This is a genomic window from Flavobacterium sp. AK-345, assembly GCF_058310175.1.
In genome coordinates, this window is sequence record NZ_JBZEER010000004.1 from 57,672 (window position 1) to 115,342 (window position 57,671).

Consider the following 57,671-nt stretch of genomic DNA (forward strand, 5'->3'; position numbering starts at 1 on the left):
ACTTGAGTTTCTTTTTTTCCGATTTTCTAAAAACGGTCAATTCAATCTCAGAACCTTTTATGCCTTTCAATTTTGAAAACAAACTGTCAGAAGGTAATTTTCGTCCAAATAATTTCGTTTTTCCGGCAAATAAAATTCGGTCTCCAGATTTTAGTCCGGCTTTCGCAGAAGGTCCATTTTCAACCGGCCTGATAATCGCCACAGAATCCCGGTACATATAAAAATTGATTCCTATTCCCACAAAGTCGCCTTTCATACTTTCGGCAACTTCTGCTTGTTCACTTGGCGGAATGTAAACAGAATGCGGATCCAATTTTGATAAAATATTATCTACGGTAAGATTCACAATAGAGTCTGTGTTCACTTTATCAACATATTCATTATTGATAAAATCAATCAGTTTATTCAGCTTGGTTTTTGAACTGGTTTTAGCCAAAAGCTGGTCATCGGCAGGAGCACTGGTCATGCTTCCGACAATTGTACCAAGAGCGAAAGTAGCTCCTATAACGATGGGTAAATATGTTGGATTAAATTTCATTTATTCTTCTAAAACAGGAATATGTTCAACTTCGATACCTGCTTTTATTAAAAATTGAATTCCTGAATCGTCACGGTAACCATCCTGATAAACAACTCTTTTTATCCCGGACTGATGTATTAATTTACTGCATTCTTTGCAGGGCGAAAGTGTAATATACAATGTTGCTCCTTCGCAGGATTGTGTTGATCGTGCTACTTTTAAAATCGCATTTGCTTCGGCATGCAGAACATCCCAGCGCGTTAATCCATCTTCGTCTTCGCAGCAATTTTCAAATCCCGATGGTGTACCGTTGTAACCATCAGAGATAATCATTCGATCTTTTACGATAATCGCGCCTACTTGTTTACGCTTGCAATAAGATAGCAAACTCCATTCTTTGGCAATTCGAAGATACGCTTTATCGTATTTATTTAATTTTATTTCCATTTAATTTTATCTGTTCCAAATTGGGCTTTCTACAATCATCGGAATTACAACTCCGATAATAAAAGCCGACATTACAAGTGCCCAATCGCGTTTTGAAAAACGAAATACGGTTTGCACTATATATGATAATAACAAAACTACAAAAACAACAACTAGTTGTGCAGTTTCGATACCCAATGCAAATTCCCCTAAAGGTAGTAATTTTGATGTTGCGGAACCTCCTAAAATTGTTTTAAAATAATTGGAGAAACCAAGTCCGTGAATTATTCCAAAAAACAATGTTACAAAAAAGATCAAGTTCAGTCCGTCATTTTTAGTTGCTTTTCCTGCTGTAAAAAGATGGTAAAAAGCGGTTATGAGAATTGTAATAGGAATTAAAAACTCAACCAAGCTTACTTTTACGGCTATGATTCCAAAAACAGAAAGTACCAGAGCTAAGGTATGACCAACTGTGAAAACTGTAACCAAAAGTAAAATTCTTTTCCAGTCTTTAAAGGTATAAGGAACTGTTAATGCGATTAAAAAAAGAACGTGATCATAAGCGTGAATATCTAAAACGTGCTTTAATCCTATCTGAAAATAAATCCAAAATTCTGACATAGGTATAATGGTATTAATTGATTAAGGGGTGGTAAACTTACGATTTATTTTGAAAAAACTGAGAAACCCCGATATTAAATCAACGTAGAAAATAAAGTTAAATTTTATGAGAAAATTAAAATTATTAATTTAAAATAAGATTTATATTTGCGTGATATAAAACTCCATAATTATGTCATTTTCAGATTTATTCGATAGCGAATTCAAACAAAGAAATAAAGGTCACTTTTCAGCTATTGTTCGTGTAGCATTAGCAGATGGAATTGTTCATCCTGAAGAAAAAAATTTCTTGGATAAATTAGCTTCACGTTTAGAAATTTCAGAAACTGAATACGAAGAAATTCTAAACGACCCATTAAAATACCCAATCAATCCTCCTTATTTACATGTTCAGCGATTAGAGCGTTTATACGATTTAACAAGAATGGTGCATGTTGATCATCATCTTGAAGACCAACAAGAGGTAATGTTAAGAAAGTTAGGAATTGCTTTAGGTTTTACGCCAAGCAACGTAAATTATATCATTGCAAAAGCATTGTCATTAGTAGACAAAAAAGTAGATGCTGACACTTTTGTTTACGAAATGCAGCACATGCATAAATAGTATTCAGTTTACAGTCTCAGTTTACAGTTTTAAATTGAGTCCAAAACTAAGATCGAAATTAAAGTATAAACCCGACAGATTTTAAAAATCTGTCGGGTTTGCTGTAACTGAAAACTGAGACTGAAAACTAAATACTATTCAGCTTCTGCCATAAATTGTTCTGCTTTTTCTACCATATTTTGACTTCCGCAGAAAAAAGGAACTCTTTGATGCAATTCAGTTGGCTGGATTTCCATAATTCGTCCAAAACCGTCTGTTGCTTTTCCTCCTGCCTGTTCAGCAATAAATGCCATTGGATTACATTCATATAATAAACGTAACTTCCCTTTTGGTGCTTTTGAACTTGTTGGATAAATATAAATCCCGCCTTTGATCATATTTCGATGAAAATCAGAAACCAAACTTCCTATGTATCTTGAAGTATAAGGTCTGTCATCTTCTTCACGCTGGCAATATTTAATGTAGTTTTTTACACCCTGCGGAAAGTGCACATAATTTCCTTCGTTTACCGAATAAATATGTCCGTCTTTTGGAAATTTCATATTTGGATGCGACAAATAAAACGTTCCAATTGCCGGATTCAGTGTAAAACCATTTACTCCAAAACCTGTTGTGTAAACCAACATGGTCGATGTTCCGTAAATTACATATCCTGCCGCCACCTGATTTACTCCCGGTTGTAAAAAATCCTCGCTTGTAACCGGAGTACCAATTGGTGTGATTCTTCTAAAAACCGAAAAAATAGTTCCAAGAGAAACATTGACATCAATATTTGAAGATCCGTCTAGCGGATCCATTAAGATAACGTACTTATTATTATGACAGTTGTCGCTCCCCTGAACTGTAATAAAATCGTCGTTTTCTTCTGAAGCAATACCACAGACAATCTCACGGTTTATTAACGTCTGAATAAATACTTCATTTGCATACACATCTAATTTTTGCTGCTCTTCTCCCTGAATATTTTGTTCGCCCACGGCGCCAATAATATCCACTAACCCGGCTTTGTTAACTTTATAGTTGACGACCTTTGCCGCCAAACGTATCGAGTTGAGTATTCGGGAAAGTTCTCCCGACGAATACTGAAATGCTTTTTGGTTCTCAATAATAAACTCTCCCAGTGTTTTATTGCGTTCTTCCATTGCTATATCGTTATAGTTTTAATTTTAAGTCACAAATATCGCTTATTTTGTGAGAATGATTTAAAAATTATTTTGTTAGTTTGCTACTATTGTATATTTGCTAATTAAAGGCAAAAAGAATAAAGTAAAAGCATATTTTTTGGCTTATAAATAATTAATAATAAGAATAATGAATATTAGAAAGGGAAATCCTGAAGACATGAAAGCGGTTTTGGAACTGATACAGGAGTTGGCAATATTCGAAAAAGAGCCTGAAGCTGTTGTTATAACCGAAGAAGATTTAATACGTGACGGTTTTGGCGAAAAACCACTATTCAATGTTTTTGTAGCCGAAATTGAAAATGAGAAACAGCAAAAAGAAATTGTTGGAATCGCATTATACTACTACCGTTACTCGACCTGGAAAGGAAAAACAATTCACCTTGAAGACTTAATTGTGAAGGAAAAAATGCGTGGTACCGGTTTGGGATCTGCACTTTATGCCGAAATTATGAAACAGGGAAAAAAAGATAATGTGAGAAGAGTTGAATGGAATGTTTTGGACTGGAATACACCGGCTGTAAATTTCTACAAGAATTCTGGCGCAAGAATTCTTGACGGATGGCAGGTTGTTCAAATGGATCAGGACGGAATTAATTCTTTCTTAGAGAAAAATTAAAAAAATATTAGCCACGAATTTCACGAATCTACACGAATTAATTTGTGCTAATTCTTGAAATTCGTGGCAACCATAAAAAATAGCAGATTTCATTCATTTGAAATCTAAAATTAAAAATCTAAAATTAATAATGAGAGTATTTAAATTTGGTGGTGCATCGGTAAAAGATGCTGCGGGAATTAAAAACGTATATGACGTTTTACAAAAAGTGGGTTATGAAGATGTGATTTTGGTAGTTTCGGCTATGGGGAAAACCACAAATGCTCTTGAAGTTGTTATCAAGAATTATTTTGATCAATCACCAGAGTTGAATTCATCTGTACAGGAAATTAAAAATTATCACAATCAAATAGTATTAGATTTATTTGAAAATGAAAAACATGAAGTTTTTACTGCCGTAGACGCTCAGTTTACTGAACTGGAATATTTTTTGGCACATAATAAATCTCCAAATTACAATTTCGTTTATGATCAGATTGTGAGTTTTGGAGAATTGATTTCGACTACAATTTTAAGTCATTTCATGAATTTTATGGGCATCCAGACAAATTGGCTTGACGTTCGTAATTTCATCAAAACAAATGCAAACTATAGAGATGCTGAAGTAGATTGGGAAGCAACAGAAGAGCTTATCAGCAAAAATGTACCAAGAAAAACTTTAAATATTACACAGGGATTTTTAGGTGCTGATGAAAACAATTTCACTACAACTCTTGGTCGTGAAGGTTCTGATTACACTGCCGGAATTTTTGCTTATTGTCTTGGAGCCGAAAGCGTAACGATCTGGAAAGATGTTCCCGGAGTTATGAATGCAGATCCGCGTTATTTTGAAAATGCGAGTTTGCTGAACCAAATTTCGTATCGTGAAGCAATCGAATTGGCTTTTTACGGCGCGACGGTTATTCACCCAAAAACATTACAGCCTTTACAGAAAAAAGAGATTCCATTATATGTGAAGTCTTTCATCAATCCATTACTCAAAGGAACTTGTGTTTCTAAAGGTGTTGATTTAGAGCCTCAATATCCATGTTTTATTGTAAAAAGAGAACAGCTTTTGATTTCTCTTTCATCAATAGATTTTTCTTTTATCATGGAAGAAAATATTAGCGAGATTTTTGGTTTATTTCACGAATTCAAAATCAAAGTAAACTTAATTCAGAACTCGGCGATTAGTTTTTCTGTTTGTGTAGAAGATAAATTTGGAAATTTTAATGATTTGAATGCCATTCTTTCGAAAAAATTCAAAGTAGATTATAGCGAAAATGTGACTTTATATACCATTCGTCACTTTACAGAAAACGCTGCACAAACTGTTGAAGAAAACAAAGCCGTTTTATTGAAACAGGTAAGTAGAGAAACAATGCAAATTGTGACTAAGGAACTTAATTAGTGCTTTTAAAAAGGTATTATTAATTCAATATATAAAAAGGTTTCACGGAATGTGAAACCTTTTTGCTTTTACCTCGCCCTATTATTCTCCGTCTCCCCAATCTCAGATTTCTTATAATTTGTCTTTTTAGAATTCCCGAAACTATAAGTTGCGATCAATTTAAAGTAATTTGAGGTATAAGTTCTGTGATAATAAATCTCAGTTTGCCCGACTGTATAATTTCCCGAAACCATGAAATCGTGAAAAATATCATTTGCTGTGAAATTGAGTTTTAAGGCATCTTTAAAAAAGTTTCTTTCGATTCCTAAAGTAACTGTGGATCGGCTATTATCACTTCGTAAACCGTAACTTTTATCGCCCAAATACCAGGCAAGCAATTGAATTTTAAACCAATCCGGAATTGTAAACGTATTATTCGAATACAAATAGATTTGAGGTTTTACAGGTCCTAAAGCGTAGGCATATGCATTATCAACCGCTTTGGTTAAATTCATACTTACGGTATTGGTAGAAGTCCACCATTTTGAAGTAAACGATCTTGAAATTGAAGCAAAATAAGAATGTTCTTTCTCCAGATTTAAAGATCTTAAAATATAACTGTTTGGTGTATCGCCACGTAAAGCTGCGGCAGAAATAGGATCTGTTTTATAGGTATATCCTATTTTAAAATCAAACTTTTTGTACATCACGCCAATTTCAAAAGCATGAATTTTTTCAGGCAATAAATTCGGATTTCCTTCAATTGTCGTAAACGGATCCTGATAAATAACATACGGATTTAATGCCTGATATCTTGGTCTTGTAATTCTGGAAACATACGAAGCGTGAGCTTTTAAATCATCCGAGAAATCGAAATTTAAAAGCAGGTTCGGAAAAATATTGCCATAACTTTTACTAAATTTTCTGTTTCCGTTTGCGTTTGTAAATAATTCATAATTTGTGTACTCACCACGTGCGCCAACCGAAAAATTAAACTTTTCGCCCCAGGAATTTCCATAATTAAAATACGCTGCACCAATTTTTTCTTTATAAGAGAAATCACTTGAGAGTTCACTATCCAACTCAAAAACTTCGTCTTCCGGATTTGCAATCAAAAAATCTGTACCCGAATTTATAGTGGCATTACTAAACTTTGCTCCTGTTTCCAGCTTTGTGTTTTTATTGTTTTTTTTAGAATAATCTACTTGTGCCATTATTATATTTATACCATTAGCAACATTATTCTTTAAATATTTTTCGGTATTAACCTCATTTTCAAGACTGTTCTCGTCAATAAAGTCGTGTATGGTTCCATTATAATTTGAATATTGAGTTCCTATAAATAATGATGAACCTTTAGCATCCGTGATCACATTGTAATTTAAATTGATGAACTGATTTAGTAAAACATCATTTTTAGCAATATCCGTTGCATAAAAATTTGTTCCTTTATTATCTTCAATTGAATTTCGGCTTTCAACAACTCCGCCTAAATCTTCAATATTTCCGCTATAAGCCAGAGAAATATAATCCTTGTCAGAAAAAGCATATTGCAATCCAAAACCAAAATTGGAGTAATTATTAAACTGGCGTTTCCAGTCTGTAGTTAGTTGGGATCGCATAAATTCATCAGGATTTGGACGTGTTCTTGTTGTGTATAAAAGTTCTCTGCCTTTTCCTAATTGTAATCCGTAATTGGTTATAAACGAAAATTTTCCTTTTGTATAATTAAAATCTAAAAGTGTATTGGTGCTTGTTCCAGCAAATTCTGAAACTGTAACTTGCTGGCTTGCCGTTCCCATTATTCCGTTTTCGATATTTCTTTTGGTAATAATATTGATCACCGCTTTTCCTTCGGCATCATATTTTGACGACGGATTGGAGATTACTTCTATTTTTAAAATTTGTGAAACCGGAATCGCGGCAAAACGTTCGTAGTTAATCAAAATTCCGTTCAGGTAAATAATGGCTTCGCCTTTTCCCAGAACACTTATTTGTCCTTCGGCAACGACAACGTTTGGAACCCTGCTTAATACTTCATTTACAGAACTGCTTGTAGCCAATAAGGTGTTGGCAACGTTTACATCAATATTCCCGTTTGCTCCGTACTTTATTAAGGAAGCCTGTCTTTTTATTACAACTTCGTTTAACTCATTATTTTGAGGTTCGACTTTCGGCTGAATCGTTGGTTTAGTTTGTGCATTTGCATTTGTCGAGGCAAAAACAAAACAATAAATAAAAATGAAAACTGAGATTAAAAACTTCATAAATTTTGCGATTGAGGATTTGACTTTTTGTAGTGACAAAAGTCAGCTCAAAACCGCGAAACGAGGTAATGGAAAGAGATTTCAGGAGTACGAATTTATAAATCAATACTCTGTTTTAGGCTTGAAATCCCTGAATTTGAAAGTTTAAAGGCGTTGTTCCGGTATGTTTTTTAAAGGCAGCAAAAAAGGTTGATTTCGAATTAAAACCAACATCATAGCCGATAGATTCTAATGTGAGCTTATCATTTGAAACTATGGTTTTGCAAGCCTCGTTTATTCTAAATTCATTTACAAAACTTGTAAAATTCTTGCCCAGATTATTGTTTAAAAATTGTGATAATTGATGGCTTGAAATATTTATTTCATTGGATAAATCCTGTAAACTCAAATTGGGGTTTTTGTATAAACTCTTTTCCAGCATTATTTTTTGTAATTTTTCTGCTAAAATTGATGCTTCTTTTGGATCTGGTTTTTTGTCTTTTGAGATATTCAACAGAAACAAATCGTCCGTTTTTTTTCGGTATAAAAGAATCGAAAAAGCCAGATATAAAATAAATGTAAAGGATAAACAACCTGTAACGCATGAAATAAACGGAACTCTGGCAAAGCCCAGAAAATAAAAAAGAAAAATAATTGCGTTACCTAAGAAAATCATTCCGAACCATTTTTCTGCCGGAGTTGTATTATTATAGTCTTGAATCATTTTTTGAAGCAATATTCGACTTTCAAAACCTGATATAAAAAGGTAACTAAACCATTGCAGAAAAATTAATGCTACAAAATAGTCGTTCCATAAAACCGGATAATTTTGATATGGAAATAAAAATCCAATGCCAAAAATCGCAATGGACCAAATCATCAAATGATATTTCCATGTTTTAGGAGTTTTATTAATAGAATGAATTCCCGCTTTTAAAAAATAATATAAAAAAGGACCAATTAATAAACAAGACGAAAGTCCGATTTGAAGATACGTTTTTGGCAACGCATTATTAAAATAAACAAAAACAGTAACTGTAATTCTTATGCTTAATGCCAGCAACATTGCTCCCAGAAAAAAATTCGTGAGGTATTTTTTTCTGGTAAAAAAGAAAAAGTACGCACTCAGAATAAATCCGTTGAATGCACCCAAAGCACCAAAAAAGAATAATATTTCTTTACCAATATTCATAACCTAAGTTTGTAAAGCCCGAAGCTGATAATTTAATGGCGTTGTTCCTGTATGTTTTTTAAAAGCAGCAAAAAATGTCGATTTTGAATTAAAACCTACGTCGTAACCAATCGATTCCAAAGTCAGTTTATCATTTGAAGCAATAATTGAGCAAGCTTCATTTATTCTCAATTCGTTTATAAAACTTGTAAAGTTCTTTCCTAAATTATTATTTAAAAACTGTGATAATTGATGACTCGAAATATTAAGTTCCAGAGACAAATCCTGTAAACTCAGGTTCGGGTTTTTGTATAAACTTTTGTCGCTCATTATCTTTTCTAATTTTTCAGATAAAATTTTGGCTTCTGCCGAATCTATTTTCCTGCCTGAATACTTTTGATTATTCAACAGAAATAAATCATCGGTTTTTTTTCGGTATAAAAGAATAGAAATAATCAGATATAAAATAAAAGAAAACACAACTGCACCGCTAATATAAGTTGCTCCAGGAGCACCCATAATCGAAAGGAAATAAAAGAGAAATAAAAGAAAATTACCCAGAAAAAGCATTCCAAACCACACTTCTGCAGGATTTGTTTTTTGTCTTGGGTCAATTATTTTCTTCAGAATTGTTCGAATGGTATATCCTGAAAAAACAATATAAACGAACCATTGAAAATAAATTATTTTTATAATCGAACGTCCCCAAAGTTTTGGATAATCTTCATAGGGATATAAAATGCCAACAGTAACGATCACGATTCCCCAAAACAGTAATGAAATTTTCCAGGATTTTGGCATCACATTTATTTCTTCAACCGCCGATCTTAAAAAGTAATACAAACACGGCCCAATAAAAAAACAAGCCGTTAACCCAAATTGCAAATACATTTTAGGCAAAGTGGGATCAAAATATACAAATACTGATTTCCCTATTCGGACACTTAATGCAAACAATAGTGCGCCCAAGAAATAATTAGTCAGGTATTTTTTCTTTGTAAAGAAGAAAAAGTAAACCCCAAGAATAATTCCGTTGAAAGCTCCCAAAGCACTAAAAAAGAATAAAAGTTCTTTACCAGTATCCATAATTGAAGTTTTATATCTGACAAAGCTAAAAAAAATTGATTCCTGTCAGAATAATTTTGAAAAAGTTTATTTTTATTTTTTACAAAAAATAAGATTATTCCTTAATTAAAAATATTTAACTAAATTTACTTTGTACCAAAAAAAGTAAGCCTATAAATATCAATACTTTACGATTATGCAAAATGATAACGAACCTAGCGAAGAAACTAAAAATGAATGGGAAAACGATCCGGATAACTGGATATGGGGAATGTTTTATTATAACCCAAAAGACAAGAGATCTTATTTTCCAAAAAGAATAAAAGAATTTGGCTGGCATGCTAATTATGCAGATCCTAATTACGTTGTTATTGTCTTATTGTTAGTTGCAGTAATAGTTGTTTTTATAAAATATGCCAGATAATCAGCATTAATCCATCATAATTACTGCTAAAACTAAAATATCCTCCATATCATTTCCCAATTATAAATACTACTTTTGGCTTTTTTAGAGTTAAAGTGTTTATGTTGAAAAAATTACTGTTTTTTACGGTGCTTATTTGGTTTTCTGGTCTTCGGGCGCAGGAAACGGAATCTTCGTACCAGACAAAAAAAGTAATTGTAACGCAAGACACAATTCACTTAGAAAAATTCAGCATTAATTCGAGCTTTTTCGAACTTTTGAATGCCAAAAATGAACCCATTGATTCGACATTTTACAAAATCGATTTTCAAAAGGGAACTTTACTTTTAAACGAAAAATTCACTTCAGATTCAGATACTCTGGTTGTCAATTATTTAAAATATCCTGATTTTTTAACCAAAGAATATTCGCTTTATAAAGACAGTCAGGTTGTGAGTAACGATGTTGGCTCAGAGAAATTATACAAACTTGAAAATACAAATGCCAAAAAAGTGACTCCGTTTGACGGGTTGAATACTTCCGGAAGCATAACCCGTGGCGTAACAATTGGAAACAATCAAAATACGGTTTTGAATTCGAATCTGGATCTTCAGATTACCGGAAAAATATCTGATAAAGTTAGTTTGAGAGCTTCACTTCAGGATAGCAATATTCCGCTGCAGGATGGCGGATATTCTCAAAAACTGGATCAGTTTGATAATATTTTTATGGAACTTTTTAGCGATGACTGGAATATTCGCGCGGGCGATGTTTTCTTAGAAAATAGAAAAACTCAATTCCTTAGTTTTAATAAAAAAGTTCAGGGACTTTCCACAAGTTTTGATTTTGGCGGTGAGGATAATAAAACCAATGTTTTTGCATCTGTCGCTTTTGTAAAAGGGCAATATGCCAAAAGTACTTTTACGGGACAGGAAGGTAATCAGGGTCCTTATAAATTAAAGGGACAAAATGGCGAATTGTATGTTTTGGTTATTTCGGGTTCTGAGCGTGTTTATGTAAATGGTGTTTTGCTGAAACGTGGTGAAAACAATGATTATACTATTGATTACAATGCAGGCGAAATTGTATTTACGTCGCTTTTTACGATTACCTCAGAAATGCGTATTAGTATTGAATACCAATACTCTGAACGTAATTATAACCGACTTGTTACGTATGCCGGCGCGACACATCAAAATAAAAGCTGGAGTTTTGGCGGTTATTTGTATTCTGAAAACGATATGAAAAATCAGCCTTTGCAGCAAAATCTTTCTCCAGAGCAAGTTCAGATTTTGAGTCAGGCGGGAGATGATCAAAACCTAATGGTAGCACCATCTGCTTACGAAGATGCTTATGCTGATAATAAAATTTTGTATAAAAAAACCATTCTCAATTCTGTAGAGGTTTACGAATATTCGAATAATTCGAGCGATGTTTTGTATAATGTAAAATTTAGCCTTGTTGGTAATAATCTTGGAAATTATATTATTCAAAACAATAACTCTGTCGAGCGTATTTACGAATATGTTGCGCCAGTAAATGGTGTTTTGCAGGGAAATTATGAGCCAATTGTAAAGTTGGTTGCCCCAATGAAAATTCAGGTTGCGACTTTTTTAGGAAAATATAATCCTGACGAAAAAACGCTGGCTGATTTTGAAATTGCCGTGAGTAATAATGATCAAAATTTATTTTCGAATATTGATGATGCCAACGATGACGGAATTGCTTTTAAAGCCAATATCAAAAAACGCCTTTTTACCAGAGACTGGACTTTGGATGCTTTTGCCAATTATCAGTTTGTTCAGGAAGATTTTAGATCTGTTGAACGTTTGTATAATATTGAGTTTAACAGAGACTGGAATTTAAGTACAACAACACTTTTGGGCAATCAAAGTTTGCTGGTTACGGGATTAAATTTTGATTTGTTTTCGAAAAAGGAAACTACAAATATTGGTTTATTTACATATCAATTTGAAAAACTGGATTATACCGAAAGTTATTCGGGAGCACGACATACTGCAACTGCATTTTTTAAATTAAATAAATGGACAATTGAAAATCAGGGCAGTTTCCTGAATTCTGATGCCACGACTTCTACTTCAAAATTCATTCGAAATCTTACCAAAACCAAATATCATTTCGGCAAAAACTGGGTTGGGGGAAGTGTTCAGATTGAAGATAATCAGGAGAAAGATAAAGTTACAAATGAGTTTTCGTCCCTGAGCCAAAGATTTTCAGAATATGGTATTTTTGTTGGGCGTGGTGATAGTACAAAAGTTTTTGTTGAAGTGGGATATTTGCAACGTCGCAACGATAGTTTGCAAAATGGCTTATTGCAACATGTTAACGATTCAAGAATGTATGTTTTGAAATCGAAATTGATTCAGAACAAAAAAACAGATTTGGCGGTTTATGCCAGTTACCGAACGTTGAATTTTACTGATGTTTCCCGAAAAAATGAACCTTCATTAAATTCGAGAATTCTATACAACGATCGTTTTTTTAATCAGTTTATGCAAATTGGAACGGCTTATGAAACGAGTTCGGGAACTATTGCACAACAGGAATTTACCTATATTGAAGTTCCAACTGGACAAGGCGTTTATACCTGGAATGATTATAATGGCAATGGAATTCAGGAACTGGAAGAATTTGAGGTTGCTCCTTTTCCGGATCAGGCTAAGTTTGTGCGTATCTTTTTGCCAAATCAGGTTTATATCAAAACAAATCAAAATAAGTTTTCGCAATCTGTAACTTTAAATCCGTTGCAATGGCAAAACGAAACTGGTTTTAAAAAACTGGCTTCTTATTTTTACAATCAGACATCTTTTATTATGGATCGTAAGGTAAAAAGTGAGGGCGATCGTTTAGAATTGAATCCGTTTAGTTCATCAGACGAAAATATGCTGGGATTAAATTCGAGTTTTAGAAACAGTTTTTATTACAACAGAGGCAAACAAAAACATTCTGTAACGTATTCTTACCTTATTAATAAAGGAAAAAACCTGCTTTCGATTGGTTCTCAAAATGTCACCAACAATTCGCATCAATTGCAATACACACATTTGCTGCAAAAAAGCTGGTTGTTTAATTTCTTTACTAAAACCATCAAAACCAATTTAGTTTCTGAAGATTTTACTGAGAAAAATTATGATCTGGATGGCTATCAAATTGCTCCGAAAATCAGTTATTTATTCTCGAAAAATACAAGCCTGGATTTCTTCTACGAGTTGCAAAACAAGGAAAATAAAATGGGGAATTTTGAAACACTGCGTCAAAATAGATTGGGAACTTCTTTTTCTTATGCCGGCGAAAAAAAGATAACAGTAAATGGCGAGTTTTCTTTTTATGAAAATAAATTTGAGGGAAATGAATTTTCATCTGTAGGATTTCAGATGCTTGAAGGGCTTCAGGCTGGTCAAAATCTGGTTTGGAAGCTTCTTTTACAGAAAAATATAACCCAGTTTTTAGATATTAACTTAAATTATCAAGGCAGAAAAAGTGAAACCGGAAAAACAATTCACACCGGAAATGTACAGCTTCGTGCTTATTTTTAACACTTTGAGAACAACATTATCATAAATTGATTATTTTTAATCGAAATTTTAACCTCTCAACTTATGAAAAAATTATTATTAATCTGTTTTGTATTTGTTCTTTCCGGTAATTTCTATGCTCAGGAAACTACAACAACTACTAAGTCTAAAACTGAAGCTAAGGCGAAAAAAGCAAAATCAGATGCAGACAAAGCTGCTGCAGACGCTAAAAAAGAAGCTGCTAAAGCCAAAAAAACAGCTGATGCAAAATCTGACGCTGACAAAGCTGCCGCCGCTGCCAAAAAGGAATCGGCGAAAGCCAAAAAAGATGCAACTAAAGCAAAATCTGATTCTGAGAAAGCAACTGCAGATGCCAAAAAAGCAAAATCTGACGCTGCCAAAGCAAAAAGCGATGCTACTAAAGCAAAAAGTGATGCAAAAGCTGAAGGCATAAAAGCAGACACAAAAGCTAAAACAACGGCAACTAAAAAAACCGGTACCAAAACTGTAAAAGAAACAACAGAAAAAGCACCAAAAGTTGCGGACAAAGTGACCGGAGAATACAATGGTAAAAAAGTATATACCGGACCTAAAGGCGGTAAATACTACATAAACTCAAACGGTAACAAAACGTATATTCAGGATTAAAAAAAGATATTGAGGTGCTACCCCGTAGCTTCGGAACTGAGATACTAAGATGCAATGCTTTCAAGCCGAACTTACGTTCGGCTTTTTATTTGCTGAGAAAAAACTTAGAACCTTAGTCCCGAAGCTTCGGGATAGCTCCTCAGCATCTTAAATAAGAGTTAATAATTTAGTAATATGCCCGAAATAGCAGAAAAGACTTATTTATATATCTTCGTCAAAAAGCAAACTTAATATGAGTATTGAATATTCGGCAAACAAAACTATTTTAGTCGCACCGTTAAACTGGGGCTTGGGCCACGCCACAAGATGTATCCCGATTATAAAAGCATTACAGGAAAATAACTTTATTCCGATAATCGCTTCTGACGGAATTGCACTGGCTTTGTTAAGAAAAGAATTTCCATATGTGCAAACTTTAGAATTGCCTTCTTATCATATTGAGTATGCAAAAAATGGTAAAAATTTTAAGTGGAAGCTGATTAAAAATCTTCCTAAAATGATTACGGCCATTCGTGATGAGAAGAAAATGGTAAAATCGTGGGTTAAAAAACACGGCATTGATGGTATTATTTCAGATAACAGATTAGGAGTTTTTAGCAAAAAAATTCCATCGGTATTTATAACGCATCAATTGAATGTGATGACTGGAAATACAACATGGTTCACAAGTAAATGTCACCAGCATGTTATAAAAAAATACACGGAATGCTGGGTTCCTGATACGGATGAAAAGGTAAATCTTACCGGTGATTTAGGGCATCTTGAAACTAATGACCTAAACTTAAAATATATTGGGCCTTTGAGCAGAATGCGCAAAAAGGAAACTCCAAAGATTTATGATTTGATGATTATTCTTTCGGGGCCGGAACCTCAACGTACTTATCTGGAAGAAAAATTAAAGAACGAGGTTGTTAATTATGAAGGGAAAGTTGTCTTTGTAAAAGGTGTAGTCGAAAAAGACCAAACCAAACTAGAATCAGGAAATGTTACTTATTACAATTTCATGAATTCAAAACAGTTGGAACAAACCTTCAATGAAAGTGATTTGGTTTTGTGCCGTTCCGGTTATACTACCGTTATGGATTTGGCAAAATTGGGCAAAAAAGCTTTTTTTATTCCAACTCCGGGGCAATATGAGCAGGAATATTTAGCGATAAAACTTCAGGATGAAAATTTGGTACCGTATGCATTGCAAGACGACTTTACCATTGAAGATTTATCAAGAGTAAAGTCGTTTACAGGTTTTTCTCAGTTTCAGGATAATATCGACTGGGATTCTCTATTTTCTATATTTGAAGATAAAGCTTAGAAGTTAAACTGCGCTTGCAATCGCAATAAGTTTCCTTGTTGTCTGTTGATTGGGAGCGCGCTGTCTTCAAAAGTTCTGTCGGCAATAACGTATTCTGCCGTAAGTTCGAATGCTTTAAACGGCTGCCATTCTACACCAATTTCGTAATCACGTACAACATAACTTCTGGCATCTTTCTCATATTTTTTTCCTCCGTCATAATACTGAAATTTGGCGAAAGGGTAAATATGCTGTTTTTTTATGTCTAATTTATAATTCAATAATACATAACCTCCGTTTAGATCTGTTTCATCAACGGTGTTTGTAAGCGTGTTATAACGAGGTCCGGTTCCAATATTATATTCCGTTTGAATTCCGAATGGCTTTGGGTACAAAACAAAAGTTGCTCCAATTCTCTGGTCTTTTACATATTGAGGATCATTAACTATTACACCTGAAGAAATCTCTCCGGTAAAAGCCCATTTTCCGGTATAGGCCTGAATTCCGGGTTCGATAATCTGATTTCCAATTACAAACGGATAAGTTGCTCTTGCCACAACATTTATAGCTCTGTTTCCGTCTAATTTATTGGCTATTTGTCCGTTATAAACTCCAAAAGCAAAAACTCCAAAATCGCCGGAACCTTTATAACCATCTTTTACCAACATCGAGAAACGCTCTCTGATTTCGGCCGGGGCCCAATAAAAGAATAATCCTAAATCGCGTTCGTTTAGTATAGCACTGTTCATGGCGTCGTTTCTGTCTAAAGCCAATCGTTGTCCGCTGGATTGCATGTTTTCAAAACCATACGGGATTTTACTTTGTCCAACACGCACACGATATTCCTTTTTCTTATCAAAAGAAAGATCAAAATACAGGTCACGAATTTGAACGAAATTTTGAATTCCGCTACTTGGCGAACTGGCAAAATCTGGCTGGAAGTAAAAAAATACATTTGGATGCACTTGTCCTGAAAACACTAAACGGGCCCGTCTGATAAAAAGTCCATTGTTTGCTTTTGCATCCGGAGCTGTAGAAGTTGTTCCCCATGATTTATCACATTGGTCACAGGAAACTTTATCGTTTGTAGAAAACAAACCATTGTATCGTATTTGTGCATAACCTCTTAGGGAGATTCTGTCGTACCAGTGTTCATCGTTACTAACGCCTGATTTGGTATCCGGAAGTTTGGCTTTGTTGATAGAATCAAGAAGACGAACTACTTCTTTTTTTACATCTTCTTTAGTTAACTCTTGCGCATTTGCAACACAAGTAATTAGCAATAAAATTGCAATTATTTTTCTTTTTATCATTTTCTTCTAATGCACTAAAATTCAAGGTGCAAAGATGTATCACTAATGTTAAGAAATCATTAACACCGTGTTATCATAATAAGAAGATTTGTTTAGAAATAGTTACGCAAATATTATTGCCCTTGCCAAACCTTGTTTTGAGTACTTAATAGCTATAGAAGCTTACAATTTTTTAACTTCAACTTTCTGTGCCTTATATGCTTTTTCGAGCGTAAAAGAGAATTCAGAACCAATTCCGAACTCACTTTCTACATATACTTTCTCTTTATGTGCCTCAATAATATGTTTTACGATAGCCAATCCTAATCCAGAACCACCTTCAGATCGGGTTCCGCTTTTATCGACACGGTAAAAACGTTCAAAAAGTCTTGGAATATTTTGTTTTTCAACCCCTTCTCCATTATCACTAATTCTAATTAAGACTTTTTTCTTGGTTAAATTAACTACTCCAACTTCGGTTAAACCACCTTCTTTTCCGTATTTAATTGAGTTTACAAGTAAATTCTCCAAAACCTGCTGAATTCTGTCCTGATCTCCGCGAACAATAACCGATTTTACATTTCTGCTTTCAAAAGCCAATTTGATTTTTTTCTTTTCGGCTTTCATTTCCAATAAATCAAAAACATTCTGAATCAGCTCAACAATATCAAAATCAGTCATATTCAAATCCAGATCACCAGACTCAAGTTTGGTAATCATGTCTAGATCTTCCACTATATATATAAGTCGCTCTACTCCTTTTTCGGCACGTTTTAAATATTTTTTTCTGATGTGTTTATCATCCATTGCACCATCAAGCAAAGTAGAAACATAGCCCTGAACCGTAAACAAAGGTGTTTTAAGTTCGTGCGAAACGTTTCCTAAAAACTCCCTGCGGTATTCTTCACGAATTTCGAGCATTTCGATTTCGAGTTTTTTATCTGTAGCAAACTTTTTTACTTCACGCGAAAGCGTTTCCATATCTGTTGTTATGGGCTGATTGATAAGTGTTGTCGATTCTAATAACGAAACCTCATCGTATATTTTTTTTACTCTTCTGTATATAAAACGTTCTACACGATATTGCAAAACCAGGAAAGAAAAAATGTAAATCGATAAGAGAAAAACTAATCCAAACCCTATTTGATGTTTCAGTTGATTTTTATAAAACAACGACATCAAAATCAGCACAAATCCTGTTGCAAAAAGACTTATATATAATGCCGACTTTACAGCAAATTTGTATGTTTTCTTAAAATTAATTTTCATTGAATATTTTTAACCATTAAGGGATTTTTTCACCATATAAGTGATATAAGTTCATTTAAAAGTAAAACTTATTTTCTATGTATTGAGTAAAAATTTGAAAAAGTCAATCTTTGTCAAATTAAACTTTGACAAAGATTGACTTTGATTTCAAAAGTATGGACTATAATTGAATGTTAGATCACAATCAAATACTTAGCAACTTAGTATCTAGTCCCGAGGCTTCGGGATTGCAGCTTAAAAAATTAAACTTCAAATTTATAACCTACTCCTTTTATTGTTTTAAAAAGATCTTCTCCAATCTTTTCACGTAATTTTCTGATGTGAACATCGATCGTTCTTCCGCCAACTACTACTTCGTTACCCCAAACTTTATCAAGTATTTCATCTCTTTTGAAAACTTTTCCAGGTTTTGAAGCCAGCAGGTAAAACAATTCGAATTCTTTTCTTGGTAATGCAATTTCTAAATTCCCTTTTATGATCTTATATTCTTCGCGGTTAATTTCGATTCCGCCAACATTTAAGGTATCACTAACAACTTCTTGTTCTTTTAACCTTCTTAACAAAGCCTTTACTTTACTTACCAGTAATTTTGGCTTTATCGGTTTTGTGATATAATCATCAGCACCTGCATCGAAACCAGCTACTTGCGAATAATCTTCGCTTCTTGCTGTTAAAAATGTTATGATAACATTATTTAATTCTGGTATTTTTCTGATGTTTTCACAAGCTTCCATACCGTCCATTTCTGCCATCATCACATCCATAATAATCAGGTCTGGTAATTCTTTCTGAGCTTTTGCAATTGCATCTTTTCCGTTTGAAGCTGTTACAATTTGATAGCCTTCCTGAGCAAGGTTATAGCCTACGATTTCTAAGATATCCGGTTCATCGTCGACCAATAAAATCTTGGTTTGAGTTTTTTTCATAAAATAGCAAAAATTGAGTTTTCTCATCAAATTTGATTCTAATAAATCTGATGGTTTTTAATTGCGATGGTAAATATAATAATAAATCGACGGTTAAAAATCGCAGTTAACGGTAATTTAATCTCGTAACAATTTGATAATCTACAGAACACAAAAACATAACAAGTGCGTAACATGAACTTTACAGGGCGGTTCTTTCTTTGCAAAAAAATAAATTAAACACAACTAAAATGAAATTCAATCTAAAATTTCTATTATTTACATTATTTATCTGCACGATTTCGGTCGCTCAAAACAAAGGTACAATTTCTGGTGTATTAACCGACAAAGAAATGAACAATCAATCGCTTCCTTTTGCGAATGTCTTAATAAAAGGAACAAACATTAGTGCAAACACTGACATTGACGGAAAATATTCAATATCTGTAAATCCGGGAAGCTATACTTTAATTTTCAGCTTTTTAGGATACCAAACTATAGAAGCTCCGGTTACAGTTAAAGCAAACGAAACTGTAACAATTAATCAAACACTTACTTCTGGAGAAGGTTATGCTTTGAAGGATGTTGTGGTGCAATCATCTGCCGGAAACAAACAAAAAGAATCAGCTCTATTATTAGACCAAAAAAATGCAGTTTCTTTTAAAGCTGCAATTGGTGCCGAAGAAATAGCTCGAAAAGGAGTTAACGATGTAGCAAATGCTGTATCTAAAGTTAGTGGGGTTTCTAAAAACGACGATTCAGGAAATGTTTTCGTAAGAGGATTAGGAGATCGTTATAATGTTACAACATTAAACGGACTTCCATTACCATCAAACAACCCTGCAAATAAAAATATACTTTTAGATATTTTCACGACAAATATTGTAGATAATATTGGAGTAAGCAAAACATTTGAAGCTCAAAACTATGCCGATTTCGGAGGAGCAAACATAGATATTGCTGCAAAAAAATTCAGCGGTAAACCTTTTGTAAGTTTTTCAATTGGAACAGGGGCTAACACAAATGTTTTAGGTCAAGATCATTTTTATCTACAAGATGGTCCTACTTATACTGGATTTAAAAAAGTTGGAGTTCCAGACTCTCCATTACAACCATATAGCTATGCAACAAGCTGGGACAGACAGGAAAACAAAAACATATTAAATGCTTTCTATACTTTATCTGCTGGTAAAAGATTCAATATAAATGATGAAAGTTCAATTGGTACTTTTGTTACTGGTTCATTTAGTGCAAAAAATAAATACACGGAAGGATACAGTAGAGGGGGAATTACTTCTGACGGAGATATCTTTTCTGATTTTTACAGAACGGCGTACAAACATAGTACTACTACAACTGTGATGGGTACAGCTGATTATAAAATCAACAACAAAAACTCGATCTTCTTTACTTCTTTATTCTTGAATTCAAGTGAGCAAGATTACAGCGAGTATGAAGGAACAAACCAGAATTTTGATGGTGGTGGAGACGCTCTTCAACAAATATCTGGATTTATTAAACGTGGAACTTTTGAAAGAACTCAATTAATTGTAAATCAATTAACAGGAAAAAATAAGTTCAACGATCAGTGGAATTTAAATTGGGGTGTAGGATACAGCATGTCTAATAGTGCAACTCCGGATCGTATGCAAAACTCTTTTGTGTATGCTCCAAATGCTATAGACTACACATTTTTTACCAATTCAAACATCAATAATCACAGATTTTTTCAGGACTTAAAAGAAAATGAAATCGCTGCAAATGTTGCTCTTTCTTATAACTTCAAAAAAGGCAGTGATGATACTTACAAAGGAAAAGTAACTGTTGGTTATTCAGGAAAGTTCAAGAGTGTAGATTACAACATGGAACAATATTCATTTTTCCCGAACAGAACTACAATTTCTTTTCCTAAAGAAGACATACACCATGTAGATAATTATTTAGATCCTGCACACTGGGGTTCATCTTACTCAAACAGAATTAACCAATTGTATAATGGAAATTTAGATATTAATGCTGCATTCGTTAATGTTCAATACTCTTTAACGGATAGATTGAGTGTGATATTAGGGGCTAGACTGGAACAATTGAATCAAAGTGTTTTCTATATCACAACAACAGTTCCGGGTGGCGGCAATTCTGATGATTCAAAGTTTAACATTTTACCAAGTTTAATTTCAAAATATACTTTAACAGACAAACAGAACTTAAAGTTTTCTGCGAGCAAAACATATACACTTCCTCAGTTTAAAGAAAAAGTGCCAATTATTTATGAAGATGTCGCACAAGCATACGAAGGAAACCCTAATTTATATGCTTCAACAAATTACAACTTCGATTTAGGATGGGAATTTTTCCCGAAAGCAGGGGAATTAATTTCTGTAACTGCATTCGGAAAAATCATTCAAAACCCAATCAACGAAATGTTCCTTAACTCTTCTTCAAATGATATCTCTTACGCAAATACAGGAGATAAAGGAACAGTAGCTGGGGTAGAAGTAGAATTTAGAAAAGATATTTTTGAAATTGAAAATAATAACAACCTAAAGACAAAACTTTCTTTTGACGCAAACGGATCTTATTTATACACCAACCAAGATCTAAGCAACGATAAAGTAAACAACGAAAATGATTTTGGAGCAAACTTTACTTTTTCAGAAAGTAAATTAACAGGGGCTTCTAATTTCCTTGCCAATGCTAACTTATCATTTTTAAATGAATTCAGAGAAGGACAGGATTTCAGTGCAACGGTATCTTACTCTTATTTTTCAGATAAATTAGCTGTTATTGGAACCTCAAGAGTAGGAAACCTGGTTGATAAAGCTGTAAATAAATTAGACTTTATCGCTAATACAAGTTTAACTAAAAACTTAAAATTAGGTCTTATTTACAATAACATCCTGAATCCAACTTTTAAACGTGTACAAGAGCAAGGAAAAGTACCAGGAAAAGAATCTGTTGGTGATATTACCGCAGTTTCATACAAAGCAGGTTCAGATTTCAGACTTACTTTAAATTATACATTCTAAGAAACTGTTCTAAATAAATACAAAAGGTGATTAGGTAACTCTAATCACCTTTTGTAATTTAAAACGGCAATGTAAATTTTATATTAAGTCGAGTCTTATTTATACCACTATACTTAATACATTGTTAATACGGTCTTAACTCAACAAAAACATATGTTCATTTACTTTGCCTTGAATAAATAAAACAATAAAACACAACAAAAATGAAAAAAAGTTTATTTGCAATGGCTGCAATATTAGGACTTGCTTTAACAAGCTGTAGTTCTGATGACAATAACAACAACAATACGAACAACAGTTCTTTTGTTTTAAAAGTTGACGATTTAAAGGGAGAGATTAAAGATGGTACTGTAACTTTGGACCCAACTCAAACTTATACTTTAACAGGTGGTCTTGTTGTTAAAGGTGGAGCTACTTTAGTTATTCCTGCTGGAACAGTAATTAAAAGTTCTGCTACTGCAGAAGCTACTTCTTTATATATCGCTGTAGAGAGAAATGCTAAAATTAACATCAATGGTACTGCTGCTAAGCCAGTTATTATGACTTCTGGAAAAGCAACTCCAGCTCAAAGTGACTGGGGTGGATTAATTATCGCTGGTAATGGTAAAGTGAACACAGGAGACAATGGTACTTCTGAAGTAGGTTCTTTAAGCTATGGTGGTAATGACAATGCAGATTCTTCTGGAAATATCAACTTTTTAAGAATTTCTTACACAGGTTCTAAATATACTGCTGAAAAAGAATACAATGGAGTTTCTTTCTTCGGAGTAGGTTCAGGAACTGTAGTATCTGACATATACACTTTCGAAAGTGGTGATGATGGAATTGAATTCTTCGGAGGAGCTGTAAACGCTTCTAACTTAGTAATTGTAAACTCTTATGATGATTCTTTAGATTTTGCTGACGGATGGCAAGGTACTGCTACAAACGTATACATTAAAGGTGTTACTAAAGCAGGTGTTGAAGGATCTACAAACGCAAAAGATCCAAGTGGAGCTGTTCCAATGACAAACGCTAAAATCACTAACATCTCTATTATTAAAGGTGATGCTGCTTTCTTAGCTGACGAAAAAGCAATCAATTACAAAGAAGGTGGAGGAAAACAAGCTTACACAAACTTATATGTTGCTGACGGAATGCCTAAAGATCTTGCTAAATTATCTACAGATGCTGGTGCAGTTGCAAATATCGCTGCTGGTAACTTTACTATCACAAACTATACTTTTGGAGCTTCTGTTACTGCATTTGATGGTCCTAAATTATCTGGAACAACTACTGGTGCTTTAGGTGCTGGTGCTGGTGCTGACTTACCAACTTGGGCTAACTGGACTAAGTAATTAAACTAAGTTGATTTTCTAATCACTTCACACATAAAATGTTAAAAACATCCTAATTTTTTAGGATGTTTTTTTTTGGCGTAGTTTTTGTAATTTTTTTTGTATATTTACAATAATCAAAAAATAGCGATGGCAAAAAACTACTTTTATATTACATTTTTATTGGCTTTTTTCTTTACTACTATAACGGCGTCAGCGCAGGATAATAGTAAGCAATTACCAAAACCTCAAGACGGAAGTACTATTGAGGGTCTAAGCTTGTACCCTAACCCTGTTACAAACGGCAAAGTCTATATAACATCAAAAAACGATTTAGAAAAAGAAATTGTTGTTTTTGATCTGTTAGGAAAAAAAGTAATTCAGGCACATTTAACGACCAGAGAGTTAAATGTTAGTGATTTAACTCCCGGAGTTTATATTATTAAAATAAGCGAAGAAAATGCGTCAGCTACCAGAAAACTTATCATTCGGTAAAACATAAAATACATCAAAAGCCCCAATGTTTATTTGGGGCTTTTTTATTACCGTTTTTTTTTGTTTCCAGTCACAGTATGGGTTTTGAGACTCTGTACAGGAAAACTGTGACCAAAAACTGAAAACTATTTACATTTATACTTACCTTTGCACAAAAAAAGTTTTGATTACAGCCAGCGATATATTTACCATTTCGAGTCAGAAACAATTTGAAAAAATAGCATTAAAAGTGTTTCGTTTTCAGCATGAAAACAATCAGGTATATCGTGACTTTTGCGACTTTCTAAAAGTAAATCCGCAACAGGTAAAATCACTGGAGCAAATTCCGTTTTTACCAATACAGTTTTTCAAGAGCCATAATGTAGTTTCCAATTCAAATCCTGTTCGGGTTACCTTTACCAGCAGCGGAACAACGGGCATGATTACGAGCAAACATTTAGTGACCGATATTTCCCTATATGAGGAAAGTTACCGCAAGGGGTTTTCTCAGTTTTATGGCAATATCGAAGATTACGTTGTTTTAGCTCTTTTGCCGTCTTATCTCGAAAGAGATGGATCTTCGCTTATTTATATGGTCGAAGACTTAATAAAACTATCCAATCAGCCCGAAAGCGGCTTTTATTTACACAATCACGACGACCTAATTAAAAAACTGACCGCTTTAGACGAATCGGCACAAAATGTGATTTTAATTGGTGTTACTTATGCTTTATTAGATTTAATAGAAAAACATCAATTCAATCTTCAAAATACCATTATTATGGAAACCGGAGGAATGAAAGGCAAACGTAAAGAAATGATTCGCGAAGAACTTCATGAACAGCTTTGCAAAGGCTTTGGAGTTTCTGCCATTCATTCAGAATACGGAATGACCGAACTTCTGGCGCAAGCCTATTCTTTAGGCGAAGGCGTTTTCGAATGTCCGTCATGGATGCATATTTTAGTTCGCGATCCCGAAGATGCGCTTACTTATGTAAATAATGGAAAAACAGGCGGAATTAACGTTATTGATTTGGCCAATATCAATTCATGCTCTTTTATTGCCACTCAGGATTTAGGCAAAAAAAATCCCAACAACTCTTTTGAGGTATTGGGACGTTTTGATAATTCTGATATTCGTGGATGTAATTTGATGGTTTTGTAATTAAATTACTTAGTCATTTTCTACATTTATTACAAAGTATTTTTTCTTTTTACCAAATTGAACTAAAATATACTTTTCAAAAAACACATCCTTCAATGTCAATAAAGTTTCAACTTGAATTTTCTCTTTATTTACTGATACCGCATTACTTGCAAGAGCTTTTCTAGCTTCTCCACGAGAAGTAAAAATTTGTGTTAAATCAGACAATGCCAATACAGCATCAATTCCATTCGTTAAATCTGATTTTTTAACAACTGGCTGATCAAATTCAGAAAAGATATCCATAAAAAATGCCTCACCTTCCTCAACTAAACTTTCAATAGTAAAATTAGAAAAAACAAATTCAGATTTTTTTATTGCATCCTCTAGTGCTTCTTTTCCATGTACAAAGATTGTAACTTCTTCTGCCAATTTCTTTTGCAAAACTCTTAAATGCGGAGCCGCTTTGTGTTCTTCAATTAATATTTCGATGGTTTCTTTATCTAAAAAGGTAAAGATTTTAATATACTTCTCTGCATCTATATCAGTTGTTCTTAACCAAAATTGGTAAAAATTATATGTTGAAGTTTTATCAGCATCCAACCAAACATTTCCCCCTTCAGTTTTACCGAATTTAGATCCGTCTGCTTTTGTAATTAATGGAGTAGTTAAAGCAAAAGCTTTTGCGCCTTCCCCACCCATTCTGCGAACTAATTCTGTACCTGTGGTAATATTTCCCCATTGGTCAGAACCTCCCATTTGCAAAAGGCAGTTGTTGTTTTTATATAAATGATAAAAATCGTATCCCTGAATTAATTGATATGTAAATTCCGTGAAAGACATTCCTTCGCCTTCTCCGTTAATTCTCTTTTTAACAGAATCCTTCGCCATCATATAGTTTACCGTAATACGTTTTCCAACTTCACGGGCAAAATCAATAAACGAGAATTCTTTCATCCAATCATAGTTATTTACCATAATTGGAGCGTTTGGTTCTTTTGAATTAAAGTCTAAGAAACGAGACAAAACACTTTTGATTCCGGCAACGTTTTTAGCCAAAGTTTCTTCGTTCAACAAATTTCTTTCGTCAGATTTTCCAGAAGGATCACCAATCATTCCGGTTGCACCACCAACCAAAGCTACAGGCTGATGACCAAAATTCTTTAAATGAACCAATAAAATAATCTGAACCATGCTGCCAATATGCAGCGAATCTGCTGTTGGATCAAAACCAATATATGCCGCCGTTACCTCTTTTAGCAATTGTTCTTCCGTTCCTGGCATGCTATCATGGTATAAACCGCGCCATTTTAATTCTTCAACTAGATTCTTCATTTTTAAAATATTTTGCGCAAATATAATCAATGGTAATGGCAATGGCAAAAACTTATACCACTAAGGCACAAAGGCGCAAATATTATTAAAAACAAAAAAACTTTGTGGCTTTGAGCCTTTGTGGCAAAAAAGCAAAAACTTATCTTTACAAAATGGTATTAGTAACTGGAGGAACAGGTTTAGTTGGCGCGCATTTATTGCTTCATTTAATTGAAAATGGAGAAAATGTCAGGGCTATTTACAGAAACCAAAACAACATTCAAAAAACAAAATCGGTTTTTGAATTGTATAAAAAAGGAGATTTATTCGAAAAAATTAATTGGCTTGAAGCCGATATTTTAGATGTTCCTTCTCTTGAAATTGCTTTTATCGACATTCAATACGTTTACCATTGTGCCGCTTTGATTTCCTTTGATCCTAAGGATGAAGATGCACTTCGAAAAACCAATATCGAAGGAACCGCCAATATGGTTAATTTTTCGTTGGCCAAAGGAATTAGGAAATTCTGCTTTGTAAGCTCAATTGCCGCTTTGGGAGATTTACCACCACATGAAACCTATATTACAGAAGAAACCGACTGGAATCCTGAAAAACCTCACAGCGATTATGCTATTTCAAAATATGGCGCCGAAATGGAAGTCTGGAGAGGCGTTCAGGAAGGCCTGGATATTATCATTATTAATCCGGGCGTGATTTTAGGACCAATCCCAAAAACAAAAAAATGCGAACAAGGAAGTGCTGAGCTGTATGTAAAAGTGGCAAACGGACTTTCGTTTTATACTCTTGGAAATACAGGATTTGTTGCTATAAATGATGTAGTGAGAATTGCTTACGAATTAATGAAAAGCACAATCAAAAATGAACGTTTTACCTTAATTGCAGACAATATTGTTTTTAGGGATATTCTAAACACAATTGCAGAAGTCTTAAAAGTAAAAAAACCAAGCATTCATGCAACTCGGTTTTTCATGAATTTTCTTTGGATTGCGGACAAAATATTCTCGTCTTTATTTTTCCAAAAAAGACGTTTAACAAAAGCAACAGCGAAAGCCTCTTATTCGAAAAATTTGTATTCAAATGAAAAAACAAAAACCGCTCTGGGAACGGTTTTTTTAGATGTACATCAATACATTAAAGAAGTATCAAAGTTATAATTATCTTTTTGTCTGTCTTATTGCTCGTCGTATCGAATCAACATTAATCTTTCGGGCAGGTTGAGTTTCATTAAGTTTAGGAGCTGGTCCTGTTGTTTTGCCTTTCTTATTTTTGTTTGCTTTTGCTGCTTTCTTCTCTTCGATCTTAAACAGTGAATCTGCTTTTTTCTGATTTTTTTCTAATCGTTTTGCAATTTGATCAAACATATCTTTATAGCTCTCATAATCTGAAGCATAGTACATATTGCTTTGCGCAAATTGTAGACTGTCTACTTTATATTTTTGAAGAATAAATCGCTTCGGGCTAGCATCAAGTGAATCTAAGGATAATGGATTGTGGTATTTTATGGCATCCAAAACAGATAAATCATACATAATATCAATCATTTTTCCTTTCTCAATAAGTCGTTTGGGCTCTTTTACAAGCTCTTTTTTACAACTTACAGCAAAAAATAAAACCAATATTATAACTACAAAATTCTTCATCTTCCTATTTTATCTGTCAAACAATAATCTTTTTCCGTTGCGAACGTCTTTCACTTTAAAATTGTTATAAACCAATTCGCCGTTAACAAACGTATGGGTAATTCTCGATTTAAAAGTAAAGTTTTCAAAAGGAGACCAGCCACATTTTGATAAGATATTTTCTGATTTTACACTCCACGGCAAACTCGGATTTACAATTACCAAATCAGCAAAATAACCTTCTTTTACAAAACCTCTTTTTTCGATTTTGAAAATTTTAGCCGGATTGTGGCACATTTTCTCTACGATTTTTTCAACAGAAATTTTTCCTTGGTGATGCGCTTCAAACATTGCCACAACAGCATGCTGCACTAATGGTCCGCCTGAAGGAGCATTTAAATAGGATTGACTTTTTTCTTCTTTCGTATGAGGCGCGTGATCTGTTGCTATAACATCAATTCGACCGTCATTCAAAGCTTTCCAAAGTTCTTTTCTATCTTCGGCAGTTTTTACAGCAGGATTCCATTTTATGAAATTTCCTTTTGTTTTATAATCTTCATCGGTAAACCAAAGATGATGTACACAAACTTCTGCTGTGATTTTTTTATCTTCTAATGCAATTTTATTCGAAAACAATTCCATTTCCTTCGCTGTAGAAAGATGGAAGATATGCAAACGCGCTCCGGTTTTTTTCGCCAGAGCCACTGCTTTTGATGACGAAATATAACAGGCTTCTGCACTACGAATTAAGTGGTGCGCCGTTACCGGAACATCATCACCGTATTGTTCTTTAAAAAGGGCAAGATTATTTTTAATTGTCGTTTCATCTTCACAATGAACCGCAATCAACATTGGCGTGCTGGAAAATATTTTTTCTAAAGTTGCTTCGTTATCTACAAGCATATTTCCCGTTGAAGAACCTAAAAATATTTTGATACCTGCAACGTTTCTTGGATTCGTCTTTAAAACTTCTTCCAGATTATCATTGGTTGCGCCCATCATAAACGAATAATTCGCAAATGATTTTACGGCAGCAATTTGATATTTTTCTTCTAAAATTTCCTGAGTAACTGCATTAGGAACCGTATTTGGCTGTTCGATAAAAGAAGTGATTCCGCCCGCAACCGCAGCTCTTGATTCTGATTCTATATCTCCTTTATGTGTTAATCCCGGTTCTCTAAAATGTACCTGATCATCAATTGCACCCGGCATTAAATAATTTCCTTCGGCATCTATCACAATACAATCTGAAGTTTTTAGGCTGATACTATCTGCAACTTCAACAATTAAGTCGTTCTCGATCAAAACATCACCTTCAAAAATAGACCCTTCGTTTACAATTTTAGCATTCTTTATTAAAATCCTATTCATGATCGTGGTATTATAATGTATTGATTAATTTTTTTAATCGAAGTGAAATTACCCCAAGAATAGCTTCTTTAATAATAGCATTGCTCATTTTAGAAACTCCTTTTGTTCTGTCTGTAAAAATAATAGGAACTTCGGTAATTTCAAATTTAGCACAATAGGTTCTGTACTTCATTTCAATCTGAAACGCATAACCAACAAATTTTATTTTATTGAGATTTATTTTCTCTAAAACTTCTCTTTTATAACAAACAAAACCAGCTGTGGCATCATGAATTTTCATTCCAGTAATAAATTTTACATACACCGAAGCAAAGTAAGACATTAATACACGACTTAAAGGCCAGTTTACCACATTTACACCTGTTACATAACGAGAACCAATTGATAAATCGGCACCACCAAAATGGCAGGCATCATACAATTTTTCAAGATCATTCGGGTTATGCGAAAAATCGGCATCCATCTCAAAAATGTAATCATATTTGCGTTCCAAAGCCCATTTAAAACCATGAACATAAGCTGTTCCTAAACCTGATTTTTTGGCTCTTTGTTCTAAAAATAATCTGCCCGGAAATTCTTCCTGCAATGCAATCACCTTGTTTGCAGTATGATCCGGAGAATTATCATCAATAATTAAAAGATGAAAAGGTTTATGTTGTGAAAGTACGGCTCTTATTATACTTTCTATGTTTTCAATTTCGTTATAAGTGGGAATTATGACAATACTATCATTCATTTTTCTTGGCAATTTCATGGCAAAAGTAAACTTTTTATGCCATTTGATTCATAATAAATTTATAATAAAAGTATTGATACAAAAAATTACTAATTTTGTAACGCTATGATTGAACATCTTCAACCCAGAATTCTAGAGAACAAAGATTGGGCAACACTTTTATTTGTGGTGGCCTTTGCTCTCGTTGCTATTACTAAATCGACTTACGAAACAAGATTTAGTGAGTTTAGCAAACTTATTTTTTCTGATAAATATGCAAAAATTTATCGCGACACCAGCAACCTGAAAGGCAGCTTTATTGTTGGGCTGTTTTTTGTTCAAATTCTGTCGTTTTCATTTTTCATTTTGCTTACGCTGCATATTTTTGGATATGCTTCAAAAACAGATTGGATCTTATACATTCAGATCGCTACATTTTTACTTTATTTTATTCTGGGGAAATTTTTAATCGAAAAAATCGTTGCAACTTCTTTCAATATTGATGATTTTGTAAGCCTTTTCAACCTACAAAAAGCGACTTACAGGACTTACATAGGTGTTTTAATACTGCCTTTTAACGCAGTTTTGTTCTATTATGACAATATTCCGAAGATTGTCCCGCTAGTAATAATAGGCGTTTCGCTATGTATAAGTCTATTTTCCTACTTTATTTCAATTAAAACGTATCAAAATATAATAATCGGTAAGTTATTTTATTTTATTTTATATCTTTGCGCTCTTGAAATAGCCCCTTATTATTTCATGTATTATTGGATAACAAAAGAGGTGGCTTAGTAAATGTTTATAATATGAAAGTGAAAACAATTTTGGTGTCACAGCCTGAACCTAAAGTGGAAAATTCTCCTTACTTTGAGCTCCAACAAAAACACAAAATAAAAATTGATTTCAGACCATTTATTCATGTGGAAGGGGTTAACGCAAAAGAGATTCGATTACAAAAAATCGACCTTAATCATTACACTGCGATTATTTTGACAAGCAGAAATGCTGTAGATCATTTTTTCAGAGTAGCAGACGAAATGCGCTACAAAGTTCCTGAAGGATTGAAATATTTTTGCCAATCTGAAGCAGTTGCGTTTTACCTGCAGAAATATGTAGTGTACAGAAAGCGAAAAATTTATGTAGGTGCTAAAGATTTTGCTGATTTATCTCCACTAATTAAAAAATACAAAGACGAAAAATTCCTGCTTCCGGCATCAGATCAGTTAAATGCTGATGCACCTATTACCTTAAATGGTTTAAAAGTAGACTGGACGCAAGCTGTTTTTTACAAAACAGTAATGAGTGATTTATCTGATTTGGCAGATGTTTATTATGATGTTTTAGCATTTTTTAGTCCAACCGGAATTAAATCACTGTTCAAAAACTTCCCTGATTTTAAACAAAACAATACAAGAATTGCTGTTTTTGGAAGCACAACTCAAAAAGAAGCTTTAGATTATGGCTTAAGAATCGATATTCTTGCTCCAACTCCTGAAACGCCTTCTATGACAATGGCTTTAGAAAAATACATTAGCGAAGCAAACAAAGGAAAATAATCCTTTTTAAATAAAAATTCCAAATTATAAATTCCAAATTCCAACCTTCTTGTTGGGATTTGGAATTTTTTTTATTTTAGACTATTTTGAGTGTTTCGGACTAAGATTTAAACACAATTTTGTCATCCCGAGGAACGAGGGATCTCCGCAAGAAACTCCGTAAAGTAAGTTGCTAATCTTTGTCGAGCTCCTGTGGAGATCCCTCGTTCCTCGGGATGACAAAAAATGTGGATATGCACTTTGCGCGCATCTTTGTTAAAGTTTAAAACTTTGACAAAGATTTAAAACAACAATTTTCTATTCAATTAAAACTTTAATCCTTAAATTTGATTTCTATTTAAAACCAAAAAACCAATATTAGTTTCAAACCACAACTCTCATGAAAATCAATTCTCTTTTAATCGAAATTGACGGCATCGACAAAGAAATACTTCGCTATTTAATGGATGATGCCCGAAAACCTATTTTACAAATTGCTAATAAAATTGGGATTTCTGGAGCGGCGATTCATCAGCGTTTAAAAAAACTGGAACAATCGGGTGTAATTTCAGGATCGAAATTTACTGTTAACCCAAAAGTTTTAGGTTACAACACAATGGCATTTGTTGGCGTTTATCTGGACAAAGCTTCCCGAAACTCAGAAGCTGTAAAGGATTTAAAGAAAATCCCCGAAGTTTTAGAATGTCATTATACTACCGGAAACTGGTCGGTTTTGATCAAAATCATTTGTCGTGACAACGAACATTTGATGCAGCTTTTAAACACAAAAATCCAGGCTATTGAAGGAGTTTCAAGAACAGAAACATTTATTTCACTCGATCAGCAGATTGATAGACAGATTCAACTTTAAAATGTGCCAATTAGATAATTAGTCAATTAGATAATTCTTAAAATGCTTAATAAACAATTGTCTATTGTTTCAAAATAACAAAACCCGATTAGTTTAAACTAATCGGGTTTTGTTATTAATTATCTAATTGACTAATTATCTCATTACCACATTAATTTCTCCTGCTTCCGGAATAAATAGAGATATAGTATAACAACGTTGCGATTGATCCGATTGCTGCTACTACATAAGTTCTTGCAGCCCATTTTAAGGCATCTTTTGCTCCAGCCTGCTCTTCTTGTGTCAGCATGTGTTTATTTTCTAACCAGGCAAGCGCTCTGTTACTTGCATCGTACTCTACAGGCAAAGTAATAATCGAAAACAAAGTTGTTGCCGCAAAAATGATTATTCCTATCAGTAACAATTGAGGAAAAGTTCTAATCATCAGGATTCCTGCAATCAAAATCCATTGTACATAATTTGAGGCGACGCTTACAATTGGTACTAATTTCGAACGCATTGTTAACCATTCGTAACCAATAGAATGCTGCACGGCATGACCACATTCGTGTGCCGCAACAGCAGCCGCAGCCGCATTACGATGATTATAAACTGCTTCGCTTAGATTAACAGTTTTATCACTCGGATTATAATGATCAGTTAACTGTCCCGGAGTAGAGATAACGCGAACGTCTCTAATACCATTATCTGCCAACATTTTCTCTGCAATTTCTGCACCGCTCATTCCATTTCGAAGTTGCAGTTTAGAGTATAATTCGAACTTGCTTTTTAATTTTGAACTAACCAACCAGCTGAATAACATAATTGCACCAGCAATAATTAAATATCCACTTCCCATTTTTTTTGATTTTTTGATTGAAATTTAAAGTTACAAAAGAAACAGCAATTTACGAACCAATTTCAAAAAATGTCATTTTGGCATTCAGAAGATTTTGTTAATTTAAAAGATTGTTCTTCAGAAGGAAAGTAATTAATTCGGCCACATTTTTTACTTTATATTTTTGAAGAATATTGCGCCGATGTGTTTGTACGGTCAAAAAACTCAAGAACAATTCATCGGCAATTTCCTGGGTCGATTTGCCTTTTGAAAGTAATAAAGTAATATCTTTTTCCCGACGGCTAAGGCTCGGGATTCGATCTAAATCTTCAGATTGTGGCTGACTTATAACTGCCCGAACCTCATCGCTAAACACAATTTCGCCATCAATTGCTTTATAAATGCAATTTTTAAATTCATCAAAAGAAGCACTTTTTAAAATATAGCCATTTCCTCCATTTTGAACAAATTGCATAACCAGACTTCTCTCTGACTGACTGCTCATCCCGATAATAATTATTTTAGGATATTTTTGTTTGATGGTTTTACAAAGATCAATTCCGTTTATTACCGGCAAAAAAATATCCATTAAAATCAGGTCCACTTCATTTGTTTCGATATAATCTAAAAGCGCAACGCCTGACTGCAATTTCTCCACGATCTCAACAATCTGAAAATCTGACAGTAAACCCGAAATTCCGGAAATCACAATCGGATGGTCATCTACAATTACTGTTTTATATTTTTTAGTCATTTAGCATTTCGTTTTTTACCTTCAGCTCAATATAAGCCGAAGTTCCTTTATTAATTATGCTTTCAATTTCTAATTTCCCGTTTAGAAACTCTACACGGTTTTTTATATTTCTTAAGCCCATTCCGGTATTACTTCTTTCCGAAACGTTAAACCCAATTCCATTATCTTCGACCGTTATAAAAAAAGTTTCTTTATTTTGAGAACATGAAACCAGGATTTCTGATGCATTTGCATACTTTAAAGCGTTATTCAATAATTCCTGAATAATACGATAAATAAAAATTTGATGGTTTTTAGACAAGTTCGATTTGCTAATCAAATACTGAAATTCAACATTTGTTATTGTGTTTGAATTTGCCATGCACAAATCACGCAAAGCATGTTCTAAACTTAGTTTCAACAAACTTTCAGGCATTAAGTTTTGAGAAATATTGCGGAGTTCTTTGATCGAATTATCCAGTAAAGTGGTTACTTCTGTCGTACTTACATTATCTTTTTCTGCCAATTTTAAATGAATTTTCAATCCCGAAAGCATACTTCCAAGTCCGTCATGCAAATCTCGCGCAATTCGTTTTCTCTCTACTTCTTCACCTTCGATTAAGGCATTTGAAACTGATAATTTCTGCTGATTTTCAAGTGCTGTCAATTCCTGCTGGTGATTAATTTCTTTTTGAAAACTCAGCTTCTTTTGGTTTTTATTCAAAATCCATAAAAACAAAACAATCAGAAACAACAAAACCGACAATACAGCAAACAGAAAAGAATTCAACCGATTGTTATATACCAATAATGCTGCTTTTTCATTTTGCGATTGAAGAGCTGTTATTTTTTTCTCATTTTCGGCTTTTTTGTATTTTGCTTCGAGTTCTACAATTTCTTTTTGAAATTTTGTATTGTTTAAACTATCGTTTACAATATTATATTTATTGGCATAAAAATAAGCTTTGTCATAATTTTTAACAGCGCTGTAAACTTTAGACAATTCGTTGTAATAGTTCTTTTTATCTACAATAAATGGTGTATTTTCTAAAAGATATTGCAGGTTGTTTTTAGCTTTTTCGTAATCTTTTAGTTTAAAAAGTATTTCATATTCTGCAAATTTCAACCTGTTTAAGGCAATTGCATTCTGATGTATTTTGGCAGATTTTATTCCTTTTTCATAACTCGTTAAAGCTTGCGTGTATTTATTTTGTTTGGCATAATATACTCCTTCTGAATAAAAATAAGAATCGTTTAGATTGGATTTAGGAAATTTTTTGAGTGTAAAAAAGGCTTTATCAAGTACTTTTTTTGCATCATAAAAATGTTTTAATTCTACTAAATTTTCGGCATTTATGATATAAGTTTCCATTTTAGATTCTGCCAATGTAGGAGATCGTTTGGTTGCTTTTTCGATATAATTCTGTGCTTCATCTAAATATTCGCTTGCTTTTTGGCGTTCGTTATTATTCATAAAAATAATAGCAACCGCTTTATACAAGCCGCTTATCAACTCATAATCGCCGCTCTTTTTTGCAAGGGGAATGGCTTCATTGACCAATAATTTCATATATCGCTTTTCGTTGTTTTTTCGCTGCTGCATTATTCCATAATTCTGCAACAGGATCGCGCGGAGTCTAAAAGCTTCTGTATTATTGTACTGTTTTAATTTGGTATTGGCTTCTAATAATGTTTTTTCAAAACCTATGATATCGCCTTTTTCAATGAAACTATAGGAATTATAATAAATCGAAGCATCCTTCAAAAAGGGAAATTCTGATTTTAGTCTATTGGCCTGATTTAAGTATTCTTTGGATTTTTCAACATTCTGAACCATCAAAAACAATCTTGATAATTTAAAACTGTAAAGACATTTTATACTATCAGATTTTGTGTTTCTGGTCACTTTTGCAATACTGTCTATGTAAACGGTATCATCATCTAAAGAAAGAATAACTTGTGAATGTGCAAAGGCAGATAAAAACAAAAACAGCGTCAAAAAGCGGATTTTCTTCATAAAGTGGTATTTATTCAAATTTATTAAATTAAAAAGTGTTTCAAAAAAAATTCAGTCCCTTTTACCTGATATCAGGTAATAAAAATTACATTTTATCAGGTATTGCCAACTGTTTTTCAAGCCTGTAATTTTGTTTTAAATGAATATTAATTATTAAAGAATTTATTATGAAATCAATTTTTAAAACAGCAGTGCTTGTATTAACACTTGCTTTTACAGCAGTATCATGCAGCAGCGACGATGATAACAACTCAGGACCAGTAACAGCATCAAGAGATGTAAAATATGAAATAACAGGAAATTTTACAGGTGAACTTGATGTAACTTATATGGAAAAAAGTGGTGCTCCGCTTATTGAAGATGTTCTGGCATTACCATGGACAAAAGAATTTACGGCTAATGCAGATTCTGACGGAGCTTTGGTACACACAAGCGGTCTTGGCGGTGTTGCCGGGCAAACTGTAACGGCTAAAATTTATGTGGGAGGAAAAGTGGTTTCTGAATTAACCGGAACGGCAAATTCAGACGGAATTATTGTAGTACATCCAAACACTTATGTATTTCCGAGATAAGAATCAGAGGTTAGAAATTTAATTTGATAAAAAAATCGGTTTGTAAAATTTACAAACCGATTTTTTTTATTCATTTTCTAATTGCTTATTGACTTCTTCAAATTTTTCTATCAGACTATTTAATTTGGTTTCTTGTTTTTTGATTTCCTTTGGCCTCAAATAAAACCAGGCAAATCCTATCCATAAAAACAACATTATATACGTGAAAACACTAAAAAACGAACTCATTTTTGATGCGTATTCATACATATATAAACTTATTCCTATACTTAATAGAATAAAGTATAAGCTTAAAATTCGGGATTGCAAAAATTGTTGTTTTCTTTTAATTAAAATGAGTTTCTGCAAATATTGCTGATTGGTTTGGGTTGCGTCTATATTTTTATAAGTGGATAATAACCTGTTATAAACAATCAGATAAATAAGCATTGCTAAAACCGTTAGAACAATTCCAATTTTAGTCGAGATAAAATCAGGCTGATAAAAATACCAGATAAAAATTATAAAAGTACAGGTTGCAAAAAGCAGGATATTAGTGATCCATAAACTGCGCAAAGCTGTTTTTTTAAACTGTTTTAATCTTGCCAGTAAATCTTCTATGTTCGGTTGATTTACGGTTTGTTTTTTCCATAAATCTTTAAAATCTATATTATTGCTGTCCATTTTCTTTGAATTTTTCAGTCAGTTTTTCTTTAATTCTATGAATTTTCACTCTTGTATTGGTTTCCGAAAGCCCTACGATTTTAGCTATTTCTGATTGTTTTACATCTTCAAGTTCAAGTGAGATAATAATACGGTCGGTTTCGGGCAATTCAGCAATGCATTTATATAAAAACTGAATTTGTGGTTCTAATGAATATTGCTTTTCCTCAGTAAGATGCAGTGGTAATTCCGATTTCGGAAAACGTTTCTGCCTCTCAATCTGCCTCAAACAATTATTAGAAGCGATCCTGAAAATCCAGGTTCCTATGCCCGATTCGTTTCTAAAAGTTTCGAGTTTTTGCCAGACAATAATAAAGGTTTCCTGAGCCAGATCCTGCGCAATATCATAATCGTTAACAAACCCCATACAAAGCCTGAATATTCGATCCCAATATGCTTTATAAATATCTTCGAATTTCATTTTACGCTTTTATAAAATTGCTTAATTGGTTTAAATACAATTTCGAAAATAAAAGGGCGATAATTAAAATATAATTTTTCATTTCAAATAATTTTAAGTTGATAAATAATCGGATCCGTCCTTTTGATACGAGAACTATTAAAATGTTACAACTGAAATGAAAATTTCAATAAAAAAATTCAAAATTCCAATTGAAGCATGGTGAAGTTTTGCCACGAATTACACGAATTAACACAAATAAAATTCGCGAAAATTCGTGTAATTCGTGGCAGAAAAAATTACTACAAAAAAAATCCCAAACCCCAATCGTAAAGTTGGAATTTGGAATTTTTATATTGGAATTTAAATCTGGTTAACCAACCAAATTGATGATCTTTCCAGGAACAATAATCACTTTATTTGGGATTCTTCCATCAAGTTGTTTTAATGTTCTTTCATCTTTCATGATAATTTCTTCGATTTGCGCCGCGGTTAAATCCAAAGGCAATTCGATTGTGAAACGCATTTTTCCGTTGAAAGAAACCGGATATTCTTTATTTGTTTCAACTAAATGCTTCGCATCAAAAACAGGAAAAGCAACCGTTGAAATTGATTCTTTATTTCCTAATTGCGACCATAATTCTTCAGCAATATGCGGTGCGTAAGGCGAAACCAAAATTGCTAATGGTTCTAAAATCGCTCTTGAATGACAATTTTGAGTTGACAATTCATTCACACAAATCATAAATTGAGAAACTGAAGTATTGAAAGAGAAACTCTCGATATCTTCTGCTACTTTTTTGATCGTTTTATGCAATGATTTTAGGTTATCTTTTGTTGGTTCATCGTTATTTACGATTAAACCGTTATTCTCATCAAAATACAATCTCCATAATTTTTTAAGGAAACCAAAAACTCCCGAAATCCCTGCAGTATTCCAAGGTTTTGCCTGCTCTAACGGACCTAAAAACATTTCATACAAACGTAATGTATCAGCACCATATTCTGCACAAATATCATCCGGAGTTACCACATTGTATTTTGATTTTGACATTTTTTCGACTTCGCGACCTACAATGTATTTTCCGTTTTCTTCTTTAACAAATTCTAAATTTTTAAAATCTTCTCTCCAATTTTTGAACTTTTCAATATCTAATTCATCTGATGAATTAACAAAAGACACATCAGAATGCAATTCGCTTATATCCACTTCAACTTCAGCAAAAGAATCTTTATAGAGTGTAATTCCAGTTGTATTCTTAGTTGTTAATTCAAATAACTTTTCAGACAATTCGGTAAGTACATCGTTCTTTTTTCCTTCAATTAAAACTTCCTGTCCTCTGTATAATGATAAACCAATAATCTTCGACAGATCAAATATTTTATTCAATCTAGAAAATTCCTTATAATATTTTGAACTAACAAACACTGATTCTCCATAAATTCCATTTCCAACAGTATCATTACCAAAACTATCTCTTCCTCCAGAAACGCTTGTAATAGTTAATCTATAAACAAAAGCACTAGTCCCCAAAATCATTCCCTGATTAATCAGTTTTTTGAATGGTTCTTCGGTTGGAGCGAAACCTTTGTCTTTTAAGAATTTATTCCAGAAACGAGAATACAATAAGTGTCCGGTTGCGTGTTCGCTTCCTCCAATATATAAATCAACACTTTCCCAATAAGCCAAAGCTTCTTTGCTTGCAAATTCAGTTTCGTTATGTGCATCCATATAACGCATCCAATACCATGAACTTCCTGCCCAACCTGGCATTGTGTTCAATTCAAGAGGGAAAATTTCGAAATTATCAACCAAATCAGTATTTACAACTTCATTATTTTTTGTATCCCAAGCCCAAATTGTTGCGTTTCCTAACGGAGGCAAACCATCTTCGGTTGGTAAATATTTCTCTACTTCCGGTAAAATAATTGGCAAATGTTCTGCACTAATCATTTTCGGTAATCCGTTTACATAATAAACCGGGAAAGGTTCTCCCCAATAACGCTGACGAGAGAAAACAGCATCACGCAAACGGTAATTTGTTTTTCCTGTTCCCTGCTCTATTTTTTCTAAGGCAGCAATTACTTTTTGAGTTCCTGTTTTGTAATCTAATCCGTTTAAGAAATCAGAATCTACTAATTGAAAACCTTCTTTGGCTCCAAAAGCAGCCTCAGAAATATCTTTATCAAAAATATTCTTGATTTCCGGCATTCCGTTTTGACCTTTAAAGAAATTAGCAAAAGCGTAATCTCTTTCGTCTCCACAAGGAACCGCCATTACAGCACCAGTTCCGTAACCTGCCAAAACATAATCTCCAATCCAAACCGGAATTGGTTCTTTTGTAAAAGGATGTTCTGCATAAGCTCCGGTAAATACTCCCGAAATGGTTTTTACATCGGCCATACGCTCACGCTCAGAACGTTTTGCTGTTTTTTCGATATACGCATCAACAGCGTTTTTTTGATCAGCCGTTACAATTTTAGCTACCAAATCATGTTCCGGTGCCAAAGTCATAAAAGTTACGCCGAAAATGGTATCAGGACGAGTTGTAAAAACTTCAATAAAAGAGTCTTTAGTCCCAAGTCCTAAGTCTGAAAGTGTAGATTCACTTTGCACTAAGGACTTTGGACTAAGTACTTTAAACTTAACCATTGCCCCAACCGATTTTCCGATCCAGTTTCTTTGCGATTCTTTTATAGATTCACTCCAGTCGATATCATTTAAACCTTGCAACAAACGCTCTGCATAAGCAGAAATTCGCATGCTCCATTGGGTCATTTTTTTACGAATTACAGGATATCCACCACGCTCAGAAACTCCGTTTACGATTTCGTCGTTTGCTAAAACAGTTCCTAAACCAGGACACCAGTTTACTTCTGTTTCTGCCAAATAGGTTAATCTGTATTGCAACAATATTTTTTCCTGCTCATCTGCTGAAAACGCTTTCCATTCGCTTGACGAAAAACTTTGAATATTATCATCAGATACGGCATTTACTTCTGCATTTCCTTCTTTTTCAAAAATAGCTGTCAAAGTCGAAATATCTTCGGCTCTGTTTGTCTCTTTATTGTACCATGAATTAAATAACTGAATAAAAATCCATTGTGTATGTTTGTAATAATCAGGATTTGAGGTACGTACTTCACGCGCCCAGTCAAATGAAAATCCAATTTTATCTAATTGTTTTCTGTATCCGGCAATTTGTTTTCCTTCTTTATCCACTCCACCGTCAATATTTACGCGTGTTGTATCTTCCGGACGCTGTCCTGTCTGAATCGCATATTGTTCTGCAGGCAATCCAAAACTATCATATCCCATCGGGTGCAAAACATTGAAACCCTGATGTCTTTTAAAACGAGAATATACATCTGAAGCAATATAACCCAGCGGATGTCCAACGTGTAATCCCGCTCCGGATGGATAAGGAAACATGTCTAATACATAATGCTTCGGTTTTTCAGAATTGTTTGATGCAGCAAAAGTTTGGTTTTTAGCCCAATATTTTTGCCATTTTTCTTCGATTTCGTTTGGATTGTATTTCATTCTCTTTAAGGTTCAAAGGTTCAGAGTGACAAAGGTTCAAAGGTTTGTCACCGAATTAAGATCGCAAATTTACATTTATTGTAGATTGTACCAAAGCTATTTCGTTGACAAACAAATAAAAAAACACATTACTTATTTTTAATTACGTAAATATACTTGTATTCGTGTTTTTATACTTAGATAAATTGCGTTTTCTGAATCATGAAGAAAAGTTCCGGAGGAACGACCAATATTGTAGGGCTGGATTTCAATCCAGCACAAATAAAGAATAATAGTGCTATTTTTGTAAGATCACTAAAAGAATAAAATGAGTAATAGCAAAAAATATTCTGTTGAAGTTCGCCTTTGGATTGAAGAAACTGAAGGTCCATTTCTGGGAATTGGAAAAGTCTGGCTTTTAGAGAATATTCGAAAAACAGGATCTATTACCAATGCGGCAAAAGAAATGAAAATGTCGTATCGTCAGGCGTGGCAATTGGTTGAAGAAATGAATCAGCGTGCCGAAAGTCCGCTGGTAGAAAAACTTCTTGGCGGAAAAGGCGGTGGCGGCGCAAAACTGACTGAAGCCGGAGAAAAAGCTATTGTTGTTTTTTATGAAATCGAAAAACGCATTAAAGATTTTGCTCTGAAAGAAACCCAAAAATTAAAATTTTAAAACACCTTAATTTCATTTTAAAAAAATCAAATAACCAAAACCAATTTTTTACAATCGTCAGTATTCATTTCAAAACATACTGAAATTTATATTCTCTTATGAAACTAAAACTTTACACATTTCTGCTTCTGATAAGCTTAAAAGGTTTTTCTCAAATAGAAAATTCAAAAAAAGCTCCGGACAGCATTAAAAAAGAAGATTTAAATGAAGTCGTAATTACCGCTTCCCGTCGATCTGAAAATATAATGCGTTCGCCGATAAGTATCGAGAAGTTAAAATCGGCGGAAGCCAAAAAAATGGGTTCGCCAAGTATTTATGAAGCATTAGAAAATGTAAAAGGAGTTCAGATTATTACGCCAAGTTTGGGTTTTAAAGTTATCAATACAAGAGGTTTTGCGAATTCGACCAACGTAAGATTTGCGCAATTGGTTGACGGAATCGACAATCAGGCACCCCATTTGGGCGCGCCAATTGCAAATGCACTCGGCGCAAATGATTTGGATATTGTTAAAATCGAAATTATTCCGGGAACGGCTGCGGCTTTGTACGGAATGAACGCTATTAACGGTTTAGCCAATATTCAGACCAAAAATCCTTTTGAATATGAAGGCGTAAGTGTTCAGCAATTAACGGGCGTAAATCATGTTGGCAATGTTGATCGGTTTTCATCGAAAATTTATTCTCAGTTTAATTTAAGATTTGCAAAAGCTTTCAATGAAAAAATTGCCTTCAAAATAAATGCTTCAACTACGGGCGGAACAGATTGGGTTGCCGATGACAGAACCGATTTGGCTCCAAATGCCAATGCTTCGACCAATTTATACGACACAGATAATCCAGCTTATGACGAAGTAAACGGTTACGGAAATGAATCGGCAAACAGAAAAACTTTAAACTTAAACGGTAAAAATTATGTTGTTGCCAGAACAGGATATCGCGAAACGGACATTACCGATTATGAGATTAAAAATTATAAAGCTGATGTTGGTTTTTATTTTCGTCCGAAAAAAGGAAACGAACTTTCTGTAACGTATAAAACGGCATTAATCAACACAATTTATCAGCGTTCGAATAGATTTCGATTAGACGATTACACATTGAATCAATTTGCGGTTGATTATCACACGCCTATTTTTCAGGTAAAAGCGTATGCTACAACCGAAAATACCGGAAACTCATACAACCTTCGTTCTTTGGCAGAAAACATGGATCGCGCTTATAAATCAGATGATAAATGGTTTGCAGATTATTCAACCTCTTATAAAAATGCTATTACAGGCGGAGCAAGTATTGCCGACGCTCATAAAATCGCCAGATCACAATCTGATCAGGGACGTTTTGAACCGGGAACTCCAGCTTATGAAACTAAGGAAAAAGAGTTGGTTGACATTAATAATTGGGATATTGGTGCGGCTTTGCGCGTAAAATCGACTTTGGTTCATGGTGAAGGTTTGATTAATTGGGACAAGGCATTTGTTTCTTTCTTCGAAAAAATTGATGCCACATTATTAAGCGGTTTCGATTACAGAAATTATATTATTGTTCCTGACGGAAATTATTTTATCAACCCAAAAAGTGCTACTAAAAATTTAACGTATCAAAAAACTGGGGCTTTTACACAGTTAACGAAAGACTTTTTCAATAGCAAATTACGTTTGGGCGCTACAGTAAGAATGGACAAATCTGACTATTTTGATGTTAAATTCACCCCTCAATTTACAGCGGTTTATTCTCCAAAAGAAACGATTAATTTCAGGGCATCTTATCAAAACGGATATCGTTTTCCGAGTATTTTTGAAGGATTTTCTAATGTAAATTCTGGCGGTGTAAAACGTGTTGGCGGTTTGAGGATTATGTCTGATGGTGTTTTTGAGAATTCGTATACCAAAGCATCGATTGATAAATTTCAAGCGCAGGTGAATAATGATGTAAATACTCTTGGTATCACTCAGGCAGCCGCAATAGAAAAGAACAAAAACATGATTCAGAAAAACCCGTACACTTATCTGGAACCTGAATTTGTAAAATCTTTTGAATTTGGTTTTAAAGCAATGGCATTAAACAAAGATCTTTTTATTGATGCCGATTTTTATTACAACTCTTATAAAAACTTTATTGCGCAGGTGGAAGCCAGCACTGTTAATACAACAGATCAAACACAAATTCCAACGCTTTTATATTCGAGAACAACCCAAAATCGTTACCGTTTATGGACAAATTCTAAAAGTAAAATTTACAATTACGGAGGAAGTTTAGGTTTAAAATATCATATCGATGAAACTTTTACGGCTTTAACAAATCTAACTTTCACAAAATTGGACAGAACCGATGATAAAGACGGTCTTGAAGATGGTTTTAACACTCCTGAATTTAACGTAAACGGAACTTTAATTGCCAATAATATCTGGCGAAATCTTGGTGCGAGTGCAACGGCGCGTTATCAAAACAATTTTGATTATGTTTCTTTTTTAGTTTCCGGAACTGTACCCGCTTATTGGTCTATGGATGCGCAAATCAATTATTATTTTCAAAAATCCGGTATTACTGCAAAATTAGGAGCTACCAATCTTTTAAATAAACCTTATACTTCCATTCTTGGTGGTCCATCCATTGGGGGATTATATTATTTGTCTCTCGTTTGGGAAACTTTATAAGGTTCTTACTAAGGTTCTGAGACGCTAAGATTCTAAGTTGCTAAGTTTTTTATCTGACTTTCAAAATACGTCTCCCGAGGTTAAAACCTCGGGCTATATTGATAAAAAATACAACATTAAAACATAGCCTGCGGTTTCAACCGCTGGAACACAACGCAAAATTCACCAAAACAAGTCTCCCAACGTTAAAACCTCGGGCTATACTGAATAGATAGATAAAAAATGTAGCATTAAAACATCGCCAACGGTTGAAACCGTTGGAGACGTACAAACAATCAAACTAACTTTGCGACTTTGCCGAGATTAAACAGAAACAACTTTGCGGTTAAATTGGCTTGCAAGATTTTTAATTCTTGATTTATTAAATCCTGAATCGTATCTTTATTGTACAAAAGTTAAAACTTTGGTCGTTATTAACTTTAAATAAAGAAATACTTTATTATTTTTACCACATAATTTAAGCATACTATGAGTTCTAACTTTGATAAATTTCAAAAGCGCAGGTTAATTTCCTCTTATTTTTCGGTTGTATTAAGTGTATTTCTGGTTTTATTCCTTTTGGGAGTACTGGGATTGTTCATTATCAATTCTAAAAAACTGGCTGATGACTTTAAGGAAAAAATCGCGATGACGGTTTTCTTAAAAAACGAGGCCAATGATAGTGTAATAAAAGCTTTTAATACTGAATTGAAAAGAGCTCCTTTTGCAAGATCATATGTGTATGTAACCAAAGAAAAAGCTGCAAAAGAACATACTGATATTATCGGAGAAGATTTCCTTACTTTCTTAGGAGAAAACCCATTATTGAATTCTTTTGATATTCATTTAAAAGCAGATTATGTTGAAAGAGACAGTATCTTAAAAATTGAAAGCAAATTACGTCAAAACACCATGATTGAAGATATTGTTTATGACAAACAATTGGTAAATCTGGTAAACGATAATATCAAAAAAGTAAGTATGTGGATTTTGATTATCAGCGGTTTCCTTACCGTAATTGCTGTTTTATTAATCAATAGTTCATTACGTTTATCGATTCACTCTAATCGTTTTATTATTAAAACCATGCAAATGGTGGGCGCTACAAAATCGTTTATTCGTAAACCATTTGTTATGCGAAGCGTAAAATTAGGAATCCTTGGTGCGGGATTAGCCATTGTTGCCTTGATTGCACTTTTACTTTATGTAGAAACAAATTTCCCTGGATTAGGAATTTTAGAAGACAAAATCTTAATAGGATTGGTTTTATTGGCCGTTTTCGGTTTAGGAATCTTAATTACATGGGTAAGCACACACTTTGCAACACAACGTTTCCTGAATTTAAGAACAGACGATCTTTATTAATTTTAGATTTCTGACTTTAGATTTTAGATTTTTTAAAATAAAAACGCCTTCTCCCGAAGCTTCGGGACGCTCAGGCTGACAAAAAAATAGCAATGAAAAACAACAATAATACAGAACAACAACCACAAAAACAGGAATTCCTTTTTGACGGTATCAATTATAAAATTCTATTGATCGGAATTGGCGTTATCGCATTAGGATTTATTTTAATGTCTGGCGGAGGAAGCGATAATCCGAATGTTTTTAATGAAGATGTTTTTAGTTTTAGACGTATCCGTTTAGCTCCAACAACTGTTTTAATTGGTTTTGGAATCACGATTTATTCTATTTTCAAAAAATCTAAATAAGACTTTAGATTTCGATTGTCTCACTGAGCGAAGTCGAAGTGCGCCGCAATCTAAAATCTGAAATCTAAAATCTAAAATTCTACATGAATACATTACAAGCTATCATTCTTGCCATTATTGAAGGGATTACAGAATTCTTACCTGTTTCTTCAACTGGACACATGATTATTGCCTCTTCTTTTTTCGGAATTGCACACGACGATTTCACCAAACTTTTTACGATTGTTATTCAGCTTGGCGCGATACTTTCGGTAGTTGTTTTATACTTCAAACGCTTTTTTCAAACACTTGATTTTTACTTTAAACTCTTGGTTGCGTTTATTCCTGCGGTTGTATTAGGATTGTTATTAAGTGATTTTATTGATGGCTTATTAGAAAATCCGGTTACAGTTGCTGTTTCACTTTTAATTGGAGGTTTAATTTTATTAAAAGTAGACGAATGGTTTAACAACCCAAATACAGCAGAAACATCTCAGGAGATTACTTATTTACAGGCACTAAAAATTGGATTATTTCAATGTATTGCCATGATTCCCGGAGTTTCAAGAAGTGGTGCCAGTATTGTGGGCGGAATGTCGCAAAAATTATCAAGAACTACAGCAGCTGAGTTTTCATTCTTTTTAGCGGTTCCTACAATGTTAGGCGCAACTGTAAAAAAATGCTACGACTATTATAAAGACGGATTCGAATTATCGCACGATCAGGTTAATTTGTTGATTATAGGAAATGTAGTTGCTTTTATTGTAGCGCTTTTGGCAATTAAAACCTTTATTGGGTTTTTAACTAAAAACGGTTTTAAAGTTTTTGGTTATTACCGAATTATCGCCGGAATCATTTTGTTATTGATTCACTTTTTCATTCATCCACTTACGATTATATAATGACAACTGAAGAATATTTAGACGGACAAGTTTTATTGATTGACAAACCTTTAAAATGGAGTTCGTTTCAAGCTGTCAATAAATTAAAATACCTTTTAATCAATAAAGTCGGACTTCCAAAAAAGTTTAAAATTGGTCATGCGGGAACGCTCGATCCTTTGGCAACTGGTTTATTATTGATTTGTACCGGAAAATTTACCAAAAGAATTTCTGAACTTCAAGGTCAGGCCAAAGAATATACCGGAACTTTTTACATCGGAGCCACTACTCCATCGTATGATTTAGAAACCGAAATCGACCAGACTTTTCCAACTTCGCATATCGACGAAGCTTTGATTCACGAAACGGTAAAACAGTTTTTAGGTGAAATTGACCAGAAACCACCCATTTTTTCGGCTATTAAAAAAGATGGTGTTCGTTTGTATGAACACGCACGTGCAGGAGAAACGATAGAAATTGAAAGCAGAAAAACCACAATTCACGAATTTGAAATTATAAGAATTGCACTTCCTGAAATAGATTTTAGGGTTGTTTGCAGTAAAGGTACTTATATTCGTTCACTGGCTTTTGATTTTGGAAAAGCCATGAATTCAGGATCACACTTAACTGTTTTACGCCGAACTAAAATTGGTGATTACGACGTTAAAAATGCGATTGATATTACTTTATTCGAAGAAAGCCTACAGCAAAACTAATCGTAAATCGTATGAAGAGATTTTTATTTGTGTTTATCATGATTTTACTAGCTAGTTTATCTGTTAATGCACAAAATAAAAAATTTACTTATCTTCAGTTTGATATTTCTGCATCTTTGGCCGGAAATAATGAAAGATATGAATCAGAAGATTATCCCAATCAAAAAAATAAAGATTGGTTTGTTCCTGATGGTTTGGGATCCAAAATTGGATATGGAATTCATTACAAAAAATGGATTACTTTAGGAATTCACAGTGGTATAGACTGGAAATGGGAAGATAAACTTGTGGCAGTTCCTGTATATTTAAATTTTGGCTTAAGTCCGAAAGTAGGCGAAAACACCGTAATTACAGCCCAAGCCGGTTACGGAAAAGGATTTGCATTAGGACGTGGAAATCTAAATGGAGAATATAGAAAATTAAGAATTGGAATAGGTTCTGATGATTTTACTATTTTCATTGAAACTGCCCAATACGATATTATACTCCATAATCAAAAAAGCATAAACAGCATCAACTTAGGAATATCTGTCGTAAATTTTGACTTGTAAGTTTTTTTAATGGAATTGAAAATTTATTTAGAGAAACTCCAATAAATTAGAAACACATTACAAAAGGTAGTGCTATTGTAATGTGCCAACTCCTAAATTAATTGTTTTGGAAATTAATAGTGTGGTACATTTTTCCCGTCAAACAATAATCTCGAAAAAAAATCGTAAAATTTTTCGAATAACTTTTTCATAATAGTGGATTTTTAATAGTTCAACATTAAATAAACACCAATAAGAGTAAATCAAAAAATAATAATAGAAGTGGGTTTCTTATTACTAAGGTACAAAACTTTATATTAAAACCAAATATTTTAATATTTTTTTTGATGGTACGATATTAATTATCAATATATTACCTAAAAACAGACCTTTTTACAGCCTATTGTATTTTATATTTTCCATAATCTGAACCAGTTCTTCCTGCACAGAAATTCCTTTATCTGCCAAATACCACAATTGCAAATCGGTTTTTATTTTTTCATCAATTACGCCAAATTCCTTTTTATAATTAATCATTAATTCTGAGGCGCCTTTTGGTCTTGGTCCCCAATCAGCACGAACAATTCCGGCTTCTTTACAAATTACAATTACTTTCGGGATTGCTCTACCGCCATTGGTTAGATACTGACTCATTAATTCGTCATTTTCATCTCTTAAAACAATCTTGAGGTCTATTTTTTTATCAGATGCCAAAGCCATTTTATTAAGTATCGGAAGTATTTGTGCCGCATCGCCACACCAGCCTTCAGAAATTACGAGCCAGATATAATGGTTGTCTAAGTTTTCCAGCTTCGAAATAACGTCTTCAGAAATTTTAATGGTTTTTTCCAGTCGGTTCATTCTCGCTTCATTTAAACTGGTATAATGAGTGAGACTTTCTGATTGGTCGTTACCTGTTGATTTGCCTTGTGATAATAAATCTGTGACTAATTTTCGGTACTCAGGATAAGAATGACTGTTGAATAATCCTTTGGCTACAATACTTTTCATATTTCTTTCGTTTTGATACGATAAAAATACAAATTTTAAAAAGATGCAAGAATGACTTTTATCAGATTGAAGAGAAATAAATGTTCTTAAACTTAAAACTCAAAAGAACAAATTAATTTTTTTAAAACATTATTTTTAAAAATCAGAATATGTCTATATTTGCACAAATTAACGCAACAACACATGAAATATAAAAGAATTCTTCTAAAACTAAGTGGCGAAGCCTTAATGGGTGATTTACAATACGGAATCGACCCAAAAAGATTAGCCGAATATGCTGAAGAAATTAAGCAAATTCACAATAAAGGAGTAGAGATTGCTATTGTTATAGGAGGAGGAAATATTTTTAGAGGCGTTGCAGGTGCAAGTGCCGGTATGGATAGAGTACAAGGCGATTATATGGGTATGCTGGCTACTGTTATTAACGGAATGGCTTTGCAGGGTGCTCTTGAAGACAAAGGAATGAAAACACGCTTGCAAACTGCTTTAAAAATGGAATCTATTGCAGAACCATACATTAAAAGAAGAGCAGATCGTCACCTTGAAAAAGGAAGAATCGTAATTTTTGGTGCCGGAACCGGAAATCCATATTTTACAACTGATACCGCAGCTGTTTTAAGAGGAATCGAAATTAATGCAGATGTTATCTTAAAAGGAACACGTGTTGATGGTGTTTATGATTCTGATCCAGAAAAAAATGCATCGGCAGTGAAATTTGATACTATTTCGTTTGATGATGTTTTGAAAAAAGGATTAAACGTAATGGATACAACTGCTTTTACATTAAGCCAGGAAAACAAATTGCCAATCGTTGTTTTTGATATGAACAAAATTGGAAACCTTTTGAAAATCTGCGACGGTGAAAATATCGGAACTGTAGTGAATGTTTAGACTACTTAGATATTAGATTATTAGAATTTTTAAATTCTGGTAATCTTTTTAAGAAAAAATAAAAAAAAACAAAAACATATTAGTTAGTAAATTAGACGAAACCTTTTTTAGAAACCTAAAAATCTAATCGTCTAAAAATCTAAAAATCTAAAAAAAATGAGTGAAGAAATAGATTTTATTTTAGAAAGTACTGAAGAATCAATGAACGGTTCGATTGCGCATTTAGAAAAAGAATTCTTAAACATTCGTGCTGGAAAAGCTTCTCCGGCAATGTTGGGAAGCGTTTTCGTAGATTATTACGGATCTGCAACACCGCTTTCGCAAGTATCTAAAATTAGTGTTCCTGATGCCAGAACAATCACTTTACAGCCTTTTGAAAAAAATATGCTGCAGGTTATTGAAAAAGCGATTATGGTTGCCAATATTGGTTTTAATCCAATGAACAATGGTGATGTAATTATCATCAGTGTTCCGCCGTTGACGGAAGAGCGCCGTAGAGATTTGGCTAAACAAGCAAAAGCCGAAGCTGAAGACGCTAAAATTGGTATTCGTAACTCTCGTAAAGATGCTAATACTGACATCAAAAAATTAGAAAAAGAAGGAACTTCAGAAGATGTTTGCAAATCTGCAGAAGAAGAAGTTCAGACCTTAACAAATAGTTTTATCAAAAAAATTGACGAATTATTGGCTGCTAAAGAAGCAGAAATCATGAAAGTTTAATTTTATTTGACACAAATTAAAATCCGTTTAGTTAAAATTGTACTAGACGGATTTTTTTATTGCTATTTTTGCATACCAAAATTTAATTGTTTTCGTTTTGCAACTATAATTCTCTGTATGAAGCTATTCTGTTTACTGACTTTGTTTTTCACGCTTACTATTCAGGCGCAATTTCAAATAAACGGAATTGTAAATGACTCGAAAAACAAACCGCTTCCTTTCGCTACAATTACTACTTCAGACAATAACAATACTATTACAGACGTCGACGGGAAATTCGTTCTTCATTCGCTAACAAATATTCCTTCTTTTACTGTTTCTTATGTTGGTTTTACTACCAAAACTATTACTGTATTAAACAATAAAAAGTTCTATTCAATTTTACTTTCTGAAAAAACAGATAATTTAAAAGAAGTTGTAATTGCTAACGAAAATCCTGCTTTGGCTATTTTAAGGAAAGTAATTGCAAATAAAAACAACAACAATCCGCAAAAAAAGCTGAATAACTTTGAATATAAAACCTATAATAAACTTATTGTAACGGCAAATCCGGATTCTATTGACGGTAGAATCGATTCTTCTGCAGCTTATAAAGATTTCAATAAAAAAGAAATTAACATAGATTCATCTGATTATAAGTTTAAGGAAATAATAAGTAAACAGCACTTGTTTCAAACCGAAAAAGTATCACAATATCAGTTTGCAAATAATAAACTGAAAGAAACGATTCTGGGTTCTAAAATGGCAGGTTTTAAACAGCCAATTTATGAAATCATTGCTTTCAATTTGCAGTCTATTTCTATTTACGATACTAAATATGAGTTGTTTGAAACTAAGCATGAAAGTCCGATTTCAAACAATGCGCTTGCCGATTACAGCTACAAACTCCTTGATACTGTAGCTATCAAAGGAAGAAACACCTATATGATTTACTTTAAAAACAAGAAAAGAAGATCAAACAGACTTGAAGGCGTTTTGTATATCGATCAGGAAAATTTTGCTGTAGCAAAAGCAGTAATGCGAATAAAAGGCGTTTTGGATATTAGCGGAATTCATGAATTTGAATATGTTCCGAGTGAAAAATTATGGTTTCAAAGCAATACAACTTTTAAAATCGTAAAAGGAAAAAACGATGAGGATATAAAAATCTTAGGCGGAACCATTCAGTTTGATGCAGATGCCGAAGAAGATTATGAACCGAGAAAAAAAGTAGCTTCAGACTTCACTTATGTCCTTTCTGAAAGCAATAATTTTGACATTCACTACAACAATAATTCATCAGTAAAAAATCCAGCGCTTTATATTGAAATTAAGGATGATGCCAGCAAACAGCCCGAAACTTTCTGGAACAAATACCGAAAAGACAGTCTCGATTTAAAGGGTCAAAAAACATATCAATTATTAGACAGTCTTTCTATCAGTAAAAGAATAGAAAAACGACTGGGATCAGGAAGAAAAATCATCAATGGCTATTTTCCAATTGGCCCTGTTGATCTTGATTTAAAGAAAATAATAAGCTACAATAATTACGAAGGTTTTAGATTGGGTATTGGCGGAATCACTAATGATCGTTTTTCTAAAGGTTTTAGAATTGAAGGTTACACGGCTTACGGAACAAAAGATGGTGTTGTAAAATATAGTCTAGGCGGAGGAGCTTTATTAGACAAAAACACAAATACCTGGATAAACGGCTATTATACTGATGACATTAGAGAAATTGCAAGTACTGTTTTTGCCGTTGACAAACGTGTTTTTAAAATTTATGATCCACGGCCAATTAATATTAGTACGTTTTATCACTACACGACCTGGAAAACAAATCTTCAAACCAAAATAATTCCTAAAACTGAAGCTGTTCTGGAATTATCAAGAAATTATGTTGAGCCAAAGTTTGATTATCTTTTTAATTTAAACGGAAAATTATATTCAAGTTATATTATGACAACTGCGATGTTGTCTATTGTTTGGGCGCCTTTTAGTGATTTTATGCAAACTCCAACAGGCAGAAACGAATCTGATAAAAGATTTCCGAGATTTACTTTTCAGTATACACAATCATTGCCAAATGTATTAGGAAACGATTTTACCTTTGGAAAAATAGATTTTAAAACAGAATACGAAAAGAATTACCTAAACGGTCAAAAAACAAGTTTATTACTGCAGGGAGGTTATGCAATGGGCGACGTTCCAATAACACATTTATACAATACTGCTCCAAACAACTTAACTAAAGAAACGGTTATACAGCGTATTACTTTTGCCGGAAGAAACAGTTTTGAAACCATGTATTTTAATGAGTTCTTCTCTAGTCAATATATTATGTTTCAGGTAAAACATGGTTTTGATAGAATTAGATTATTAAGAAAAGTTCGTCCGTCATTGGTATTAGTGACCAGAATGGCATGGGGAAATATGGATCATCCGGAACAACAGGTTGGACCAACATATAAAACACTTAACAAAGGTTTTTTTGAATCCGGAATTGAGTTAAACAAAATCTACAAAGGGTTTGGTTTAGGCGGATTTTACCGCTATGGGCCAAATCAATTAATGAGATTTGAGGATAATATCGCGGCTAAGATTTCTTATGTTCTTGATTTGGGACTTTAGGTTTTAAATTTCAATCTTTTTAAAATTCCAAATTCCAATCTTTTTAAACTATATCCATAAAATCTTTGTCAAAGTTTAAAACTTTGACAAAGACGAAAAAGAAAATCCCAAACCCCAATCATAAAATTGGAATTTGGGATTTTTTATTTGAAATTTCCTTCGGCATTATGGTCTCAAAATCAAAACCGAAGGTGTATTATTTAGCCATGTACTTTGAGACTCTATTAATTTTTTCCAGCTGTCTAAACTAATAATCATTAAGTTTTGGCTTTCTAAAAACTCTTTTTTAATTGTTCTGTCGTGCATAATCATAATGTGATTTGGTGCAATTTGTTCGATCGATCGAATACTTTCCTGAATGTCGCGGGTATTTTTTACTTCTCCACTGGCATCCAGAACCGTAATTTGCGAACCATTATTATTGATTAGCTTCTTGGCATAATCTATCAAAAATGAATCTTCTTTGCTAAAAATTGGCATAAAAATCTGATTCACATCTTCGAGATCTTTATCAATAAAAATTCCAACCGGCATTTTTGTTTTAGCAATAATATGACGCGTTCTTTCATCAAAAGGAGAATTTTCGAACAAACCTTCTTTTCCGGTAAACTTATCAATTAAACGATCCGGATTTACAATTCTGGTTGTAAAACCAAGAATCTTACCCAGTAAAGTCCCATCAAAAATAGATTGTCCTAAACCAACCAATAATAAATCATATTCTCCCTGATTTGCCGTATCGATAATTTCTGTATCAATATCATTTGTTACTTTAAAAACACTAACCATATTTTGATTCAAACGTTCAGATTCTGCTATAACCGGAAGCAGCATTTTGCGTTCATGATCTTTTACGTCAAACGAATGAACTTCTGTACTTAAAGACAAGTGCATTGCCGCAACAATAGAATTATCAGGTTGTTTTTTAACCAAACTATTTGCAATTTTCAACAGCTTCTTTCCTCTTTCCGGAGTTGCAAATGAAAGCAGAATCTTGTACTTACTTTTATTTCCAATTTCTTCAGGAATGGCCGTTATTTTATCTTTAAAAATATAACCAATAAAATCTAACGCCGGTCCTGTCATAAAAGTAGTCACCAAAGCCATAATTACCATCATGGTAAAAATTTCTGTAGAAAGAACGCCTAAATCATAACCGATATTTAAAACTACCAATTCCATTAAACCACGGGTGTTCATCAAAGCGCCAATTGCGAGACTGTCTTTCCAGTTTTGACCAACGAATTTGGCGGCCAAAGCACTTCCAAAAAATTTTCCCGCTACAGCCACAGCGATTATTACTGCGGTAACTTTCCATAAATAAGGATCGTTTAACAAACCAATTTGTGTACGCAAACCAGTAAATACAAAAAACAATGGTAATAAAACAATTATGGCAACGTCTTCAACTTTTTCAATAAAAATATTTCTGAATTTATTGTTTTCCGGCATAATTGCTCCTGCTAAAAATGCGCCGAACAAAGCATGAATTCCAATTAGTTCAGATACATAAGAAGAGAACAAAAGTGTTATAAAGAAGATAGCAACTACGGGTTTATTCAAACTTTCACGAGTCGAATTTAAATCTCCGACACGTTTCAGGAACGGGCGAACTATTTTCAACATTACGATTACGTATAAAATTGCCAAACCAATTACGTATAAAGCACTTGTAAACGAACCTGCTTTAACAATGGCAATTACTACTGCCAGAATACACCAGGCTGTAATATCATCTGCAGCGGCACAGGTTATAGCAATGGTTCCCAGTTTTGTTTTTTGCATTCCGCGTTCCTGAACAATTCTGGCCAAAACCGGAAAAGCAGTAATACTCATGGCAATTCCCATAAATAACCCGAAAGAGGCAAACTCTACCCCAACCGGAGCAAAAGTGTGATAGATAAAATAAGCCAAACTTAATCCTAATGCAAAAGGAATGACGATACTCGCATGACTAATTACAACAGCATCGTGAGCCTTGTTTTTAAGCACTTTTAAATCCAGTTCCATACCAATAACAAACATAAAAAGTATTAAACCAATCTGACTTAAAAACTGCAGGTTTCCTAATGATTCTTTTGGAAATAAAAGAGCAGAAAATTCAGGAAAATACATCCCGACCAAAGATGGCCCTAAAACAATTCCGGCAATCATCTCACCAATTACAGATGGCTGCCCTATTTTTCTAAAAATCCATCCAAATAAACGTGCTACCAAAATAATAGTAACAATTTGTGCCAGTAAAATAGCCAGCGGATGCTGCAGGTTTTCAATCATAGAATGCAGGAAATCATTCCAGTGATTACTTTCTATTTTTTTCTGAACTATTCCGCGCCCGACTTCAAGCGAAGCTCCTTTTGAAATTACCCAATATATTAAAGCTGTGAAACCACCAATAACAGTAACGTAAAATAAAGAGTTTTTAATATTATTCATAACTCGTTTTTTTAATTTATTGGTGCAAATATCAGAAGTGAAAGTTACCTGAAAAAGTAAAATTAAAGCTAATTTTCAATGTATGTAATAAGACTGAAAAACTTTGTAATAAGTTAGATTTTGACCTTTTTCAAAAAGTCAGATCGATAGGTTTCGCTCAAAATTAAAGTACTGTTTTTATCATTTTTATCTAAATGATGCAAAACAATTTCGTTATGATTGAAGAATTTTATGGCTTTTACAGCAACAATTTCCTTTTTGTTTACGCGACAGAAATCAGCATCGGGCAATTCATTCAAAAGGGTATCAAATTTAACGTTTTTCAGATTCATAAAACTGCCATCTGTTAAAAGAACCGTTTTATCACGGCTATCGCTAACCGCAGTTTTTATATATTGAATCTGATTAAAATATAACAAAGTTTTCCCCTTGTCTGTATTGAGCTGCATAAATTTCTTTGCTGTCTCGGGTTTATGAAAACGTTCAAAAGCTTTGGAGATTGCTTTTTGCAAACGTTCTAATTTTACGGGTTTAGTAATATAATCTACAGCATCAATATTAAATGCCTCGGCAGCATACTCTTTATATGCCGTGCAAAAAATAACCAATTTATCCTTAATCATTTCCGCCAAATGCAAGCCATCAATTCCAGGCATTTCGATATCTGAAATTAACAAATCAAAATCGAGATCGGGAATTTCGGCCAATAGTTTCTCGGGATTATTAAATGTTTTTACGATTTCTATTTCATGAATTTGTTCGCAAAGCATTTTGAGATACGTTAAACCCGGCAACTCATCGTCCAGTAGCAAGCATTTCAGTTTTGTATTCAAGTAAATCTATTTTTAAATGAGCAATATAAATGTCGTTTTCAACAAATTTTTCAAGTTTGAAATTATTCTTATAAATAATTCTCAAACGATGTTCTAAGGTAGCATTTCCTAAACCGCCCCGTTCTTTTTTTAATACTTTTTTATCTGATATTTTATTCGAAACTGTCATAAAAAAAGCATTGTCTTTGAACTCAAAAACTACCGAAATAAAAGCATCGGCACTTTGCAGATCAGCATGTTTAAAAGCATTTTCAATTAAATCAATCGAAATTAGCGGCGCGAGTAAAGGCTGTTCATATAATTTATCTTCTTTGTTGATGTTGGTTTTTATCTTCAACTCAAAAAGCGGACTGATTTTAATTTTATTGATTTCGATAAGATTCAACGCAAAATCAATTTCTTCTTTTGCCGTTACAAATTTCTTTTTGCTTTCGTATAAAATATAATCCAAAACATTGGCCAATTTATCCAGAGCAAAATAAGTTTGATAAGCATGAGATTGAATCGAGTTTAAAATATTCTTAAACAAATGCGGATTCAGTTTCGACTCTAATGTTTCTAACTGCAAATCATTTACCTTCATTTCGAGTGCATAAAAACTTTTTTCAGCATCCTCTTTTGCTTTTTTAGACTGCATTAATTGATACACCATAAAACAAATGATGATAATTAGCAGTAAAATAATCGCTAAAAAAATAAAAGTG

The 57,671-nt window shown here is 33.4% G+C and carries 50 protein-coding genes (2 of these 50 cut by a window edge); 26 read left to right on the forward strand and 24 right to left on the reverse strand.

Annotation, left to right across the window (positions count from 1 at the left end):
• The 3 genes in view from AC4FQ3_RS09380 to AC4FQ3_RS09390 are tightly spaced (at most 6 nt apart) and all read right to left on the reverse strand, a layout consistent with a single transcriptional unit that may run on beyond the window.
• Positions 1 to 538, reverse strand: partial view of a S41 family peptidase gene (locus tag AC4FQ3_RS09380; RefSeq protein ID WP_491181680.1) — the 5' end (the start) only. 1,043 nt of this gene lie to the left of the window's left edge; 538 of the gene's 1,581 nt are visible here — the first part of the coding sequence; the start codon lies at positions 536 to 538; its stop codon lies off the left edge, out of view.
• Positions 539 to 967, reverse strand: a complete 429-nt coding sequence (locus tag AC4FQ3_RS09385) for a deoxycytidylate deaminase (RefSeq protein WP_042563652.1) — start codon at positions 965 to 967, stop codon at positions 539 to 541.
• 6 nt (positions 968 to 973) lie between these two features.
• Positions 974 to 1,567, reverse strand: a complete 594-nt coding sequence (locus AC4FQ3_RS09390) for a HupE/UreJ family protein (protein WP_042563651.1) — start codon at positions 1,565 to 1,567, stop codon at positions 974 to 976.
• 172 nt (positions 1,568 to 1,739) lie between these two features.
• Here AC4FQ3_RS09390 and AC4FQ3_RS09395 point away from each other — a divergent pair, with 172 nt between their 5' ends.
• Complete coding sequence (locus AC4FQ3_RS09395; RefSeq protein ID WP_042563650.1) at positions 1,740 to 2,171, forward strand: tellurite resistance TerB family protein; 432 nt, start codon at positions 1,740 to 1,742, stop codon at positions 2,169 to 2,171.
• Positions 2,172 to 2,305: 134 nt separating this feature from the next.
• Here the strand turns inward: AC4FQ3_RS09395 and fbp are convergent, their stop codons facing one another.
• Positions 2,306 to 3,313 carry a class 1 fructose-bisphosphatase gene (gene fbp, locus AC4FQ3_RS09400; RefSeq protein ID WP_042563649.1) on the reverse strand — a complete coding sequence of 336 codons (1,008 nt, stop codon included), beginning with the start codon at positions 3,311 to 3,313 and terminating at the stop codon, positions 2,306 to 2,308.
• A 169-nt stretch (positions 3,314 to 3,482) separates the two neighbouring features.
• Between fbp and AC4FQ3_RS09405 the strand changes: the two genes are divergently transcribed.
• Both AC4FQ3_RS09405 and AC4FQ3_RS09410 read left to right on the forward strand, forming a co-directional pair.
• Complete coding sequence (locus tag AC4FQ3_RS09405) at positions 3,483 to 3,971, forward strand: GNAT family N-acetyltransferase (RefSeq protein WP_115847966.1); 489 nt, start codon at positions 3,483 to 3,485, stop codon at positions 3,969 to 3,971.
• 130 nt (positions 3,972 to 4,101) lie between these two features.
• On the forward strand, positions 4,102 to 5,361 hold the full coding sequence (locus AC4FQ3_RS09410; protein WP_463459628.1) for an aspartate kinase: 1,260 nt from the start codon (positions 4,102 to 4,104) through the stop codon (positions 5,359 to 5,361).
• A gap of 68 nt (positions 5,362 to 5,429) precedes the next feature.
• On the opposite strand, the gene AC4FQ3_RS09415 is transcribed toward AC4FQ3_RS09410, so the two are convergent.
• The 3 genes from AC4FQ3_RS09415 to AC4FQ3_RS09425 all read right to left on the reverse strand — a co-directional run bounded on the left by AC4FQ3_RS09415 (position 5,430) and on the right by AC4FQ3_RS09425 (position 9,843).
• The gene (locus AC4FQ3_RS09415; RefSeq protein ID WP_491181681.1) at positions 5,430 to 7,607 is read right to left on the reverse strand and encodes a TonB-dependent receptor domain-containing protein; all 2,178 of its coding nucleotides are present in this window, start codon (positions 7,605 to 7,607) and stop codon (positions 5,430 to 5,432) included.
• A 115-nt stretch (positions 7,608 to 7,722) separates the two neighbouring features.
• The gene (locus tag AC4FQ3_RS09420; protein WP_491181682.1) at positions 7,723 to 8,778 is read right to left on the reverse strand and encodes a helix-turn-helix domain-containing protein; all 1,056 of its coding nucleotides are present in this window, start codon (positions 8,776 to 8,778) and stop codon (positions 7,723 to 7,725) included.
• A gap of 3 nt (positions 8,779 to 8,781) precedes the next feature.
• Complete coding sequence (locus tag AC4FQ3_RS09425; protein WP_491181683.1) at positions 8,782 to 9,843, reverse strand: helix-turn-helix domain-containing protein; 1,062 nt, start codon at positions 9,841 to 9,843, stop codon at positions 8,782 to 8,784.
• 175 nt (positions 9,844 to 10,018) lie between these two features.
• On the opposite strand from AC4FQ3_RS09425, the gene AC4FQ3_RS09430 reads away from it, so the two are divergent.
• From AC4FQ3_RS09430 to AC4FQ3_RS09445, 4 genes are all read left to right on the forward strand, one after another.
• Positions 10,019 to 10,246 carry a DUF5808 domain-containing protein gene (locus AC4FQ3_RS09430; protein WP_491181684.1) on the forward strand — a complete coding sequence of 76 codons (228 nt, stop codon included), beginning with the start codon at positions 10,019 to 10,021 and terminating at the stop codon, positions 10,244 to 10,246.
• Positions 10,247 to 10,347: 101 nt separating this feature from the next.
• Entirely contained in the window at positions 10,348 to 13,782 is a 3,435-nt protein-coding gene (locus AC4FQ3_RS09435) for a DUF8818 domain-containing protein (protein ID WP_491181685.1), read from the forward strand.
• A 63-nt stretch (positions 13,783 to 13,845) separates the two neighbouring features.
• The gene (locus AC4FQ3_RS09440; protein WP_491181686.1) at positions 13,846 to 14,409 is read left to right on the forward strand and encodes a hypothetical protein; all 564 of its coding nucleotides are present in this window, start codon (positions 13,846 to 13,848) and stop codon (positions 14,407 to 14,409) included.
• Positions 14,410 to 14,641: 232 nt separating this feature from the next.
• Positions 14,642 to 15,718, forward strand: coding sequence for a glycosyltransferase (locus AC4FQ3_RS09445; RefSeq protein WP_491181687.1), 1,077 nt, complete (start codon positions 14,642 to 14,644; stop codon positions 15,716 to 15,718).
• On the opposite strand, the gene AC4FQ3_RS09450 is transcribed toward AC4FQ3_RS09445, so the two are convergent.
• The 3 genes from AC4FQ3_RS09450 to AC4FQ3_RS09460 form a co-directional block, all read right to left on the reverse strand.
• Positions 15,715 to 17,010: a porin gene (locus AC4FQ3_RS09450; RefSeq protein WP_491181688.1), complete on the reverse strand. Its 1,296-nt coding sequence runs from the start codon at positions 17,008 to 17,010 to the stop codon at positions 15,715 to 15,717. The genes AC4FQ3_RS09445 and AC4FQ3_RS09450 overlap by 4 nt on opposite strands.
• Positions 17,011 to 17,172: 162 nt before the next feature.
• Positions 17,173 to 18,258 (reverse strand): sensor histidine kinase, encoded by a 1,086-nt coding sequence (locus AC4FQ3_RS09455; protein WP_491181689.1) that lies wholly within the window; start codon positions 18,256 to 18,258, stop codon positions 17,173 to 17,175.
• A 242-nt stretch (positions 18,259 to 18,500) separates the two neighbouring features.
• Complete coding sequence (locus AC4FQ3_RS09460) at positions 18,501 to 19,184, reverse strand: response regulator transcription factor (protein ID WP_491181690.1); 684 nt, start codon at positions 19,182 to 19,184, stop codon at positions 18,501 to 18,503.
• Between the two features lie 230 nt (positions 19,185 to 19,414).
• Between AC4FQ3_RS09460 and AC4FQ3_RS09465 the strand changes: the two genes are divergently transcribed.
• The 4 genes from AC4FQ3_RS09465 (at position 19,415) to AC4FQ3_RS09480 (ending at position 25,147) form a co-directional block, all read left to right on the forward strand.
• Positions 19,415 to 22,192: a TonB-dependent receptor gene (locus AC4FQ3_RS09465; RefSeq protein WP_491181691.1), complete on the forward strand. Its 2,778-nt coding sequence runs from the start codon at positions 19,415 to 19,417 to the stop codon at positions 22,190 to 22,192.
• Positions 22,193 to 22,395: 203 nt separating this feature from the next.
• Positions 22,396 to 23,529 (forward strand): beta-helix domain-containing protein, encoded by a 1,134-nt coding sequence (locus AC4FQ3_RS09470; RefSeq protein ID WP_463459620.1) that lies wholly within the window; start codon positions 22,396 to 22,398, stop codon positions 23,527 to 23,529.
• A 129-nt stretch (positions 23,530 to 23,658) separates the two neighbouring features.
• Complete coding sequence (locus AC4FQ3_RS09475) at positions 23,659 to 24,003, forward strand: T9SS type A sorting domain-containing protein (protein ID WP_073397743.1); 345 nt, start codon at positions 23,659 to 23,661, stop codon at positions 24,001 to 24,003.
• A gap of 163 nt (positions 24,004 to 24,166) precedes the next feature.
• Positions 24,167 to 25,147: a LuxE/PaaK family acyltransferase gene (locus tag AC4FQ3_RS09480; RefSeq protein ID WP_491181692.1), complete on the forward strand. Its 981-nt coding sequence runs from the start codon at positions 24,167 to 24,169 to the stop codon at positions 25,145 to 25,147.
• A gap of 9 nt (positions 25,148 to 25,156) precedes the next feature.
• On the opposite strand, the gene tyrS is transcribed toward AC4FQ3_RS09480, so the two are convergent.
• Complete coding sequence (gene tyrS, locus AC4FQ3_RS09485; RefSeq protein ID WP_491181693.1) at positions 25,157 to 26,461, reverse strand: tyrosine--tRNA ligase; 1,305 nt, start codon at positions 26,459 to 26,461, stop codon at positions 25,157 to 25,159.
• A 152-nt stretch (positions 26,462 to 26,613) separates the two neighbouring features.
• Between tyrS and AC4FQ3_RS09490 the strand changes: the two genes are divergently transcribed.
• Positions 26,614 to 27,615, forward strand: coding sequence for an NAD-dependent epimerase/dehydratase family protein (locus AC4FQ3_RS09490; RefSeq protein WP_491181694.1), 1,002 nt, complete (start codon positions 26,614 to 26,616; stop codon positions 27,613 to 27,615).
• Here AC4FQ3_RS09490 and AC4FQ3_RS09495 read toward each other — a convergent pair whose 3' ends face one another.
• The 3 genes from AC4FQ3_RS09495 to AC4FQ3_RS09505 are packed head-to-tail and all read right to left on the reverse strand — an operon-like array spanning position 27,616 to position 30,187.
• Positions 27,616 to 28,101: a DUF4296 domain-containing protein gene (locus AC4FQ3_RS09495; protein ID WP_491181695.1), complete on the reverse strand. Its 486-nt coding sequence runs from the start codon at positions 28,099 to 28,101 to the stop codon at positions 27,616 to 27,618.
• 9 nt (positions 28,102 to 28,110) lie between these two features.
• Entirely contained in the window at positions 28,111 to 29,451 is a 1,341-nt protein-coding gene (locus AC4FQ3_RS09500; protein WP_042564712.1) for a dihydroorotase, read from the reverse strand.
• Between the two features lie 10 nt (positions 29,452 to 29,461).
• Positions 29,462 to 30,187 carry a polyprenol monophosphomannose synthase gene (locus tag AC4FQ3_RS09505; RefSeq protein ID WP_073397856.1) on the reverse strand — a complete coding sequence of 242 codons (726 nt, stop codon included), beginning with the start codon at positions 30,185 to 30,187 and terminating at the stop codon, positions 29,462 to 29,464.
• Positions 30,188 to 30,292: 105 nt separating this feature from the next.
• On the opposite strand from AC4FQ3_RS09505, the gene AC4FQ3_RS09510 reads away from it, so the two are divergent.
• From AC4FQ3_RS09510 to AC4FQ3_RS09520, 3 genes are all read left to right on the forward strand, one after another.
• The gene (locus tag AC4FQ3_RS09510; protein WP_042564713.1) at positions 30,293 to 30,961 is read left to right on the forward strand and encodes a DUF4271 domain-containing protein; all 669 of its coding nucleotides are present in this window, start codon (positions 30,293 to 30,295) and stop codon (positions 30,959 to 30,961) included.
• 14 nt (positions 30,962 to 30,975) lie between these two features.
• Positions 30,976 to 31,725: a uroporphyrinogen-III synthase gene (locus AC4FQ3_RS09515; RefSeq protein ID WP_073397855.1), complete on the forward strand. Its 750-nt coding sequence runs from the start codon at positions 30,976 to 30,978 to the stop codon at positions 31,723 to 31,725.
• 379 nt (positions 31,726 to 32,104) lie between these two features.
• Positions 32,105 to 32,575, forward strand: a complete 471-nt coding sequence (locus tag AC4FQ3_RS09520; RefSeq protein ID WP_035681816.1) for an Lrp/AsnC family transcriptional regulator — start codon at positions 32,105 to 32,107, stop codon at positions 32,573 to 32,575.
• A gap of 151 nt (positions 32,576 to 32,726) precedes the next feature.
• Here AC4FQ3_RS09520 and AC4FQ3_RS09525 read toward each other — a convergent pair whose 3' ends face one another.
• The 3 genes from AC4FQ3_RS09525 to AC4FQ3_RS09535 form a co-directional block, all read right to left on the reverse strand.
• Entirely contained in the window at positions 32,727 to 33,413 is a 687-nt protein-coding gene (locus AC4FQ3_RS09525) for a zinc metallopeptidase (RefSeq protein ID WP_042564714.1), read from the reverse strand.
• 97 nt (positions 33,414 to 33,510) lie between these two features.
• Positions 33,511 to 34,146 (reverse strand): response regulator, encoded by a 636-nt coding sequence (locus tag AC4FQ3_RS09530; RefSeq protein ID WP_491181696.1) that lies wholly within the window; start codon positions 34,144 to 34,146, stop codon positions 33,511 to 33,513.
• The gene (locus AC4FQ3_RS09535; protein WP_491181697.1) at positions 34,139 to 36,142 is read right to left on the reverse strand and encodes a tetratricopeptide repeat-containing sensor histidine kinase; all 2,004 of its coding nucleotides are present in this window, start codon (positions 36,140 to 36,142) and stop codon (positions 34,139 to 34,141) included. Before AC4FQ3_RS09535 ends, AC4FQ3_RS09530 begins: the two co-directional genes overlap by 8 nt.
• A gap of 167 nt (positions 36,143 to 36,309) precedes the next feature.
• On the opposite strand from AC4FQ3_RS09535, the gene AC4FQ3_RS09540 reads away from it, so the two are divergent.
• Positions 36,310 to 36,714, forward strand: a complete 405-nt coding sequence (locus AC4FQ3_RS09540; protein WP_463459611.1) for an MmpS family transport accessory protein — start codon at positions 36,310 to 36,312, stop codon at positions 36,712 to 36,714.
• 66 nt (positions 36,715 to 36,780) lie between these two features.
• Here AC4FQ3_RS09540 and AC4FQ3_RS09545 read toward each other — a convergent pair whose 3' ends face one another.
• The 3 genes from AC4FQ3_RS09545 to AC4FQ3_RS09555 all read right to left on the reverse strand — a co-directional run bounded on the left by AC4FQ3_RS09545 (position 36,781) and on the right by AC4FQ3_RS09555 (position 41,360).
• A complete protein-coding gene (locus AC4FQ3_RS09545; RefSeq protein ID WP_491181698.1) occupies positions 36,781 to 37,377 on the reverse strand; it encodes a hypothetical protein in 597 nt (198 codons plus the stop codon).
• Positions 37,364 to 37,837 carry an RNA polymerase sigma factor gene (locus AC4FQ3_RS09550; RefSeq protein ID WP_491181699.1) on the reverse strand — a complete coding sequence of 158 codons (474 nt, stop codon included), beginning with the start codon at positions 37,835 to 37,837 and terminating at the stop codon, positions 37,364 to 37,366. The genes AC4FQ3_RS09545 and AC4FQ3_RS09550 overlap by 14 nt, the downstream gene beginning before the upstream one ends.
• A 352-nt stretch (positions 37,838 to 38,189) precedes the next feature.
• Positions 38,190 to 41,360, reverse strand: a complete 3,171-nt coding sequence (locus tag AC4FQ3_RS09555) for a leucine--tRNA ligase (protein ID WP_491181700.1) — start codon at positions 41,358 to 41,360, stop codon at positions 38,190 to 38,192.
• A gap of 307 nt (positions 41,361 to 41,667) precedes the next feature.
• Between AC4FQ3_RS09555 and AC4FQ3_RS09560 the strand changes: the two genes are divergently transcribed.
• From AC4FQ3_RS09560 to AC4FQ3_RS09590, 7 genes are all read left to right on the forward strand, one after another.
• Positions 41,668 to 42,015 (forward strand): winged helix-turn-helix domain-containing protein, encoded by a 348-nt coding sequence (locus AC4FQ3_RS09560; RefSeq protein WP_491181701.1) that lies wholly within the window; start codon positions 41,668 to 41,670, stop codon positions 42,013 to 42,015.
• A 98-nt stretch (positions 42,016 to 42,113) separates the two neighbouring features.
• Positions 42,114 to 44,669, forward strand: a complete 2,556-nt coding sequence (locus AC4FQ3_RS09565; RefSeq protein ID WP_491181702.1) for a TonB-dependent receptor — start codon at positions 42,114 to 42,116, stop codon at positions 44,667 to 44,669.
• 468 nt (positions 44,670 to 45,137) lie between these two features.
• A complete protein-coding gene (locus AC4FQ3_RS09570) occupies positions 45,138 to 46,013 on the forward strand; it encodes a cell division protein FtsX (RefSeq protein WP_042564723.1) in 876 nt (291 codons plus the stop codon).
• Between the two features lie 92 nt (positions 46,014 to 46,105).
• Complete coding sequence (locus tag AC4FQ3_RS09575) at positions 46,106 to 46,360, forward strand: DUF3098 domain-containing protein (protein WP_073397702.1); 255 nt, start codon at positions 46,106 to 46,108, stop codon at positions 46,358 to 46,360.
• A gap of 83 nt (positions 46,361 to 46,443) precedes the next feature.
• On the forward strand, positions 46,444 to 47,241 hold the full coding sequence (locus tag AC4FQ3_RS09580) for an undecaprenyl-diphosphate phosphatase (RefSeq protein WP_302093767.1): 798 nt from the start codon (positions 46,444 to 46,446) through the stop codon (positions 47,239 to 47,241).
• Complete coding sequence (truB, locus tag AC4FQ3_RS09585; protein ID WP_073397698.1) at positions 47,241 to 47,936, forward strand: tRNA pseudouridine(55) synthase TruB; 696 nt, start codon at positions 47,241 to 47,243, stop codon at positions 47,934 to 47,936. Before AC4FQ3_RS09580 ends, truB begins: the two co-directional genes overlap by 1 nt.
• A gap of 11 nt (positions 47,937 to 47,947) precedes the next feature.
• On the forward strand, positions 47,948 to 48,487 hold the full coding sequence (locus tag AC4FQ3_RS09590; protein WP_491181703.1) for a hypothetical protein: 540 nt from the start codon (positions 47,948 to 47,950) through the stop codon (positions 48,485 to 48,487).
• A 372-nt stretch (positions 48,488 to 48,859) separates the two neighbouring features.
• On the opposite strand, the gene AC4FQ3_RS09595 is transcribed toward AC4FQ3_RS09590, so the two are convergent.
• A complete protein-coding gene (locus AC4FQ3_RS09595; protein WP_491181704.1) occupies positions 48,860 to 49,477 on the reverse strand; it encodes a thioredoxin family protein in 618 nt (205 codons plus the stop codon).
• A 183-nt stretch (positions 49,478 to 49,660) separates the two neighbouring features.
• On the opposite strand from AC4FQ3_RS09595, the gene pyrH reads away from it, so the two are divergent.
• The 3 genes from pyrH (at position 49,661) to AC4FQ3_RS09610 (ending at position 53,698) form a co-directional block, all read left to right on the forward strand.
• Positions 49,661 to 50,368, forward strand: coding sequence for a UMP kinase (gene pyrH / locus AC4FQ3_RS09600; RefSeq protein WP_042564728.1), 708 nt, complete (start codon positions 49,661 to 49,663; stop codon positions 50,366 to 50,368).
• Positions 50,369 to 50,524: 156 nt separating this feature from the next.
• Positions 50,525 to 51,088: a ribosome recycling factor gene (frr, locus tag AC4FQ3_RS09605; RefSeq protein WP_042564729.1), complete on the forward strand. Its 564-nt coding sequence runs from the start codon at positions 50,525 to 50,527 to the stop codon at positions 51,086 to 51,088.
• Between the two features lie 117 nt (positions 51,089 to 51,205).
• The gene (locus AC4FQ3_RS09610; RefSeq protein ID WP_491181705.1) at positions 51,206 to 53,698 is read left to right on the forward strand and encodes a DUF5686 family protein; all 2,493 of its coding nucleotides are present in this window, start codon (positions 51,206 to 51,208) and stop codon (positions 53,696 to 53,698) included.
• A gap of 165 nt (positions 53,699 to 53,863) precedes the next feature.
• Here the strand turns inward: AC4FQ3_RS09610 and AC4FQ3_RS09615 are convergent, their stop codons facing one another.
• The 3 genes from AC4FQ3_RS09615 to AC4FQ3_RS09625 all read right to left on the reverse strand — a co-directional run.
• Complete coding sequence (locus AC4FQ3_RS09615) at positions 53,864 to 56,134, reverse strand: cation:proton antiporter (RefSeq protein ID WP_491181706.1); 2,271 nt, start codon at positions 56,132 to 56,134, stop codon at positions 53,864 to 53,866.
• 113 nt (positions 56,135 to 56,247) lie between these two features.
• Positions 56,248 to 56,967 (reverse strand): LytR/AlgR family response regulator transcription factor, encoded by a 720-nt coding sequence (locus AC4FQ3_RS09620; RefSeq protein WP_491181707.1) that lies wholly within the window; start codon positions 56,965 to 56,967, stop codon positions 56,248 to 56,250.
• A protein-coding gene (locus AC4FQ3_RS09625; RefSeq protein ID WP_491181708.1) for a sensor histidine kinase crosses the window boundary here: on the reverse strand, positions 56,930 to 57,671 show its 3' portion. Its footprint extends 20 nt past the window's final position; 742 of the gene's 762 nt are visible here — the last part of the coding sequence; the start codon falls outside the window, past its right edge; its stop codon occupies positions 56,930 to 56,932. Before AC4FQ3_RS09625 ends, AC4FQ3_RS09620 begins: the two co-directional genes overlap by 38 nt.

Coding starts and splice junctions, on each gene's coding strand:
- AC4FQ3_RS09450 (WP_491181688.1), bottom strand. CDS start 17,010: ATGATAAAAAGAAAAATAATTGCAATTTTATTGCTAATTACTTGTGTT.
- AC4FQ3_RS09570 (WP_042564723.1), top strand. CDS start 45,138: ATGAGTTCTAACTTTGATAAATTTCAAAAGCGCAGGTTAATTTCCTCT.
- AC4FQ3_RS09475 (WP_073397743.1), top strand. CDS start 23,659: ATGGCAAAAAACTACTTTTATATTACATTTTTATTGGCTTTTTTCTTT.
- AC4FQ3_RS09415 (WP_491181681.1), bottom strand. CDS start 7,607: ATGAAGTTTTTAATCTCAGTTTTCATTTTTATTTATTGTTTTGTTTTT.
- AC4FQ3_RS09465 (WP_491181691.1), top strand. CDS start 19,415: ATGAAATTCAATCTAAAATTTCTATTATTTACATTATTTATCTGCACG.
- AC4FQ3_RS09505 (WP_073397856.1), bottom strand. CDS start 30,187: ATGAATGATAGTATTGTCATAATTCCCACTTATAACGAAATTGAAAAC.
- AC4FQ3_RS09525 (WP_042564714.1), bottom strand. CDS start 33,413: ATGGGAAGTGGATATTTAATTATTGCTGGTGCAATTATGTTATTCAGC.
- AC4FQ3_RS09425 (WP_491181683.1), bottom strand. CDS start 9,843: ATGGATACTGGTAAAGAACTTTTATTCTTTTTTAGTGCTTTGGGAGCT.
- AC4FQ3_RS09405 (WP_115847966.1), top strand. CDS start 3,483: ATGAATATTAGAAAGGGAAATCCTGAAGACATGAAAGCGGTTTTGGAA.
- AC4FQ3_RS09515 (WP_073397855.1), top strand. CDS start 30,976: ATGAAAGTGAAAACAATTTTGGTGTCACAGCCTGAACCTAAAGTGGAA.
- AC4FQ3_RS09440 (WP_491181686.1), top strand. CDS start 13,846: ATGAAAAAATTATTATTAATCTGTTTTGTATTTGTTCTTTCCGGTAAT.
- fbp (WP_042563649.1), bottom strand. CDS start 3,313: ATGGAAGAACGCAATAAAACACTGGGAGAGTTTATTATTGAGAACCAA.
- AC4FQ3_RS09435 (WP_491181685.1), top strand. CDS start 10,348: ATGTTGAAAAAATTACTGTTTTTTACGGTGCTTATTTGGTTTTCTGGT.
- AC4FQ3_RS09430 (WP_491181684.1), top strand. CDS start 10,019: ATGCAAAATGATAACGAACCTAGCGAAGAAACTAAAAATGAATGGGAA.
- AC4FQ3_RS09580 (WP_302093767.1), top strand. CDS start 46,444: ATGAATACATTACAAGCTATCATTCTTGCCATTATTGAAGGGATTACA.
- AC4FQ3_RS09540 (WP_463459611.1), top strand. CDS start 36,310: ATGAAATCAATTTTTAAAACAGCAGTGCTTGTATTAACACTTGCTTTT.
- AC4FQ3_RS09385 (WP_042563652.1), bottom strand. CDS start 967: ATGGAAATAAAATTAAATAAATACGATAAAGCGTATCTTCGAATTGCC.
- AC4FQ3_RS09535 (WP_491181697.1), bottom strand. CDS start 36,142: ATGAAGAAAATCCGCTTTTTGACGCTGTTTTTGTTTTTATCTGCCTTT.
- AC4FQ3_RS09545 (WP_491181698.1), bottom strand. CDS start 37,377: ATGGACAGCAATAATATAGATTTTAAAGATTTATGGAAAAAACAAACC.
- AC4FQ3_RS09575 (WP_073397702.1), top strand. CDS start 46,106: ATGAAAAACAACAATAATACAGAACAACAACCACAAAAACAGGAATTC.
- AC4FQ3_RS09495 (WP_491181695.1), bottom strand. CDS start 28,101: ATGAAGAATTTTGTAGTTATAATATTGGTTTTATTTTTTGCTGTAAGT.
- frr (WP_042564729.1), top strand. CDS start 50,525: ATGAGTGAAGAAATAGATTTTATTTTAGAAAGTACTGAAGAATCAATG.
- AC4FQ3_RS09560 (WP_491181701.1), top strand. CDS start 41,668: ATGAGTAATAGCAAAAAATATTCTGTTGAAGTTCGCCTTTGGATTGAA.
- AC4FQ3_RS09595 (WP_491181704.1), bottom strand. CDS start 49,477: ATGAAAAGTATTGTAGCCAAAGGATTATTCAACAGTCATTCTTATCCT.
- tyrS (WP_491181693.1), bottom strand. CDS start 26,461: ATGAAGAATCTAGTTGAAGAATTAAAATGGCGCGGTTTATACCATGAT.
- AC4FQ3_RS09490 (WP_491181694.1), top strand. CDS start 26,614: ATGGTATTAGTAACTGGAGGAACAGGTTTAGTTGGCGCGCATTTATTG.
- pyrH (WP_042564728.1), top strand. CDS start 49,661: ATGAAATATAAAAGAATTCTTCTAAAACTAAGTGGCGAAGCCTTAATG.
- AC4FQ3_RS09510 (WP_042564713.1), top strand. CDS start 30,293: ATGATTGAACATCTTCAACCCAGAATTCTAGAGAACAAAGATTGGGCA.
- AC4FQ3_RS09615 (WP_491181706.1), bottom strand. CDS start 56,134: ATGAATAATATTAAAAACTCTTTATTTTACGTTACTGTTATTGGTGGT.
- AC4FQ3_RS09590 (WP_491181703.1), top strand. CDS start 47,948: ATGAAGAGATTTTTATTTGTGTTTATCATGATTTTACTAGCTAGTTTA.
- AC4FQ3_RS09390 (WP_042563651.1), bottom strand. CDS start 1,567: ATGTCAGAATTTTGGATTTATTTTCAGATAGGATTAAAGCACGTTTTA.
- truB (WP_073397698.1), top strand. CDS start 47,241: ATGACAACTGAAGAATATTTAGACGGACAAGTTTTATTGATTGACAAA.
- AC4FQ3_RS09530 (WP_491181696.1), bottom strand. CDS start 34,146: ATGACTAAAAAATATAAAACAGTAATTGTAGATGACCATCCGATTGTG.
- AC4FQ3_RS09550 (WP_491181699.1), bottom strand. CDS start 37,837: ATGAAATTCGAAGATATTTATAAAGCATATTGGGATCGAATATTCAGG.
- AC4FQ3_RS09420 (WP_491181682.1), bottom strand. CDS start 8,778: ATGAATATTGGTAAAGAAATATTATTCTTTTTTGGTGCTTTGGGTGCA.
- AC4FQ3_RS09395 (WP_042563650.1), top strand. CDS start 1,740: ATGTCATTTTCAGATTTATTCGATAGCGAATTCAAACAAAGAAATAAA.
- AC4FQ3_RS09470 (WP_463459620.1), top strand. CDS start 22,396: ATGAAAAAAAGTTTATTTGCAATGGCTGCAATATTAGGACTTGCTTTA.
- AC4FQ3_RS09410 (WP_463459628.1), top strand. CDS start 4,102: ATGAGAGTATTTAAATTTGGTGGTGCATCGGTAAAAGATGCTGCGGGA.
- AC4FQ3_RS09520 (WP_035681816.1), top strand. CDS start 32,105: ATGAAAATCAATTCTCTTTTAATCGAAATTGACGGCATCGACAAAGAA.
- AC4FQ3_RS09610 (WP_491181705.1), top strand. CDS start 51,206: ATGAAGCTATTCTGTTTACTGACTTTGTTTTTCACGCTTACTATTCAG.
- AC4FQ3_RS09555 (WP_491181700.1), bottom strand. CDS start 41,360: ATGAAATACAATCCAAACGAAATCGAAGAAAAATGGCAAAAATATTGG.
- AC4FQ3_RS09565 (WP_491181702.1), top strand. CDS start 42,114: ATGAAACTAAAACTTTACACATTTCTGCTTCTGATAAGCTTAAAAGGT.
- AC4FQ3_RS09455 (WP_491181689.1), bottom strand. CDS start 18,258: ATGAAAATTAATTTTAAGAAAACATACAAATTTGCTGTAAAGTCGGCA.
- AC4FQ3_RS09445 (WP_491181687.1), top strand. CDS start 14,642: ATGAGTATTGAATATTCGGCAAACAAAACTATTTTAGTCGCACCGTTA.
- AC4FQ3_RS09460 (WP_491181690.1), bottom strand. CDS start 19,184: ATGAAAAAAACTCAAACCAAGATTTTATTGGTCGACGATGAACCGGAT.
- AC4FQ3_RS09500 (WP_042564712.1), bottom strand. CDS start 29,451: ATGAATAGGATTTTAATAAAGAATGCTAAAATTGTAAACGAAGGGTCT.